Raw genomic sequence first — 57,671 nt, forward strand, 5'->3', positions numbered from 1 at the left:
TCACCACGCGCACCCACGCCACCCAAGAACCCGGGATTGTTCAGCGGTCTCCTAGCGCCCGCGACCCACCAAGGGTCATAGTTGGCCCGTGCGCGACGTTCTTGACGAACTCCTCGCCTGGTGGCGCGCCGGCGAGCCGGTCGGCATGGCCACGGTCGTGGCTACCTGGCGCAGTTCGCCCCGGCCGTCGGGCGCGACCATGCTGGTCGGACCGGACGGCACCGCGGTGGGCAGCGTGTCCGGCGGCTGCGTGGAGGGCGCTGTCTACGAGCTGGCCGGGGAGGTCGCGCGGACGGGCGAGCCGGTGCTGCAGCGCTACGGCATCAGCGACGACGACGCGTTCACGGTCGGCCTGACCTGCGGCGGCATCATCGATCTCTTCGTCGAGAAGGTCGACCGGGACAGCTTCCCCGAGCTGGGCGACGTCGCCGCCTCGATCGCGGCCGCCGAGCCGGTGGCCGTGGTGACCTGCGTCGACGGGCCCGCCGACCGGCGCGGCCGAAGGCTGGTGGTGTGGCCCGACCGGCGCGCCGGGACCCTGGGTCTGGAACGCCTCGACGACGCCGCCACGGACGACGTGCGGGGCATGCTGGCCGGCGGGCGTACGGGCCCGCTGCGCTACGGCCACGACGGCGAGCGCCGCGGCGACGACCTGCTGCTGTTCGTCAGCGCGTACGCCCCGCGCCCCCGGTTGATCGTGTTCGGCGCGATCGACTTCGCGGCGGCCGTGGCGAAGGTGGGGGCCTTCCTCGGCTACCACGTGACCGTCTGCGACGCCCGGGCGGTCTTCGCGACCGGCAAGCGGTTCCCCGACGCTGACGAGGTCGTCGTCGACTGGCCGCACCGCTACCTGACCGGGCAGATCGCCGACAACAAGGTCGACGGGCGTACGGCGATCTGCGTGCTCACGCACGACCCCAAGTTCGACGTGCCCGTGCTGGAGGTGGCGCTGGCCCAGCCGGTCGCGTTCGTCGGCGCGATGGGCTCGCGGCGCACCCACGACGACCGGATGGCCCGGCTGCGCGAGGCAGGCGTACCGGAAGAGCAGTTGATCAAACTGGCGTCGCCGATCGGGCTGGACCTCGGCGCCCGTACCCCTGAGGAGACGGCGATCTCCATCGCCGCGGAGATGATCTCCACGCGGTGGGGCGGCAAGGGCGCGCGACTGTCCGATCTGGACGGGCGGATCCACCACGACCTGGATGTGGGGGACCTCACCCTTAATTCGTAAGGGCGATTAAGTGGTCGGTCGCTTACCGTCGAAGGATGCGTGCCCATAACCGCTGGCCGGTCGCGAGCCTGTCCGTGCTGACCGCCGCGGTGCTCCTGTCCGTCACCACCGAACTGCTCCCCACCGGCCTCCTGCCATCGATGAGCCGCGACCTCGGCGTCTCCGCGGGACGGCTGGGGCTGCTGGTGACCGGGTACGCGCTGATGGTGGCGCTGTTCGCCGCCCCGCTGGGCATCATGCTGGGCCGGGTCGGGCGGCGGCGGCTGCTGGCCTGGTCCGTGGCCCTCTACGCCATCAGCAACGTGATCGTCGCGGTCGCCCCGAACTTCCCGGTGGCGGCCGGCGGTCGCCTGCTGGGCGGCCTCACCCACGGCGCGTTCTGGGCGATGCTCGCCGGGTACGCTTCCCGGCTCGTGACGCCGGAGCGCATCGGCCGCACGGTCACCATCGTCTCCGGCGGCGGGACGGCCTCCGTCCTGATCGCCGTCCCGGCCGGCACCGCGCTCGGCGTGGCCACGAGCTGGCGCGTCGCCTTCGGCGTCCTCGCCGCGATCTCCGTGCTGCTCTTGGTGGCGGTGGTGCGGGTGTTGCCGCCGTTGCCCGGCACGGCCGCCGTGAACCCGGTGCCCCTGCGCCGGGTGATCCGCCTGCCCGGCCTGCGGCCGATCATGTTCACGACCGCCGTGACCGTGCTGGGCTACTTCGCCTTCTCCACGTACGTCGCGGTGTACCTGCTGCGCGCGGGCCTGAGTGAGGGGCAGATCGCGCTCGCGCTGCTCGGTTCGGGCGTGTTCGGCGCCATCGGCCTCGTGCTCGGCGGGGTCTTCGTCGACCGCCAGCCGCGCATGTCGCTGGTGGTCTCGATCTTCGCGCTGGCCACGCCGATGGCGTTCGGGGCGGTCGCTGGCTCGTCGACGGTCGTCGCCCTGATCACGGTCGCCCTGGTCAGCTTGGGCATGGGTGCCGTCCCGGCGCTGCTGCAGACCGCGACGCTGCGGGTCGCTCCGGGTGCCAGCGACCCGGCCTCGGCGCTCAACGCCAGCGCCTTCAACGTCGGCATCGCCGGTGGGGCCCTGCTGGGCGGGGTGGTCGTGGACACGTGGGGCAGCGGTGCGCTGCCGCTCACGGCCGCGATCCTCTGCGGCGCGGGCGCGGTCGCCGTGGTGGCGCTGCGGGTCGGCGCGCCGCAGCTTCGCGTCGTGGAAAAGCCCGGGGGTACGCCGGACGAGCGCCCGGCCGGGGTCGCGCCGGAGGCGATGGTCGCCTAGCGGGCGGTGAAGTCGGCGCCCATGCGGTCCAGCGCCTGGTTGATGACCTCGATGAGGGTGCCCGCCTGCGGGTGCTCCAGCCAGTACTGGGCGCTGATGCGGATCGTGGCGAGGTAGGCGGTGGCCATGAGGCGCGCGGCGAGCGGGTCGTCCGTGCGGTTGGCGAGTTCGGCGGCGAGGTCGGCCTCGAACCGCGCGTGCAGCGCCATGTGGGCGGCGAGCAGGGTGGGGTGGGTGCGCATCATGCGCCAGCGGGCGATGCCCTCCGGGTCGGCCTCGGCCATCGCCTCGTACATGACCGGGGCGCTGGCGCGTAGTGCCTGCCAGGCCGGCTCGGCGGCCGGGCGCTCGCGCACCTCCGCCAGCATCCGGTCGATGGAGGCGCGGTAGCCGTAGAGGAGGGCGTCCTCCTTGTTGGCGAAGTAGTTGGAGAAGGTCCGCCGGGACACGTTGGCCGCCTCGGCGATGGCCTCCACGGTCACCTGGTCGAGGCCGTGCTCCTTCGCCAGGCGCATGGCGGCCCGGTGCAGGGCTTCGCTGGTCGCGGCCTTCTTCCGGTCGCGCAACGTCGGGACGGTCTCCACGGGCAGTCACGATAGTGCGTGCGGTAATGGCTTGCCCTGTAATCTTGTGCACACTGCGAAACTTTGCCCGGTGTGCAACTTCGTGGCAGGCTGGGTCGGGCGCGAAATACCTGTATGGGCCACGCGTCTGGTCAAATCCCCGGCAACCCATCCAGGAGGCAGCCGCGTGAGCGCGCCATCCACTCCGCTTCCCCAGGCCGTGCGGCCCGACGCGCCAATGAGCCACCGCGAGGTGCTCGAGGCGATGAGCGGCCTGCTGCTCGTTCTTTTCGTCGCGCTGCTGAGCGGCACCGTCGTGTCCACGGCGCTGCCGAAGATCGTCGGCGCTCTCAACGGATCGCAGAGCCAGTACACGTGGGTGGTCACGGCCGCCCTGCTCGCCGCGACGGCCACCACGCCGATCTGGGGCAAGCTGGCCGACCTGATGAACAAGAAGGTCCTCGTGCAGATCGCGATCGGGATCTTCGTGCTCGGCTCGGTGCTCGCGGGGTTCGCGCAGAACATGCCGGAACTCATCAGCGCCCGCGCCGTGCAGGGCCTGGGCATGGGCGGCCTGCAGTCCCTCGTCCAGGTCGTCATCGCCGCGATGATCCCGCCGCGCGAGCGCGGCCGCTACAGCGGCTACCTCGGCGGCGTCATGGCGCTGGCCACCGTGGGCGGCCCGCTGCTGGGCGGGGTCATCGTCGACTCGTGGCTCGGCTGGCGCTGGTGCTTCTTCGTGGGCGTCCCGGTGGCCGCCATCGCGTTCGTCGTACTCCAGAAGACGCTGCACCTGACCACGGTCAAGCGCGCGGTGAAGATCGACTATCTGGGCGCGAGCCTGATCGCGGCCGGCGTCAGCGTGCTGCTGATCTGGGTGACCTTCGTGGGCAACTCGTTCGCGTGGGCGTCCTGGCAGACCGGCGCCATGGTCGGCGCCGGCGTGCTGATCCTGGCGGGCGCCGTGGCCGTCGAGGCGCGGGCCGCTGAGCCGGTTGTGCCGCTCCACGTCGTCAGGGAGAAGACGACGTCGCTGGCCATCCTGGCCAGCCTCGCGGTCGGCATGGCGATGTTCGGCGGCTCCGTCTTCCTGGGCCAGTACTTCCAGGTCGGGCGCGGCTACAGCCCCACCGAGGCGGGCCTGCTCACCATCCCGATGATGGTCGGCGTGTTGTTCTCGTCAACCATCACCGGCCGGCTCATCACGAGGTCCGGCAAGATCAAGCCATACCTCGTGGCCGGCACGACCGTCCTGGTCGCCGGCTTCTTCATGCTCTCGTTCATCGACCACGAGACTTCGCTGACGTACCTGTCGGCCGCGATGCTCCTGGTCGGCGTCGGCGTCGGCATGTCGATGCAGAACCTGGTGCTCGCCGTGCAGAACACCGTCAAGCTGCGCGACATCGGCGCGGCCAGCGGCTCGCTGACGTTCTTCCGGTCCCTCGGCGGCACGATCGGCGTCTCCGTTCTCGGCGCGGTGCTGGCCAACAGGGTCACCGCGAACCTCACCGACCAGTTCACCCGGGCCGGCATCGCCCCGTCCGGCGGCGGCAAGACCAGCAACCTCAACATCGCGGAGCTGCCCGAGCCGATCAGGACCATGGTCCGGGCCGCCTACGGGGACGCGACCGGCCACATCTTTCTCATCTCGGCCCTCATCGCGGTGGTCGGCGTCATCGCGACCATCGTCATGCGGCCCCGGCTCCTGCGGTCCAGCCTCGACCTTCCCGCGCCGCAGGAGGTCAGCCCGGCCGCCGACGCGACCGGCACGCCGGCCCGGGTCGAGCCGCTGACCGTGGGCCGGGACCGGGCCGGCGGAACCTGAGCAAGCTCGGTCGCTGGCCGGGCGTCATGCCCTGAGCAGGGTCTTCTCAAACGCGAAAACTATTCGTACGATCCCCGGCGTACCCGAGCAGCGACGTCGGAAGGCCTGAGCGATGCGTGACCGACTGTCCCGGCCGCTACTCGTCTTGTTCTGGGCCGTCGCGGTCGCCCACCTGGTCGCCCTCGCGGCCCCGGCCGGCGGGCTCGCGTACGTCACGAAGGCACTGCTCATGCCCAGTCTCGCCGCGTGGGCGCTCACCCGCCGCGCGCCCGGGCTGCTCGTGGCCGGCCTGCTCTGCTCGGCGGCCGGCGACGTGCTGCTGGAGCACGAAGGCCTCTTCATCGCCGGGATGGCGGCGTTCGCGGCCGCGCACGTCTGCTACGTCATCCTGTTCGTACGCCGGGGCGCGGTCGTCGCGGCGCGCCGGCGGTGGGCGGTCGTCGCGGCGTACGCCCTGGTGTGGTTGGCCCTCATCGTGGTGATGTGGCCGGGCCTGGGTGACCTGCGGATTCCCGTCGCGGCGTACTCGCTGCTGCTGACCGCGACCGCAACCCTCGGCGCCGGCCTGGGCCTCGGCGTCGGGGTGGGCGGCGCGCTGTTCTTCGTCTCCGACACGCTGATCGCCATGCGGCTGGCCGACCTGCCCCGGCCGCCGGGCGTGGACCTGCTGGTGATGGCGACCTATATCGGCGCGCAGTGGCTCATCGCGTCCGGCGTCGTCGCGCGGACACCGCGACCGACCACAATGGGCTAATCTGCCCGTGTGTTGGGGGAGCGGTTTGTCGCGTACGCCATCGGTCGGGTCGATTCGCCCTTGCGCGAGCGCGCCGCCGCGCCCCGCCAGGGCGACGAGGGTGCGCCCGAGGCGACGGTCGTGTTCGACGACGGCGTGCTGGAGGGCCTCGGCGGCCTCGCGCCCGGTTCGGATGTCCTGCTGCTCACCTGGCTCGACCGGGCCGACCGGGACGTGCTCGTCGTGCATCCGCGCGGCGACGTGAGCCGGGCGCCCGCCGGGGTGTTCGCCACCCGCTCGCCCGACCGGCCGAACCCCATCGGCCTGCACCGGGTCACGATCCTGTCGCTGGACGGCACCCGCATGCGGGTGAGCAACCTCGAGGCCCTCGACGGCACCCCGGTCATCGACGTGAAGCCGATCCTGGACCCGATCGCGGACCGCTGACCCCGGCGCCTGGCTGCGCGATCAGCGGGCAGCGGGACATCGATCGCTTCGTTATGCTGCCGCGCCATGGCTCTGTTCAGGAAACGTTCGGCGGAGGTCAAGCCGAGCATCGTCATCGACCCGTTGTTCGGTGACCCGACAGCGCGGCAGTTGCAGCAGGCGCTCGCGGCCCGCGATTGGCCGACCGTCCGGTCGATCCTCGCAGCGCCGATGACGTCCAACGACCGTACGTGGTTCATGAGTGTGGCCTGTGACGATCCGCACCTGCAGGAGTGGATCGACCAGGCGGTCGCGGCCGAGCGCGGATCGACGCTGCCGTTGCTGCTCAAGGGCGGTCGGTACGTCCGATGGGCGTGGGAGGCGCGCGGCTCCGGCCTGGCGGGTTCGGTGGGCAAGGACGTCTGGCCGATCTGGTTCGACCGACTGCGCCGCGCGGAGGACTGCCTCGACGAGGTGGTCGAGCGCGAGCCCGGCAACGCGGAGGCCTGGCAATGGCTCATCACGCTGGGCCGCGCGCGGCAGGTGGACGCCGAGGACCGGTGGCGGCGCTTCAACGGGCTGCTTGCCGCCGAGCCCGCCCACTTCGGCGGCAATCGGCAGATGCTTCAGGGCCTGATGCGCAAATGGTCGGGCAGCCACGAGCAGATGTTCGAGTTCGCCCGCAAACGCACGGCCGAGCACCCGGGCACCGACGTGCCGTTCCTCATCGTCGACGCGCACCTCGAGGTCTGGGACGGCGCCACCTTTGAGTATCTGTCACGCCGCGAGGTCAGCGACGAACTCCTCGCCGCGGCCGAGGCGTCGATCTGGCACCGGGACTATCAGCGCACCCGCCGCACACCCACGCTGCTGAACGCGTTCGCGTTCTGCTTCGCCGCCGCCGACCTGCACGACGCGGCCGACCGGTGCTTCGCCGAGATCGGCGACAACCTCGTCACCGAGTGGCCCTGGCAGTACCTGACCGCGGACGCGGCGACGAACTACACCAGCATGCGCGACTACGTGCGCGACAACCTCTCGTAGAAGGAACGGGTTATGGCTACCACCGTGCGGGCGGCGCTGTCCGTACTCATGCTCATCGGGTTCTACGTCCTCGCCCTGGCCATCGTGGTCGGGCTCGGGGTGCTGTCGGTCATGGCCTTCCAGCGCGGCAGCTCGGGCGTCGCCGGCGCCAAGCTCGGCTTCTTCGCGATCGCGGTGGCGATCGCGCTGGTCGTGGCGTTGTGGCAGGTGGCACGGGCCAAGTCGGAGCCGGTCAAGGGCCTGCGCCTGAGCCCGCAGCAGGCGCCCGAGCTGTGGCACATGGTGCGCGAGCTCGCCGCCGTGGCGCAGACCCGGATGCCGGACGAGATCATCCTCATCCCGATCGTGAACGCGGCCGTGTCCGAGGACACGAAGCTGCTCGGCCTCATCGGCGGCCGGCGGCGCCTGTACATCGGGGTGCCGCTGCTGCAGGCGATGAGCGTGGCGCAGCTGCGCTCCGTGCTCGCCCACGAACTCGGTCACTACTCGGGGCGGCACACCCAGCTGGGTGCGATCGCCTACCGGGGCCGGGCCGCGATCCTGGCCACGGTCGGGCAGCTGTCCGGCAACGTCGTCGGCTGGGTGCTCAAGCAGTACGCCAAGCTGTACCTGCTGGTCGCCGCAGCCGTGAACCGGCGCCAGGAGCTGGAGGCCGACGAACTGTCCGTGCAGGTGGCCGGCCGCGCCGTCGCGCAGCACACCCTGCGCGAGCTGCCCGTCATCGAGGCGGCCTGGAACTTCTACGAGGGCAGGTACATCGACCCGGGCTGGGAGGCCGGCTACGCGCCGACCCCGGCCGACTTCTTCGGCGGCTTCAGCGGCCTGCTGCGCGCCCGCACGGACGAGCTGGCCGAGCTGCGCAGGGAGCCGCCGCCGGCGGAGCAGTCGAAGTGGGACTCGCACCCCTCCATCGCGGCCCGCGTGCTCGCCATGGACCGCATGCAGGACACCTTCGTGCCGGCCGACACCCGCTACGCCACCGACCTGGTGCCGATGTTCGACCGGGCTGCCGAGGCGGTCGCCGCGATGACGGTGCAGTTCGACGGGCGCACGCAGCTGCCCTGGGAGCAGTTCACCGCCGTGGCCGTGCTCGTGCAGGAGCAGCGGAACGCCGACCTGGTCTACCGGGCCGCCGCGCGGCTCACCGGCGGCGGCGAGGCCGGCCTCGGTACGGTGTTCCAGCTCGTGCACGAAGGCCGGCTCGGGGAGCTGGCCGCCGAATTCTTCCCGGACGCGACCCGCCGGGAGGCCGCCCAGCGGTTCGTGGCCCCGATGACGCTGCTGCTGCGGGTCGCGGCCGTGCGCTCGAACGTGGCGTACTGGCGGCACTCGTGGACGGAGCGGGCCGAGTTGGTGCGCAACGACGGCCGGCCCCTGGACCTGCGGCCGCTCGCCGAGCTGGCGGTCTCGCCGCAGACCCTCGGCGAGGCCGCGTCGCAGCTGGCCGCCCTGGGCGTCGACGTGCGGGCGGCCGTGCAGGTCGACCGCGTCGCCACCGCGCACGGCGGCGACATCATCGGCGGCCTGGCGAACGTGTCCGTCAACGGCAAGCCGCACGACGTGCTGATCCTCGACAACGGACTGATCATGCAGTCGTGCCCGAAGAGCACGGACGGCGGCAAGGACCGCCTCATCGCGTGGGGCCGCTCGGCGCCCGTCAGCGAGCTGGCCGCGAAGAGCTGGTTCCTGCCGTACGAGGAGATCGCCACCGCGAGGCTCGTGAAGAACACGCCGATCCGCGTCGACCTGACCCTGCACGACGGCCGCACGGTGGCCGTGCACGAGGCGTGGACCGGCGACCGCCTGGCCCGCGACAGCGACGACGCGCTGCGCGCGGCCATCACCCCCTACCTGCCGGAGAACGCCGGCGCCCGGTAGCGCGTGACGTGGCCACCGGGGCGCCCGCCGCGCCCCGGTGGCCACGCCGGTCCACGACCCGGCGTCGGTGGCGGGCGAGAAGGTCACCGGCTGGCACCGCCACACGTCCCGGCGTCGGTGGCGGGCGAGAAGGTCACCGGCTGGCGCCGCCACACGTCGCTGGCGCTTCGCCGGTCGGTCACCTTCAGCTGGCGGAACACGCGGTGCAGGTGGTTTTTCACCGTCTTGATGGAGACGGCGAGCCGGTCGGCCACGTCCTGGTTGGACAGTCCCTGCGCGACGAGGTCCATCACCTCGCGTTCACGGGCGGTCAGGCCGCCGTACGGCGCGAGGCCCGCGTCGCGGCGGAAGTACTCCACGACGGCCGCGGACGCGGACGGCGTGAGGTACGGCTGGCCCGCGGCGGCCAGGCGGACGATGCCCGCCAGTTCGCCGAGGTCGAACTGGCCGTGGACGAGGTAGCTCAGCGCCCCCGCGCCGACCGCCCGCGCGATGGCGGCCCGATCGTCGGCGGCGCTGACCACGACGACCCCGGCCGCCTCGACGATCTGCGACGGGATCTCGCGGGTGTCGAGGCCGGGCAGCTCAGCGTCGAGCACCACCACGTCGGGCGGGCGGCGCAGCAGGCGGGCGATCAACTCGGTGCCGTCGCCGGCCTCGGCGACGACGGTGATATCGGATTCGCGTTCCAGGAGCGTGCGTAGGCCTAGTCGAACCACGTCGTTGTGGTCGGCGATGAGGACGCGCACGCAGGCCCTCGGTGTCGTCCATGCCGGTGACCTCATGACGGAACTGTCCACAGGCGAGCCTCCCCAGGTTCCCACCCGTCCACAACGGATGGGCCGCTGTCGGACGGGCCCAAGGATAATTCGAACGACAAGGCTTTGTAACTCACTGCTAACATCAAGAACGCTGAGTGACGGAGATCCGTCCCTATCTGTCCGTTGCGTCAGGGGGTTGTTTTCGTCACGTATCGAAAGGTGGGACGCCGTCGACGGGAACTACCGCGCGCGGGACTGGCGTACCAGATATTGATGTCTATCATTTCTCTGCGTTGTTCCGCGATCGACAGGAGCTCAGCATGAGGAAGATCCGTGCGCTGGTGACGGTCGGCGTGCTCGCCGCCGCCGCGCTGGCCACCACGCCCGTCACCGCGTCCGGCGCGCAACGCGGCGGCTGCCCGCCGCGTGGCGCGCTGTTCTGTGAGGACTTCGAATCCCACCCGGTGGGCGGGGCCAGCAGCCTCAAGTGGGGCCTGGACACCAAGCACGGCACGCTCACGGTCGAGCGCGCCGGCCGGGACGGCAAGGTGCTGCGCGTGCACACCGAGGGCAACGGTACGGCGTTCCTCAAGGTGGTGGACTTCTCCGCGCCGGGCAACAGCTTCTACGGACGCTTCCGGGTGAAGGTCGACGAGTTCCCGACCGCGCCCGACTGGGCCCACTTCACCCTCGTCGAGGCCACCGGCTCGGGCAGCAAGGAGGTAGTGCGCCCGTTCGGCGGCCAGTACGCCCCGTCGGTCACCCCGCCCGGAAGTTTCTGGGGCGTCGGCGCCGACGGCGGCCCCACGGGCGACTGGACCAACTGGCGCGAGTCCGCCCCGGTCGTCGAGGACCGCTGGCAGTGCGTCGAGTTCCAGTGGTACGCCCCGCAGAACCGCATCACCGTCTGGATCGACGGCGTCCCGCAGCCCGACATGACCGTCTCGACCACCGAGCACGGCGGCGCGCCGGTCGACTTCGTCCTGCCCACCGTGGACACGATCAAGATCGGTTGGCAGCTCTACCAGGGCAACCCCAGCCCCGACCACTACGACCTGTGGCTCGACGACATCGCGTTCACGACCAACCGGCTCGGCTGCGGCACCGGCACCCGCCCGAACCACGCCGCGAGCATCGTCCGGCTCCCGGAGTAGGCAACGGGTCGCCGCCCTCGGCGCCGGCAACCGGGACCTTGGCGCCGGGCGCCGGGGCCTGGCTGGCGTCCCCCCGCCAGAGGCTGTGGTTCTTGGGGGCAAAACCCACTCATAGGTCGGGTTTGCCCCCAAGATCCGGCGCCGCGGGCGCGGCCCCTGCTGGGCGTCGCGGAGCCGGCTGGGCGCCGCGGGCGCTGCTGGCCTCGCTACTGGGCGTTGAGGTCGTACTCCGTCGCGACCACCTGGTCGGTCGGCAGGATCTCGATCCACTGGCTGAACACCTCGAACGGCTCCCTGCCGAAGGCGATGCCGCCCTCCAGCGGGTCGAAGCCGTTGGCGAACACGGTCTCCGCCGGCAGCGCCATCTGCGTGTTCACCACCGTGTCGTCGACCGGCACGGGCGTGAGCGAGCGCTGGTACTCGGCCTGGATCTTGTCGGCGATCATGAGGAGCACCTGCGCGATCGTGGCGCCGTTGTACTCCGGCGGGTCCTGGGTCGCGTCGTACGGGTAGGCCTCGTCGAGGCCGTCCGTGCCGGCGACCTCGGGCCGGCGCAGCCACGCCATCGCGTCGCGTTCGCGGCCGGGACGGATGGGCAGGACCGCCTTGACCCACGGCGAGTTCAGGAACGCGTTGCGGTGCGCGTCGCCGTCGAGCTGGATGAGCCAGCCCAGCGAGGCGCCCAGCGGCGCGGGCGCGGTCTCCTCCGTGATCAGGTAGTACGGCCGGTGACCCGGCAGCACGACCGGCTTGCGCTTGCCCAGCCACAGCACCTTGTCGCTCACCGCCGGCTCCGCGATGATCGTCGGCTGCAGGGAGCCCTGGTTGTCCTTGGACGCGAGCTTCTGCTGGCGCGGGCGCCACCAGTCGGGCGCCACGAAGTACAGCATGGCGTCCACGTCGAACAGGTAGCGGATCAGCTCGGAGGCGACGTGGTAGTCGTCGTTGCTCCAGCCGGTCTCCTTGCCGTAGAGGCGGCTGATCACGGCGCGGTAGATGACGTTGCGCTCCTCCTCGCGCAGGTCGACCGCCGGGCGGGGGCGCACGTTGCTGACCAGCTTGAGCCGGGCGCGCAGCGTGTCGTAGAACAGCTGCTCCTTCTTCACCGCGACCTCGTCGTTGTACGCGGTCTTCGCGTCCGCGTTGATCTTGTCGATGTCAGCCTTCGCCTGGGGCGTTGCCTCGTAGACGAGCGTCACGTCGAACGGGATGGCCTGCTTGCCGCCGAAGTTCGCGTGCGTGAGCTGGATGGTGAAGCGGTTCGTGGCCGGGTCCGGGTTGGGCAGCAGGCCCGCCTCGTCGACCGTGAAGCTCACCTGAGCGCCGTGGAAGTCGATGGAGCCGATGCGGGTGAGCACCATGCCGGGCGGCGGGGGCGGCACGGTGAACGAGTGCTTGAACTGGATGATGTCGTCCGTGCCCACGTCCGGCACGAAGATGCCGTGGTCGGCGTTGTCCTTGGACCGCGCGTACGTGTTCTCCGCGTCGTCGTCCGCGCCCTGGTAGAGGATGAACGGGATGGCCAGGTTGTGGGTCTTCTCGATCGGCGCCGGGTACGGCTTGACGTCCGGCGGCTTCACGCCCGGGTCGGCCGCCGCCGACGAGGCGTGCACGAACTCGCCCAGGCCGAGCGTGTCGCCCGGGTTGTCGACATAGAGCTGCCAGCACAGCTGCTGGCCCAGGTCCTGCACCTGCACGGCGACCTTGCGCATCTTGCGCGAGAGCTGGTAACTCACGAGCCGGTCGGTGGTGTTCTGCAGGACGTACCGGCGGCTGGAGGTGTCCGTGGTCTCCGTGACCGTACGGAAGGTGGTCTTGTAGTTCTGGCGCACCTCGCTGGACAGCTTGGAGCTCTGCTCGCGCATGTGCTTGTGGGTCTGCTCCTGCGCCTGCCGGCGCGAGGAGTCCATGTTGAAGCTGGCGCTCGCGCTGGCCTGGAAGATGCTCGCCACCCCGCCGCTGCCCGTGGCCGTCACCCCGAGCCGCACGTCGTTGGCGTTCTCGACCTTCACGGCGTCCGACAGCTCGTCGCGGTCGGTCTGCGACACCTCGGACTTGTCCGTGGTCTCGATGCTCTGCTCGACCGTACGTTCGGTGAGCGTGCGGCGCGTGTTGACCTCGACCAGCTCGACCGTGCCGCCCGGGCTGATCCACACGTGGCCGACGGGCGGGCCGAGGAACGTGCCGAGCTCGAAGAAGTACTCCCGGAACATGTGCAGGATGCCGATCGGCGACAGGAACGCCCACGTGGCGGGGTGGCCGGTGGAGAAGAACTCCGCCGCCGCGAGCACCCGCTGCCACGACGGCACGGTCGCGCGGAACATCGTCGACACGGTTTCCGGCGAGGTCTGGCCGAGGTAGTGCAGCAGCGAGGCGGCGGCCGCCTCGCGGGTGGTCCCGCCCACGGGCGGCTCGGGGGCGGCCGCCGCGAGGTTCATCATCATGGTCGCTTCGTCGCCGGCCGCGGGCCGCCCGGCCGCCGGGCCGCCGGCCACGATGTTGCGGGTGATCGCCGTCAGTGGCGCGTCGCGGTGCGACGACAGCAGGGACTGCCACTCGCGCGGGTGCGCGGGTACCTCGGTCGCCGCGAGGTGGGCGGCCAGGTCGCGGCCGACGGCCGTGCCGGTCCGGTCGGTCACGGGCGGCCCGGCGAGCTTCACGATCGGCCCGGTGGGGATCGGCCGTGGGGAGGGGCCGACCGGTTCCGGGGTGGGAGCCGGCGCGGGCGCGGGCGGCAGGCCCGGCGCGGCGCCGCCCACGAGGTCGACCGCCCGCCGGAACCGGCTGGCCGTGGCGGCCGTCAGGTTCTCGTGGTTGAGCGCCGAGCGCCAGCCCACCAGCGGTTGGTAGACCCCGAACGGCTCGGACGCGTACGGCAGGATGCCGTGGGGGACCACGGACGCCGACTCGGCGCGGGCCGCCGGGCCGGGCAGCACCTGGCTCAGGTTGGCCGTGCCGTCCGGGGTCAGGCTGAACAGCAGTGCCTTGGGGGTCACCACGGGCGGGGCGCCGTCGCCGGTCGCCGCGGGTACGGGCGGCACGGACACGAGCGTCACGGCCGTGAACTGGTCGGTCGCCTTCGGCGCGACGAAGGCGATCTCCACGCGACCGCCCTTGATCTTCGCGGCGTCCGCGATCACGTACTGGACCGCGCCGGACGTCACCGCCACGGTCATGCCGCGCAGCGCGTCCGTCGCGGTGAACTTCGCCGGGTCGCGGATGTCGAGCAGCTTGCTGAAGCCGAGCCCGATGCGGCCCGTGACCTGACCGTCGATGGTCACCCGGTAGCGCCACAGCGCGTGGGTGCCGCCGGGGATGGCGGGGAACGGGGCGGCGTCCACGAACGTCACCTGAAACGGCATAACTGCCTCCGGGGCGCGGGGTGGGGAGAGCGTGGGCCCTATGAAAGACGATCCGGCCCGGTTCGGGTGACACCTGGTCGCTAATCCGATACGGACGGCACCGTTACGGTTGAGTCCTTCCCACCGTGGTGACCGATGCCGCGTGCGCGAAGGCGATCCGCGCCATCGTGTGGTGTGCGTCCAGAAAGGACGGTTGCTCGCCGCCCGGGCCCGGCGCGACGTACGAGTCCGACATCCGCATGCTGGTCCACCGGCGGTTCTGCAGGAACCGCGCCCACAGGGCCCCGCTCGTGGGCGGCGACGGCACGTCCGCGTCCAAGCCGCCGCCGCGCAGCGCCGTGAACACCGGGTGCGGATCGGTGAGCGGGTCGGGCGGCACCCGACCCGTGGAGTGGTAGCTGCGCACCACCCGGGTGGCGTCCGCGCCGAACCAGCGTTGCAACAGGTCCAGGTACGGCCGCCAGCCGCCGGTCGCCGGGTGGAACCCGTCCATGTCCCACAGCTCGCGCCACGCGGCCGCCCACAGCGCCTGCGGGTTGTCGGCGCCCGCGCCGGTCGGCACGCCCCACAGTGCCGAGCCGAGGCCGGTGTTCCAGTTGGCGCTGTTCATCAGCGTCTTGACCGGCGCGATGCCCGTGCTGAAACCGCTGACCGCGACCTTGCCGACGGCCGGGATCGCGCCGAAGTCGGGCGCGTGCAGGCCGATGCCGAACCGCCGCAGGTTCGGCCCGGCCAACTCCTCGGGGCTGTTCGCGTCGGCCGGCCGGATGCCGAGGTTGCTCGTGCGCGCCTGCCGGTGCAGGAACAGCGACACCTCGCGCAGCAGCCGGTAGACGGCCTCGCCGGAGCCCCACGGCCCCCAGTCGCCGTGGTTGCAGATCGGCATGACGACGACCGACCGGTTGCGCCAGGCGAGCAGCTCGAAGATGAAGTAGAACTCGTCGAGCAGGTACTTCTTGCCCAGCTCGAAGTACTGCTGGATCGGCGTCGTCGACCCGACCAGCCCGTACGGGTAGGTCTTGGTGTATTCGGCGGTGTGCGGGCTGTAGTACATGACGAAGTCCAGCGCCGGCAGCGGCGTCGGGCTGTTGAGGTGCGGCGCCCACACGGCCACAAGGTGCTGCGGCTGGCTGCCCTGTCCCGGGTAGAGCAGCCAGTAGAACCGCCCGTACGCCGCGATGTTGACATCGACCTTGTCGTGGACGAAGCGCGCCCAACCGGTGGGCGGATCGACCGGCGCGGTCGCCGCGAGGGGCACGGCCGCGGCGCGCCACACGGTCCGCGTCGTGTTCCAATGCCCGGCGTACGTGTGGACCTGCGGGTTGCCGGGCCACTTCCACAGCAGGGCGGCGTGGGGATCCCGGGCCCCTTTGTCGCCCAGGATCGCTGTGATCTCCTCCGGGGGGAACTCCCGGGCCGGCACGGTGTCCAGCCGGCCCAGCCGCACGGTCAGGGTCACGTCGTCGCCGGCCACCGCCCGGGAGACCAGCGGATTCATGCCGGTCGCGGTGCGCATGTCGCCCGCGTACGCCTGGTTCTCCGGCACGTAGTTCGGGTGGTTGACCTGGATGAGAGGGGTTGCGGTCGGGTCGGCCAGCGTGGTGGCCCACCTTCCGGCCTGGTCGGTGGCCCCGCGCTGCGCGCCGACCGCGACCTGCGCGCCGGGGACCGGCGTGCCGTTGACGTCCAGGACGATCACCGTGCAGTTGAGGGGCATCGCGTCAGTGTGGGGCGCCCACAGTCCATCGTGGAGCGCTGTGACGCCTGTCTGACCGACCAGCGGTTCCGGTGCTGCGACGGCCGGGCCGCCAGATCAATGGCAGGGCTGCCGGTTTTGGACCTAACCGAGTGAGCCCACCGCAGCGATGAACTGGTCGCCTCGGTCCGCATAGTTGCGGTAGTTGTCGAGGCTTGCACACGCCGGTGAGAGCAGTACGACATCTCCGGGGTACGCCACTGATGCGGCCCGGTTGACTATGGCCGACATCGGCCCTTCGACAAGTTCGTAGTCCGTGAATCCATGCGCGTGTAGAGCCGAGGCGATGGCGGGGCCGTCCTGGCCGACGACCAAAGCCCTGCGGACGCCGCAGGTCATGACTGCTTCTGCAAGGGTTTCGTAGGTGACGCCTTTGCTCGATCCTCCGAGTATCACGACCTTCGGCGCGGTGAACGCGGCCATCGCGGCGCGACTGGTTTCCGGGGTGGTGGAAAGCGAATCATTGACATAGAGGACACCGTCGACCTCGCCGACCGGCGCTAGGCGGTGTGGGAGCGGCTCCAGAGTGCGAACCCCCGCTTGGATGACCGATGGGTCGCCGCCGACGATGTCGTGGGTAGCCGCCACCGCAGCCGCGATGTTCTCCAGGTTGTGCCGTCCCAGGAGGTGTACGTCGGCCACGTCGACGATCCTGGTTTGTCCACGAAAGATCCCGGACTCGCGAACGTTGAAGCCATCAGGCCTACCGACCGGGACGGGACGTCCGGGGCTCCGGGCCGCGATCCCCGACGCGATGGGGTTGTCGGCCCTGAAGACAATCACGTCATTCGGATTCTGAAATGCAGCGATCGGGGCTTTTGACTCGTAATACTCGCTCAGTTCGGTATGCCAGTTCACATGGTCGGGTGTTATCGGAAGTACCACGGAAATGTGAGGAGAGGAGGAGCAGTCCATCAATTGGAAATTAGAGATCTCCAGTACAACCCAGTCGTCGGCACGGACCCCTGAAAGGAACGTGAGCGGAGGAACTCCAATGTTTCCGGCCAGAAAAACTCGCTGTCCGGCGGCGCGGAGAATCGACGTTATCGCCGTGCACGTGGTTCCCTTCCCTTGGGTTCCCGTGACGCCGATGACCGGAGCGGGGCAGGCGCGCAGGAACTCGCGGATGACGCTGGTTGTCGCGATGCCGGGCGGAATCAGGTCCGGTCGCACGCCAGGGCTGCGGACGACAAGGTCGAATTCGTTCAGGCCGGCGAGGTAGTCTGGGCCGACCCGAATTGCGACGCCTTCCGGGGTATCGGTGTCCAGCTTCGGCGCGCAGACGGTTACATCGCCCTTGTCCAGCCAGTAGTCCACCGCCGCGCGACCCTCGACGCCGTAACCCACAACCGCGATCCTCAAGCGTGGCCCCTCAACGATCGGCAGCCGGGCGGGATCCGCGCCGGTGAACTGTCTGGAACTTCGCACTTTTCGGGCGTAAACCTTAACACGGGTCCGGTGTCGGCCCTTTTGGACGGCCACCCAGACCGGGTCTGTCAAACGGACGGCTCTGTCGCGCTTCGCCGGACCGACCCACGACAACGTCGCGCCGAACCCGGGAAACCGTTGCCCCTGACCGTCATCCCCTCAACGGGAAAGTAGGTGCCACAGCAGATGCGCCCCACCCTGTTCGCCATCGAGCAGCCGGGCCCCGGACGGCTCAGCACCATGACCAAACCCCGAGGCGGCGACTGGCTTGTCGACGAGATGACCGCGCTTCGCGCGGCTGACGTTGACGTCCTCGTGTGCGCGCTCACCACCGCCGAACTCGACGAGGTCGACCTCACCGAGGAACCCCAGGCTGCCGCCGAGGCCGGCCTGGAGTTCGTGTCCATCCCGATCGTCGACCGCGATATACCCGATCCGGCCGCCGTCCTGCCCGACCTGCGACGACTCGCCGAACGGCTCCGTGCCGGCGACCACATCGTCACTCACTGCCGGTTCGGCATCGGCCGCGCATCGCTGCTCGCCGCCGGCATCCTTGTCCTCAACGGCCTCGCGCCGGACCAGGCCTGGCAACAACTTGAACGAGCCCGCGGCCATGCTGTCCCCGACACCCCCGCACAGCGCGACTGGCCGAACAAGCTCCTCACTGCCCATACATCGAAGATCACTTTATAGAAGAACCAGGCTGACCAAACGGCAGATGTGCGGACGGGCTGGCTTCCAGCTCCTACGCCCATGGGATCCTGCCGGGCTGACGTCATACAACGTCATCACCGAAAGTGCGCCAGAGCCGTTCGCTTTACCGTCCCTCGAGCAGCGCACGCAGCCGCGATGCCTGGTACGACCCGGCGGCCTCGAACAGGCGCAGCGCCTCGCGGCGGGCGGCCACCCGCCCGGCGCCGTCCACCGCGTCGCCCAGCAGCTCGTGAGCCTCGGCCTCCCCGACGCGATGACCGCACTCGGCGAGCACGGCCGCGGCCTCGCGCGCGTGCCCGGCCGCCTCGTCGGCGGCGCCCGCGAGCAGGCGCGCCCGGCCCAGCACCGTCCGGGCCCGGGCGGCGAGGGACTGGTAGCGGCCGGCCTCGCCCACCGCGACGGCCAGCTCGGCGCGCGTCCGGGCGGCCTCGTGGTCGCCCAGGTCGGCGTGCGCGTTGGCCAACGCGATCAGCACGTACGCCTCGACGGGCGGGTCGTTGGTGTGGCGCGCCAGGCCGAGGGCCTCCTCCGCCAACTCGACGGCGCGGGCCGGCGCCCCGGTGGCCCGGTCGAGGTCGGCGAGGGCGCAGATGGCGATCGGCAACTGGCGGCCGTTGTTCGTCTCGCGGGCCAGCGCGATGGCCTGGTTCGCGAGCCGCCGGGCCGTATCGAAGTCGCCCGTGTCCAGGGCGACCTCCGCCAGGCAGCGCAACGCGGAGGCCTCCCCGTGCCGGCTGCCGATCTCCCGGTGGATCGCCAGGGCCTGCGCCACGTGCTCGCGCGCCTGCGCCGGCTCGCCCATGTCGCGCAGCGTGTGGCTGACGTGCACCAGGCTGACCGCCTCGGCGGTGCGCGAGCCCATCTCGCGGGCCAGCGCCAGCGCGTGGGTGTGCTGCTCCAGGGCCCGGTGCAGCTGGCCCAGCTCGGCGTACGCGCCGCCCAGGTTGCCCACGAGCACGGCCTCCAGCGTGCCGTTGCCGAGCTTGCGGCACAGCTCCAGCCCGTGGACGAAGTGGGCGATCGCGGCCTCGGGCTCACCGGACTGCCACAGGCCGATGCCCACGTACGACGTCGCGTTCGTCTCGCCGGGCAGCCAGCCGCTCGCCTGGCTGAGCGCGAGAGCGGCCTGACCCTCGCGGATCGCGTCCGGGATCTGCCCGCGCACCCCGTACATGTGGCACAGGCTCAGGCGCGCCGCCGCCTGGGCCATGACGTCGCCGGCCGCCTCGGCCGCTGCCAGCGCCGTACGCGCCGTGCGCAGCCAGTCGACCGTCCGCATGGTGAGCCAGTAGTACCCGCGCAGCCCGTCGGCGAGCCGCCAGGCCACCTCGCCCGGCCCTTCCTGGGCGGTGTGCGTGATGATCGCGGCGAGGTTGGCCGACTCGGCGGCGAGCCAGGCCGAGGCCGCCGGCTCGCCCGCGAACCGGACGGGCGGGTCGGCCTGGTCCTCGGGTTCGGGCAGCCGGACGGTCTGGGGGTAGAGCACAGCGGCGGCGGCACTGGTGTGGCGCAGGTAGTGGTCGTAGAGGCGCGCGGCGGCCGCCGCGCGCTCGTCGGCCGGGTCCTCCCGCTCGGCGCGCTCGGCGGCGTAGCGGCGCAGCAGGTCGTGGCAGCCGAACCGGTCGGGCCCGACGCGCTGGACGAGGTGGCTGCGCACCAGGTCGTCGAAGAGGGCGCTCGCCGCCGGGACGGACGAGCCGAGCAGCGCGGCGGCCGCCGCGGCGTCCACCTCGGCGCCGGGCACGAGGCTCAGCAGCCGGAACAGCCGGCGGGTGGCCGGCGGCAGCGCCTCGTAGGACAGGTCGAACGCCGCCCGCACGCCCGCGTGCGGGTCGCCGGGGATGTCCAGCTCGCCGACCCGGTCGCGGTCGCGCAGCGACGTGACGTAGCTGTCGATCGTGTCGTACCCCCGCACGATCACGTTCGCGGCGGCGATGCGCAGCGCGAGGGGCAGGTACGAGCACAGCCGCGCCAGCTCGACCGTGGCCGCCGGCTCGGCCGTGACCCGGTCGGCGCCCAGCAGAGTGGCGAGCAGGCAGTGCGCCTCCTCCGGACCGAGGACGTCGACCGCGACCCGCGCGGCCCCGTCCCGGGCGACCAGGCCGGCCAGGTGGTCGCGGCTGGTGACGATGACGAGGCAGCCCGGTCCGCCGGGCAGCAGCGGGCGGACCTGGTCGGCGTCGCGGGCGTTGTCGAGCAGCACGAGCAGGCGCCGCTCGGCGGTGACCGTGCGGTAGAGGCTGGCCGCCTGGTCGGCATCGTCCGGTACCCGCTCGGGGCGCACGCCGAGCGCGTCGAGCAGCCGGGCGAGCGCGTCGAGCGGCCGCAACGGCGCGCTGCCGGGCGCGAAGCCGCGCAGGTCGAGGCTGAGCTGGCCGTCCGGGAACAGCCCGCGGTTGGCGTGGGCCCAGTGCACGGCGAGCGCGGTCTTGCCGACGCCCGCCGTACCCATGACCGCGGTGATGACGACCGCGGCCGGCCGCCCCGCTACCCGGGCCATGGCCTCGTCGAGTTGGCGCAGGTGCTCGCGGCGCCCGGTGAACCCGCTGACGTCGGCCGGCAGCTGGGCGGGCACGGCCGCCTCGGGCGCCGGGGCCGGGGCCGCCGCCGGGACCGGTGCCGGGGGACCGGCGAGGCGGGCGTCCCCGCGCAGGATGGCGACCTGCAGCTCGGTCAGCTCCGGGCCGGGCTCGATGCCCTCCTCGTCGGCGAGCAGCTGGCGGTAGTCGCGGAAGCTCTGCAGGGCCTCCACCTGCCGGCCGCCCCGGTAGAGGGCGAGCATCAGGCGGGCCCGGATCGCCTCGCGCATCGGGTACGCGTCGACGAGCGCGGCGAGGTCGTCGATGAGCGCCTCGTGGCGGCCCAGCCGCAGCTCGATGTCGGCCAGGTCGGCCACGGCCGCGAGGCGCCGGTCGGTGAGCCGGGCGCGTGCCGCGTCGACGAACGCGCCGCTCGCGTCGGCCAGTGGCTCGCCCCGCCACAGCGCCAGGCCCTCGCGCAGCAGGTCGGCCGCCGCGGCGGCGTCGCCGCCGTCCGCCGCCCGCTGGGCGCGCGCCACGAGCCGCTCGAAGCGGCCGAGGTCGACGTCGTCGGCGTCGACCACGAGGCGGTAGCCGAAGGACCCGCTGTCCAGGCTGGCGGTGGAGCCGGCGGCGACCAGGGTCCGCCGGATGGCGTGCACGGCCATCTGTACCTGGGACTTCGCCGTGGGCGGGGCGGCGCCGCCCCACAGCGCCTCGATGATGGCGGGCAGCGATACGGCCCGGTCGGCTTCCAGGAGCAGCAGGGCGAGCAGGCCCCGACTCTGGGCCCGGGCGACGGTATGTCGATCGTCGTTGATGACCAGCGCCACCGGTCCGAGCACTGTAAAGCCCACGACATCAACGTAATGGCAGTGTCCACCGCTTACTGAGGCGGGCCCGGGTGCGCGCATAGCGGGTGTATAGCGGCGCTGCCTAGATTGACTGCCGTAACGGTGCTCAGCCGGGCGCCGACTCGGGCGGTCCCGGCGAACGGGGGCCGCTGGGCGGGGTCAGGGGTCGGCCGGGTCCAGCGGGCGGGCACCGCGTGGGTGGCCCGGCGCGTCGCGGCGCCGGGCCCAACCGCTACCCGCGTTCGTCGAGCCGTTTGACCAGCGATTTCGGCGCTATGGTGCGATAGGCGTCCGTACAGACTTCGGCGATCTCCGCCCAGTCCACCTCGCCGTCCAGGCGCACGCCGATCCACCCCCGGTGCCCCACGTACGGCGGGCGGAAGTAGACCGCCGGGTCGGCCGCGATGAGTTCCTCCTGCGCGCCCACCGGCGCCGCACACCACAGGTGCGCGAACTCGTCGCGGTGATGGCCGTTCGCCCACAGGGTCACGAACGTGCTCCGGTCCCGGACGAACCACGTCGGCGCCCCGTGGCTGGGTCGCTCCGTCACCTCGGGGAATGCCAGGCAGATCGCGCGTACCCGGTCGAGCAGATCGTCGGTCATCGTTGGAGTGTACGGGCACGGCCGTCCGCCGTGGGCCCGCGCGGATCAGGGCCGCAGGGCGCGGTTCAGCAGGGCCCAGCCGCTGTCGGCGGTCGCGCGGCGGTCGGCCGCCGGTGTCCTGGCCACGATGGCGGCGATCATGCCGATCGCCAGCATGAGATCGTCGAGTCCGACGGACTCGCGGATCCTCCCGGCCCGACGCGCGGCGGCCAGCGGCCCGGCCAGCGTGGCCCGCACGCGTTCGTTGATCGCGTCGAGCCGCGGCTCGGCGCCGCCGGCCATCACGAGGTCCACGAAGGCGACCGAGTTGATCACCATGCGCGTTATCGTGGCCAGCATGCCGTCGAGGGTGCAGGTGGGGTCGGTCGCGAGGGACTCCAGCCGCGCCACGTTCTCCTCGAACACGGCCATGGCGAGGCTGATCCGATCGGGGAAGTGCCGGTAGAGGCTGCCCTGGCCGACGCCGGCCCGCCTGGCCACCGCGGACAGTGGGGCGTCGATGCCACCCTCGGCGAACACCTCCACGGCGGCGGCCAGCAGCGCTCGGCGGTTGGCCTGCGCGGCGCTACGGCCGAGGTTGGGTCGACGGGGAGCGGTCACGCGTGATTGTCACCTCGCGTGCCGGTCGATCAGCGCCGAGCCCGGTGGCGGCGCCATGACGGGGCACGCGCCCGGGATCGTGGTGCGCACCCACGCCGTGCGTGCGGGTCCGACAGGTCGTGCCGTCATGCCGGCATCGTACGGGCCGCACGGCTTCGATAACAGTCGATCAATATCGTGGCGGCGGTCGATTCCGGGTACCCCTTGGGGCAAAGTTCCGATGGAGGGGTGTTTCGCTCCGGTCCGGGCGGGTATTTGGTGATCATGAAGACGACCTGGAAGCCCCACGAGAAGCACGGCGAGCTGACCGAGCGGTCCGATCTGCCCGACTCGGTGTTCGCCTTCCCGGACAAGCGCAAGGAACCGCTCACGGACGCCCGGCACGTGCGCAACGCGCTGGCCCGCTTCGATCAGGTCGAGGGCGTCACGGACGGCGAGCGCGATCTGGCGTTCGCCAACATTCTCGCGGCGGCCAGGCACTATGACGTCGAGGTCTCGGAAACGGACTGGCATCAGCTCGGCAAGCCCTAGAACGGCTGGCTGATGGCGTGAGTCGAACCACTGCGCCCTGACAGGGACCGCATACGAATTGTTACTATTGCGGGGCAATTCGGGGAGGGATGGTTCGTGAGTTCGGTGCCGGCGTCGCGCGGTGCGGATCACCAGAAGGCCGTGCTGAGCCGGCTGGTGGACAGCCGGCTCGCCGATCTGCGAGCGGGCTGTGGGCCCAGCGGCTGTGACCATGTCGCGGTGCAACTGGCCGCGCAGCTCGCCACCAACCTGCAGCGCGTCATCGACGACACGTCCGAGGGCAACGCGGCCGACTGGGCCCGCGTGCGCGGCGCGGTGCGTCTGTTCTGCGGCCTCGGCCGCACTCCCGGCGTGACGCGGCCGCGCACCCTGCCGTACGAGTTGCGCATGATCAACGATCTCGTGCGCGGTCTCGGCGCCAGCGAGCTGACCGTGCCGGCCCAGACCCCGGGATGCTCCCGGTTCGAGGAGGATCCGGCAGCGCGCCGCTGGTGCCCGATGTTCCAGCGGCTGGCCGCCTGACGCGATGCGGCCCCGGGCCGGGCGCGTAGCCCGACCCGGGAGCCACCGGTCAAGCGAGGTCACATCGCTTGTTGTTCAGGTAGAAGTTGGGCGGTATGGAGTTCGTGTAGTTGTCCCAGGTCGCGTCGAACGCTATGTCGGGTATCGATCCGCCTGCCGGTATGTTCTGGTTCCAGGTGTCGTCGTCCGCCGTCACCTGGCTGTTCGACACGTTGAACCAGGCATCCCACTCGTAGGTGAAGGTCTGGCCGTTGGCGAACCGGAACTTCAGCGTCCAGCCGTTGACCGGCGTCGTCTGCAGGTTCGTGATGATGATGTGGGCGTGGAACCCGCCGCTCCAGGTGTCCTCGATCGTGTACGCGACCCGGCAGGCCGCCGCCGGCAGCTCGGCGCTGTCGACCAGGAAGACGTTGGGTTCCAACTGGTTGAGCGGGATGTCGCTGTTGTTGGCGATCACCTGCGCCAGGCTGTTGCGGTAGTCGATGCCGTAGGTGTTCTTGATCCAGGACAGGCCCTGGTTGTTGCCGTAGAAGAACCTGTCGCCGTCGCGCAGGGCGGTGAACTGCTTCGTCCAGATCGCCAGCTGCAACTCACCCATCTCGGTGTTGGCCACGTGCGGCTCGGCCAGCATGCCGACGAACGCGTCGACGTTGCCCACGGTGCCGTAGATCGCCTTGAGCCGGGCGGCCACCGTGGTGCGGCGGGTGCCGTCCACGGCCTGGCGCAGCACGGCCTGCTGGTCGCTGAGGTTGATGTTCGCCCCGTCGATGTTGCGCAGGCTGAGGAAGTCCAGGCTGTCGGGGTCGTTGATCTCGTTGCCCGCGGTGAGCTGCGGGTCGCTCGGGAACGACTCCGTGGACTCGCCGGTGATCGCCGTGAACGACGACTTCGTCGACAGGCCGTACGCCTGGCGCAGCTGGTTGTAGCTCGGCATGCCGTGGTCGCGGCCACGCTCCACGTCGATGGCGCCGAGGTCGACCACGCCGTCGTAGCAGGCCGGCATCCCCGGGCCGTCCAGGCACTGCGGGTTGCCCGACACGGGCACCTCGAACAGTACGCTGCGCAGCTGGTTGTCGATCTGCTCGTCGTTGTTGTACTGCGGCAGGAAGCCGATGCCCTGCAGCAGGGGACCGAGTTCCAGCATTTCCGCCAGGTTGGGATTGAACGACGCCGCGTTGATCGGCACGTTGAAGATGACCTGCGTGCCGGCCGGGGTGACGGTGACGCCCTGTGCCGCGATCGCCGCGAGTTCGGCCGCGGTGTAGCGGCTGGCGGCGGACCGGATGACGAACTCGCCGTGCACCTGGGTGTGCGCCCGGTACCCGACCGTGGCGAACTCGTTGCTGATCGTCGCGTTCACGTTGGACTTGTACCCGGTGTACTTCGGCAGCGAGACGCCCATCGCGGGCAGGAACTCGTTGTACGTGATGTACTGCTGCTCCGCGATCACGATGCGCCGCGCGATCTGGAACTTGTCCTCGGCCGACAACGACGACGGCAGCAGTGACACGATCCGGTTGTGCTCGCGGGCGAACAAGGTCTGCGTCGCCGTGAGCGCGAGGTTCTCGTTCGAGCGGACGTCGCCGGCCACCGTGGCGTCGTTCGGGTTGGCCACCAGGCGTCCCTCGATGTCGACGGGCGGCGCGGTGGCGGGGTTGCCCCGGTCGTCGCGGCGCGGCAGGTACCCGCCGGGCAGCATCAGGGTCGCGGCGTTGTTGGCCAGGTTGCCGTCGACCGGCCCGTCGCGCAGCCACTCCAGCCGGCTGCTGGTCGTGCCGTAGACCGCCTCGGCGTCGATGTACGAGTTCTGGGTGTTGATCTGCTGCCGGGGGTTGGTGACCCCGGTGCCGGACGCCGCCGCCGAGCGCGTGAACGGGATGTAGCCCAGCGTGTTGGTGAACTCCTCCATTGGATCCGTGCTGCTGAACGGGATGTTCGCCGTCGCCCCGCCCTGGTCGCGCAGCCCGAAGGTGTGGTCGAGGAACTGGCCCCACGTCCAGGCCCACTGCGAGACGCGGTGGTCGGAGAAGAGATTCTGGTGCGAGTCGTTGAAGATCCGGTTGCTGAGGTTGCGGGCGTTCGGACCCGAGACCGGCTGGCTCTTGTTGTCGGCGTAGCGCGGACTGCCGACGCGCGAGTACTGCGTGCCGGCCTTGCCCCAGGTGGGATTGCTGGTGTTGTTGCCCGAGCCGTCGAGGGTGGCGATCGTGAACGGCACGGACGCGTGCGCCGCGGTCGGGGAGACGAGCACGAGCCCGCCCGCGACCGTCAGCGTGGTTGCGGCGGCGACGAGGCGCCGCCGTGATGCGTTGTCCATGGTTCCTCCCACACGGTCCTGACAGGACCGTCGCGTGTGCGAAGACCCACGGCTCCGCTGCCCGTGGTGGGTCGCGAACAAAGAGGCCGCGTCGATGACGACGGCGTGCTGAATTGGCGACAGGCATGGTGGGCGGAGGAGTCCGGGGGAACGTCTGGGTGACGCGTTGTCGGGTGGCATTCATGCGCGCTGAATAACCACAGTGGAGCTATCTGTGTTGAGGCCCTTCCAGGGGACCTCTGGCGTCCTGGCCAGCACAACGCCTCGGGCCAGTCTGTACCTCTGATGGGTGACGGTCAATTGAGTGACTCATTCACTCACTCGTTTTAGGTATACGACCGAATAGGGCGTGAAAGACGGTCACCCCGCCATTGCTGAATTGAAATTACAGAATGCAATTCGCAGTTCGTGGTCAGGCGCGTGCGGTCGCCAGCGGCAGCCGGGAGGGGCCGTGGAACACGAGGTCGTCGGCGTACTCGACCGGCTCGTCCGCGAATGCCAGGCCGGGCAGGCCCCGCAGCAGCGCGGTCAGGCCGATCTCGGCCTCCAGGTAGGCCAGCCGGGCGCCGAGGCAGTAGTGGATACCCATGCCGAAGCTGGCGTTGCGGCTCGCGTCGCGGCCGACGTCGAGGATGTCCGGATCCGGGAACCGGCGCGGGTCCCGGTTGGCCGACCCCAGCACGAGGGTCACCTTGCCGCCCGCGGGGATCGTCACGTCATTGATCCGCAGGTCCTCGTATGTGCGCCGGGAGACCATCTGCACGGGGGCGTCGTAGCGGACGAACTCCTCGACGGCGCCCGGCATCAGCGCCGGCTCGGCGGCCAGCCGGTCGCGGACCTCGGGATGGCGCAGCAGCGCCAGGGTCGCCTTCGCGATGAGGTTCGTGGTGGTCTCGTGCCCCGCCGTCAACAGGTGCACGCACGTCGAGATGATCTCGGTGTCGGTCAGCGCGGGCGCGGCGCGCACCAGGGCGGTGGTCAGATCCGCGGGCCCGCCGTCGCGGCGGCGCGCCACCTCGGCCGCGAAGAAGTCCCACAGCTCGACCGACGCCGCCTCCGCCGCGCCGAGGCGCGCGGCCCGGTCGCCGCCGCGGGACGTGTTCGCCTCCTGCAGCGCCACCGCCCGGGCGCGCAGCCAGTCGCGCCGGCCCGGCGGGACGCCCAGCAGTTCGCTGATGACCAGGATGGGCAGCGGGGCGGCGAAGTCGGCCACCAGGTCGGTCACCGGCGCGGCGCGGACCTCGGCGAGGAGCCCGCCGGCCAGCTCGGCGATCCGGGGCCGCAGGTCGGCCACCAGTCGGGCGGTGAAGTGCCGGGTGACGAGCGCCCGCAGCCGGGTGTGCCGGGGCGGGTCGAGGAACACCAGCCAGTTCTCCACGATGGCCCGCAGGGCCGGGTACTCCTCCGGGATGAGCGGTGCGGGCCGCTGGCCGGGCGGCGCGCCGCGCCCCACCCGGGGGCTCATCAGGACGGCCGCCACGTCGTCGAAGCGGAACACGTACCAGCCGGCCGCGGTCTCGTGGACCGGCTCGACGGCGCGGTAGCGCGCGTAGACCGGGTACGGGTCGGCGATCTGGTCGGGGCCGGTCAGCGCGAACGGTTTCATATCCGCAGCGCCCGGAAGTAGTCGGCGTAGAAGGCGAACATGTCCGTGACCCGGTCGGGCGCCGCGTCGCAGCGCCGCGCCGCCGCCGCGAGGTGCTCGAAGCGCAGCGCCACCGACAGCATGGCGACGTCGGGGCGCGAGTTGTAGACGACCTCGTCCTCCAGTTCGAAGCCGGGACCGGCGGTCAGCCCGCGCTGGCCGGACGGCAGGGTGACCAGCACCTCCGCCAGCGGGGCCATCATGCCGGTCATGACGTCGATGGCGGCGTTCATCAGCTTGGAGCGGCGCAGGCTCGCGTCCGGCTGGTAGCCGAAGTGCTGCACCATCAGCTGCAACATCAGATAGTACGAGCGGTTGAACAGGTGCATGAGCGCGCGCGCCGCCGGCTCCGTGACGGTCGTGCGGTCGGGGCGGCCGTCGTGGGCCGTGGGATTGCGGGCGACCGGGTAGGCGGGCGCCCACACCGTACGGCCCGGCGAGCGGGTGGCCAGCAGCTCTTCGGACACCCGCAGCAGCGCCTCGAAGTGCGACCCGCCCGGGGAGGGCGCCGAGGCCAGCTTGCCGCCCTCGCCCTGCTCGGTGATGACGTCGATCGCGAACAGCGCGCTCGGCACGTCGTCGACCTCCAGCTGGAAGTCCGGGTGCACCGCGTTGATGGACTCGCGCAGGAACAGGTGGTGCTCCCCGCCGCCGCGGCCCTTGCGCACCATGAACAGGTCCGGCACCCGCTCGATGCCGGCGCGGATCTCGGCGTAGAGGGCCGACGGCGAGCGGTACCCCTCCGGCGGGTCGTCGCCCACCCCCAGGTCGCCGATGTGCGACTCGGGCTGTTCCAGCGCCAGGAACCGTTGCAGGCTGCCGATGCCCAACGGTTCGAGGGCGAAGTCCAGCGGGATCGGCAACGTGTGGTTGAGCGTCCCGAAGTCGATCGCCGGCACGTGGAACGGCTCGCCCATCGCCATGATGATGTTGTTGATCATGAGGAAATGGATCATCTCCTCGCGGGCGATGGACAGCAGCGTGCCGCGTACCCCGCCGGCCGTCGTCTCGCCGCCGTCGCCGCACGCCAACCAGCGCTGCTCGGCCGTCCACAGGCCGCGGCGCACGTACTCCTCGGCGGGCCCGTAGGCCGGCACGGAGTACGCGGCGAACAGGTACTGCAGGGTCGCGGCCAGCTCGACGCTCGCCGCCGTGCGCAGCGCGGCCCACAGCTGGCCGCGGCGCTCGATGCGGCCGCCGGCGCGCGGCGCGGCCCGGGTGGGCACCGGCACGTCCGCGACGGCCTGCTGGGCGCGCAGGAACGCCAGCAGCAGGCGCGCCTTGGGCAACGTGAGGTCGCGTGTCGGCGGCATGTAGTACGTGCGCGCGAGGTTGCGCGGGTCGCCCATCTGCCAGATGAGCCGGGGGTACGTGCGGACCTTGCACTCGTCGGCGAGGCTGAACACCTCGTCCTTCATGAACGAGTACAGGAACTCGTACGGCGCGAATACCTCCCGGTACACGCGGTCGAACGTCGCGTCGGCGTCGTCGAGGGCCCAGTCGTCCGGCAGCACCCGCACGTGGACCGTGCCCGCACCGGCCCAGAAGCCGAGCGCGTCGTCGTTGTCGTACGCGGCGGCGCCCGTCCCGCCCGGCCGGCCGTCGGCGCGCGCCGACAGGTGCAGCCGGGTCGCGCCGGAGCCGGCGCCGCGCACGGTGAACCAGCCGACGCCGGTGTCGTCCGTGCCGATCGCGCACGACGCCGCGAAGGGACCGGGCTCACCCAACCGGCCGGGGCGCACCTCGACGAGGTCACCGACCGCGGGGTCGAGCGGGCGCGAGCGCGGGTTCGCGTACTGGCGGATGTGGATCATCTCGACGGCCGCCGGCCGGCCGCGCGTCAGGGCCCGGACGGCGACCTCCACCGCGTGGTCCTCGGCGCGCGCGACGTCCGGGTACTCGATGATGAGGCCGGCGTCGTCGGCCTGGACGTTGGTCTCCTCCTCGACGAGGAGGGTGTCCCCGGCGACCAGGCACAGCGGCTCGTCGGCGACCTCGATGCCCGGCAGCAGCGCCGGGACGGTGACCACGCCGCTGGTGAGGTCGAAGTCCTTGCCCAGATAGGCCGCGCGGGGCAGCGACGCGACCAGCCGGCCGCCGCGCGCGGTGCGCAGGTCGAGGTCGCCGAGGTCCACCCGCTCCTCGGCGCCGGGCGCCCAGCCGTCGCCGAGGGTCACCGGCACGGCCGTGGCCAGGTTGAACGTCGCCGTGTCCGGGCCGACGGCCACGCTCAGCACGCCGGGGCCGGGCCCGCTCCCGTCGCGCGGGGTGAGCAGCCGCCCGGCCGGGTACGAGCGCCACTCGTCGCGTCGCCACGGGGCGATCGTGCCGCGCAGGTCGTGCCGGTCGGGCGCGTTGGGCACGGTCGGCGGGGCCATGTTGGACAGCGCGAACTGCACCACCACACCGTCGGCGCCGCCGGCCTCGATCACGTCGCGCAGCCGTCGCGTGGCCGGCGAGCGGTCGGCGTCGGCCAGCCAGGTCAGGCCCTCCTCGGCGGCGATCGCGAACTGGTGCAGCACCGCCCGGCCCAGGTGGGCGGCCAACCAGTGGTCGCCCACGTCGCGGCGGTGGTCGCGGTGATGCCAACGCGGCGGCTGCGTACCGGCGACGTCGCCCAGCATGAGATAGCCGCCGTCCTGCGAGCGGCCCAGCCGGCCGAGGCCGAAGCGGCCGACCATGAGCGTCGTCGTCCAGTTCGACGACGGGTCGACGTCGAAGACGCGGGCCCGGTTGAACGTCGTCGCCAGGTACTCGTTGTAGTGGCCCCACATGTCGACCGCGCGGCCCACCGCCGGGTCGGTGACGTCGATGCCGTCGTCGAGCTCGACCGCCACGACGGCCGCGTCGATCCAGAAGTGCCCGTTGCCACCGAAGTTCCAGCCCTGCGACGCGCTGAACACCCCGTCCGGGTCCGGCCGGCCGTCCACGCCGAAGCGGGGACCGCGCCGCCACAGGTAGTCGTGGTACTCGGCGGGCGGCACGTCCGGCGGGACCGGCCCGTCGTCCGTGAGCGCCCGGTTGGTCGACAGGTCGAACAGCCCGCACCGCGGCCCGGTCGGCAACCGCGTCACCGCGGTTCCCCGGAAGTGCACGCGCGGCGTGTCGAAGACGCTCATGAGTACGCCGGTGCCGGGGCGCGGCTGTCCCACCGGACGATCTGGCCGACGGCCTCGATGGCGGACTGGATCGCGCCGTCGATCCAGGCGGGCGCGGACGAGCAGTGCTCGCCGGCGAAGAACAGCGGACCGACCGGCCGCGCCACCGCCAGGCGCTCCTCCTCCTGCTCGGCGAGCGTCTTGCCCCAGCGCACCGAGCAGCCGGAGCCGCTCCATTTGTTGCGCCCCCACGCGAGGCTCACCGCGTTGAGCACCATGCCCGGGTCGCGCAACTGCGGATGCATGCGGCTCAGCTCGCCCACGACCGCCGCGTGCCGGTCGTGCGGCGACATGGCGCCCCACTCCTCGGCCTCGTCGCCGATCGTGTAGCTGGCCAGCAGGACCGCGCCGAGCGCCCGGTCGCCGTCGATGGCCGGGTAGTACGTCTGGCGGACCCGGCCGCCGCTGAACGACGCCCCGCCGGTGATGCCCTCCCGCTCCCAGAACGCCTCCCGGCAGTGGAACGCGATCTTCGTGGCGGGCACGTACTTCACGCCGTGGATGATGTCGAGCTTGTCGGCGGGGAAGCCGGACAGCCGCATCCGGCGCAGGACGGGCAGCGGCGCGGTGCACACGACCGTCTGGCAGTGCCGGGTGAGCGTGCGGCCGGGCGCCCGGATGGTGAGGACCACGCCGTCGGGCTGCACGTTCATGCCGATGACCTCGCGGGCGTACAGGATGGGTCGGCGTAGCCGGCGGGCCAGCCGGTCGGTGAGGCGGGCCATCCCGCCCCGGATGCGCAACAGTTCGGCGCTCGTCTCGGTGAGGATGTCGTCGAGGAACGTGTTGAGGTCGCCGCCGCACGCGCTGCGCAGCTCGGGGTGGCGGCCGAAGACCCCGTGCAGGTCGATGCCGGTCTCGCCGTGGCCGGTGAGGTAGGCCCGCAGGTCGATGCTCTCCACGTGGTCGAGCAGCCGGTTGTGCAGGTCGTGGCGCAGCCCTTCGCGCTGGGTGGGCGGCGCGATGGCGTCCACGATGAGGCTCAGCTGCGCGGCGAACAGCAGCGTCGCGTCCCGGTAGTCGCGGGGGAGCAGCGCGTCGCGCAGCTCCGCCATGAGGGCGCGCGGCGCCTCGCGCAGGCGCAGGTAACCGCCGGTCGTGCCGTGCAGGGCGTTGTCGTCGGCGAGCAGGCTCTTGAACGGGCGCAGCTCGTCGGACAGGCCCAGCCGGGCCACGTACCCCATGGTGTGGATGTGCCGCGCCGGGAAGCGCATGGCGCCCAGCTCGGCGATCGGGGAGTCGGCGTGCGGCCCAGCGAACCGGTACGAGAAGATCCGTCCCCCGCAGCGGCGGCTGCCCTCGAGCACGACCACGTTGTAGCCGAGCTGTTCCAGTTCGTACGCGGCGACGAGGCCGGCCACGCCGGCCCCCACGACGGCGACCGTGGCCCCCGGCCGGGGCGGGCCGTGCCGCTCGTGGACGGCCGCCGTGGCGTGGTTGTGGACCGTGAAGCGGTATCGGCCGCGCCACTGCTGGTTCGTGCCGGCGGATCGGGGAGGGCCGTTGGTTCGCATGGTTGCCTCGACAATCGCTCAGGATCGCGGCCGCGCAGAGCCGCGCAGGAACGTGGCGATGTAGTCGCGCACCAGGTCGATCCGGTCCAGCCGGGCGACCAGGCCGACGTGGCCGTCGGGCCGTACGACCACGACGTCGTCCGGGCGTCCCAGCAGCCGGCCGTCGGCCCGGCCCGCCGGGGAGTAGGGCACGACCAGCATGGGCGCTGCCGCGCGGGCGCACGCGTCGCGCAGCTGCGCGAGCGTGGCGGCGTCGGCGTGGGCGGCGTTGACCAGCACCGACCAGCGGTCGTAGCCGAGCAGTTCGTGGGCCCGCACGGACGCGTCCCGCGGCCCGCCGGCGCCGCCCGGGCGGGCGGGGGTCAGCGCCGTCGCGCCGGCCAGCACCCGCACGTCCGGCAGCCGGTCGCCCGCGCGCAGGCGCCCCCGGCGCGACCGCTGCCAGGACAGTGGGCTGCGGCGGTGATGGCGGCCGAAGTCGCTCATCATCCACTCCGACCGGCGCTGGAACTTCTCCGACGGGATGCTCACCCGCAACACGCCCGCGCGCAGCCGGTGCGCCCACCGGGGCAGGAGCATCTCCAGGACGTTCATCCGCATGTCCCGGATCACGTGGCGCGCCAGGCGCCGCTGCTCGGCGTCGTACGAGTCGAGCAGCGCCTCGGACGCCTCGCCCCGGTGCACGGCGATCAGCTTCCAGGCGAGGTTGTGCGCGCCGAGGATGCCGACGTTCATGCCGTGCCCGCCGATCGGCGCCCACGAGTGGGCCGCGTCCCCGGCCAGCAGGACCCGGCCGCGCCGCAGCGACGCGGCGATCCTGTCGGCGAACCGGGCCCGGCTCAGCCAGACCGGCTCGGTGAGCGTGAGCTTCAGGTCGGCGATGCCGGACGCGCCGGCCACGAGGCCGCGCAGCTCCTCCAGCGTCGGCGCCGCACCGTCGGTCGGGTCGGGATCGTCGCGCACGCAGAAGACCCGGTAGCCGCCGCTGGGCGTCGGAAAGGCGATGATCGACCGGTACGGCGCGAGGAAGAAGTACCCGTGACCGGGCTCGTCGGTGAGCGGCCACGTCGGCACGACGTTGCCCTGCACGACCTGCATGTTGCGGCGCGGCCGGCCCTCGTACGCGATGCCCAGCCGCTCGCGTACGGTGCTGCGGGGGCCGTCGCAGCCGACGACCCACGAGGCGGTGAGGGTCTGCGTCCCGCCGTCGGGCGAGCGGGTGGACACGCTGACGTGGTCGGTGTCGGGCCGCACGTCCATGACCGTGGTGCGCCACTCGACGCGGGTGCCGAGCCCGGCCAGTTCCTCGGCCAGCAGGCGCTCGATCTCGTTCTGCTCGATGGTCATGGCGGTGGGGTACCGCGACGCCAGCCGCCCGACCGTGCACCGCCCCAGCGGTCGGCCGTCGGAGAAGAACCGGGCCGAGCGCATCTCGAACGCGTTCGTGCGGATCAGTTCGCCGACGCCCAGCGCGGCCAGCGCCTCTCCGGCCCGGGGGAAGAGCACGTCGGCGCGCGGTTCCCGGTTGGTGCCCGGCGCCCGGTCGACGATGCGTACCCGCAGGTCGGCGCGACGCAGGGCGATCGCCATCGTCAGGCCGACCGGCCCCGCCCCCACCACCAGGACGTCGACGTCCTGCCCCATCTGCCACACTCCGTCATGATCAGGTCCTACCGGGTCGCGACCGCCTCGACCACGGTGAGCGGCGCCGCCGCCACGACCCGGGACAGCCGCAGGCCGGCGTCGGCGAACAGGGCGAGGTACTCCTGCTCGGTGCGTTCACGGCCGCCGTACACCAGCAGCATCGACAGGTCGATGAGCTTGCTCGGGTGGGGCGTGTCGCCCGGCGGGACGAGCCACTCGATGAGCAGCGCCCGACCGCCGTCGGCCATCGCCTGCCGGCAGTTGCGCAGGATCGTCGTCGCCTGGTCGTCCGGCCAGTTGTGGATGACGCCCTTGAGCACGTACGCGTCGGCGCCGGCGGGGACGTCGCGCAGGAAGTCGCCGCCCACGAAGGAGCACCGCTCGCCGAGGCCGGCCGAGGCGAGCTGCTTGCGCGCCGCGTCCGCCACGTAGGGCAGGTCGTAGACCACGCCGCTGGTGTCCGGCCAGGAGGCGAGCAGGCCGCTGAGGAACGAGCCGTCACCGCCGCCGACATCGACGATCGTGTGGGTGGTCGAAAAGTCGTACGCCTCCGCCATCACGGTTGCCAGCAGCCGGCTGTGCTGCGCCATGGCCGTGTTGAACAGCGCGCCCTGCTCGGGGTTCTCCTCCAGGTACCGGAAGATGGGCGAGCCGTAGACGGCCGGGAAGGCCGGCTCGCCGGTGCGCACGCTGTGCAGGGCGGCCGCGTAGACCTCGTTGAACATCGACTGGAACCGCACCCAGGCGGACAGCGACTGGGGATGGTCGACGCGCAGCCGCTCGCCCACGGGGGTGAGCGCGAAGCGGCCCCGCGTGGTCTCGGTGAACACGCCCTCCGCCGCGAGCGCGCGCAGCAGGCGGTAGACGGCGCCGGGATGGCACGACGTCGCGGCGGCGAGTTCGTCGGCCCCGCGCGGCCCGTCGGCGAGGAGGTCGGCCAGGCCCAGTTCGGCGGCGAGCTGGACCGCCCGCGCGGGCGTGAACCCCTCAGAGATCCGAAGCAGATGAAGGCTGTCGCGGCTCGCGAGCCCGTGATCGTCCTGGCCCATTGAAGACCTCTCGATCGCACCAGTTGCCGCCAGGGGAGGGGCTCGGCACGCGCATCGTATCCCCATACATCCCACTTTTGAGTGAATTTATGCAGTTTTCCCGAAAAACCTTAGCTCCATCAAGGACAGTCTTCCTAGGACGCTTTAGGGGAAGTGGCCGGGCTCCACGGCGGTGACGTGATCTTCGACCGAGCGATGAACCGTGGTGGTATCCATACGTACCACCACGGTTCACTGCTCCGGTCGTGACCGCCCCGTTCCTCGTCGCTGGTCAGGTGGTCGCCGACCACGCGGCATGGCAGGCTGACGCGGTGACCTACGCGACCCAGCCGCTGTTGTCCGCCAGGAACGTCACCGAGCCGCCGTGGTTCGCCGGGATCGGCCAGCGGGCCATCCGCGACACGGCCCCGGCGGGCCGGTGAGCGGCTGGAGCGCGGGCGGGTTCACCAACCCGGTGATCGCCGGCATGTTTCCCGACCCGAGCGTGTGCCGGGTCGGCGACGACTACTACCTGGCTTGTTCCAGCTTCGAGTACTTCCCGGGCGTACCCATCTTCCACAGTCGCGACCTCGTGCACTGGGCGCAGATCGGCAACGTGCTCGACCGGCCCGGCCAGTTGGCGATCCCGCCGGGGACGCCGTCGTCGGGGGGCGTCTACGCGCCGACGCTGCGCCACCACGACGGCCGGTTCTGGCTGATCACCACGAACTGCTCGCCGGGTGGCGGCAACCTGGTGGTCACCACCGAGGACCCGGCCGGCCCGTGGTCGGAGCCGGTCCGGCTGGCCGGCCTCGACGGCATCGACCCGGACATCGCCTGGGATGAGCAGGGCAACTGCTGGTGCACGGTCGCCGGCATCACGCAGGCGCGCATCGACCCGGCATCCGGCGAGGTCCTCAGCCCGCAGCGCCGGGTGTGGTCGGGCACGCCGGGCGCGCAGGCGCCGGAGGCGCCCCACCTGTACCGGATCGGGGAGTACTGGTACCTGATGATCGCGGAGGGCGGCACCGAGCGGGGGCACGCCGTCCTGATCGCGCGGGGGCCGGCGCCCGACGGGCCGTTCGAGCCGTGCCCGGCCAACCCGATCCTGACCCACCGGGGCAGCCACCAGCCGATCCAGAACACCGGCCATGCCGACCTAGTCGAGGGCCCGGACGGGTCGTGGTGGCTGATGTTTCTCGGCGTCCGGCCGGGCGGCGGCACCCCCGGCTGGCACGTGCTCGGCCGCGAGACGTTCCTGGCCCCGGTGACCTGGGTCGACGGCTGGCCGGTCGTCGGGGCGGTCGAACTCACCATGGCCGCGCCCGGGTGGGCCCCGCAGCCGGTGGCGCAGCCGCCGGCCCGCGACGACTTCGACGGCGCGCGGCTGCACCCGCGCTGGGTGTCCGTGCGCTCCCGGCCGGACTCGGCGTGGTCGCTCACGGACCCGCCCGGGTGGCTCACCCTGCACGCGGTCGGCGGGTCGCTGGACGACCCGGACGTCACCTTCGTGGGCCGCCGCCAGCAGGACCAGGCGTGCCGCGTGCGGGTACTGGTCGATGCCGCCGCGGGGCGCGGGGGGCTGGCCGTGCGCCTGGACGAGGCGCACCATTACGACATCGAGGTGGGCGACGGCGAGGTACGGGCGATCGCGCGGATCGGTCCGCTGCGCCCCACGGTCGCCACCATGGCGGCCCCGGACGGGCCGGTATGCCTGCGCGTCGACATCGTCGCGCCCGCGCCCGACTGGTCCCCCCTCAAGGAGCCCGACCGGCTGCGGCTGGGCGTCGAGGGCGCCGACGGCGGGTTCACCGTGCTGGCCGAACTGGACGGGCGGTACCTGTCGACGGAGGTGGCGGGCGGCTTCACCGGCCGGGTCATCGGCATGTACGCGGCGGCGGGCACGGTGCGCTTCGACTGGTTCGACTACGCGTCGTCACCATGGTGACCTGGGCCTCATCGCGCCCGCCCCACGGCCGCACTATCGAAAGGGTTCCTTAACGTTGGCGGCCATGACGGTCACGGCGCCGGCGGGGGCGTCGGCCGGGCAACTCGTGCGCCTCCTGGCCCCGCTCGGCTACGTCGCCACGCTCGTCGGCCTGATCGCCTCGTTCGTCTCGCCGTTCCTGCCGCTGTTCCTCAGCCGCGTCCTGCACGCCGGCCCCGTCCGGATCTCGCTGTTCCTGTTCCTCATGCCGCTGGCCGCCGTGGTGGTCGCGACGGTCGTCGGGCGGGTGTCCGACCGGCCCGGCGCGCGGCCCCGCGTGCTGCTGGTCGGCGCGCTCGCCGGGATCGCCGGTTATCTCCTGTTCGCCGTGTTCCGCAACTACTGGGCCGCGCTCGCCGTCGCGCTGAGCCTCGTCGCCGTCGCCGGGTCGCTGCTGCCGCAGGTGTTCGCGTTCAGCCGGGGACTGCTCGACCGGGCCTCCCCGGCCCGGGCGGCGGCCGGCATCAACGCGCTGCGGGCGGTGTTCTCGCTGTCCTGGGTGGCCGGGCCGCCGCTGGCCGCGTACCTCATCGGCGCGGTCGACTTCGCGGGCCTCTACCTCGTGGCGGCGGCCATGCACCTGGCGATCCTGCCCGTCCTGCTGTGGTTCGGCGGGCGCGGCGGCGCCCCGCGGACCGCGACCCACGCGACGCCCGCTCCGGCCGCCGCCCCACCGCGCCGCGGGCGCCTCGTGCGCATCAGCGCGGCGTTCGTCCTCATGCAGTGCGCGGCCAGCCTCGGCGTGATGTCGCTGTCGCTGTTCGTGAGCGAGGACCTGCGCGGCGATGTCGGCGACGCCGGCCTCGTGCTGGGCATCTGCGCCGCCGTGGAGATCCCCCTCATGCTGCTGTTCGGCGCGCTCGCGACCCGGTGGTCGCTGCGCCGGCTCGTGCTCGTGGGCGGCGTCCTCGGGGTCGGCTACTTCCTCGCGATGGCCGCGACCACCGGGCTATGGCAGGTCGCCGTCGCCCAGCTGCTCAACGCGTGCTTCATCGCGACCGTGGGCGGCCTGGGGATCTCCTACTTCCAGGACCTGATGCCCGGCCTGCTGGGCCGGGCGACCACGATGTTCACCAACTCCCAGCGGATCAGCGCCATGCTGGCGGGCCTGGTCTTCGGCGCGGTTCAGCTCCTCGGGTACCGGTCGGCGTACCTGCTGGGCGCGGTCCTGTGCGCGGCCGGCCTGGCCCTGCTGGCCGCCGACCGGCCCTTGCCGGCCGACCTCAACGGGGCGTGATCCGCGCTGGAACGGTCCGTCACTCCCGGACGGTGTGTTCCTCGTCGCCGCGTCGGGGCGACGAGGACTGGCTCTGGTAGAGACCCGGCCCGATGCGTTCGGAGACCAGTGGCGGTGCGGGCGCCGGCGGAGGCTGCCCGCCGGCCACGAGCAGGCGCGCGAGCGCGGCGTTCGCGCGCAGCGCCTCGACGAGCCGGGTCACCGGGCCGGCGAGCGCGAGGACCAACACCGCCGTGACGGCCGCGCCGAGCAGGAAGCCCACCAGCACGTCGTGCGGGTAGTGCACCCCGACGAACACCCGCGAGAACGCGCCGAGCATGCCGAAGGGCAGCATGACCAGCCCGACCCGCCACGACACCATCATGATCGCGATGACGAGGGCGCCGTTGATGGTGGAGTGGTTGCTGGGGAACGACCAGTCGCCGGTTGGCGGGCACGTCTGCGCGATGATCGACACGTCGGCGAACGTGCGGCACGGGCGTTCCTCGTCCACCAGGACCTTCGCGCCCTCGCTGAGCGCGTAGGCCACCACGACCCCGACCGGGCCGAGCAGGGCGAGCGCCATCGCGCGCGACGGCGCGGCCCGGGTGCGCCACCACATGACCGCCCACACGCCCATGAGCGCGATGATGCCGAGTTCGGTGAAGTGCGCCATGAAGTCCTGGACGAAGCCCGGCGTACCGCCGGCGAAGTCCACCACGCCCCGGTACCAGTCGCCCAGGAACTCGGGTACCTCGACCGCGTACCGTGCCTCGGACCTCATGCCCCACCCCTCCCGGTTTCACCGCAACAGTAGGCGTCGTTCATTCCGACGTCACCTCGCGTTGTTCAGGAGTTACCCGACCGGGCGGCCTGACGTCGAGTCAGTGTCAGGAGCCGGTCAGCCGCCGACCTGGCCGGCACCGAGGCCGTACCACAGGTCGGAGCAGCCGGCCGGCGGCTCGTCCGGTCCCGCGATCAGGTCGCGCGCCCGCTCGCGGCCGAGGTTGAGGCCGTACCACGGGTCGGGGGCGGCCAGGTCCCGGGCGATGGCGCGCAGGACGCAGCCGCGCGTCGGTTCGGGCAGGCGGTCGATCGCCGGTACCGCGTCGGCGGACAGGCGCGTCAGGTACGCGGCGTCGAGGTGCCCGTCGTGGCGGTAGCGGTCGATGACCGTCTCCGCGGAGATCCGGTCGGGATCGATCGCCACGAGCCCGAGCAGCACCACGCCGGCGCACAGCAGCGTGGCGACCGGCAGCCAGCGGGCCCGCAGCCGCACACCCGCCACGAGGACGCCGACCACGATCAGGCCGAGCCACACTTCCGTGGCCTCGGCCAGCAGCCGGGACCGGGTGAACCCGTACGCGTCCGCGTACAGCCACATGCGCCGCAGCGCCGAGATGACGATCACCAGCGTGAGCGCGGCGAACACCCCGCCGAGCAGGCGGATGGCCGCCCGCTGGCGCCGGGTCTCGCGCGGGGCGAGCAGCGCCACCGCGGCCAGGACCGCCAGTGTCAGGACGGTCGCGAACAGCAGCTGCCCGAACCCGCCCCGCGCGTAGTCGGCGTAGGTCGGACCGCCCGGGCCCAGCACGTACCCGTGGCCGCCGAAGAGGACCGTGAGCTGCACGGCCACGAACACCGCGAACAGGGCGTCGAGCAGGACGAGCGGGATCACCCACTCCAGCGTCCGGATGGCGCGCCGCCCCCCGAGCGGCGGCGCGCCATCCGGTTCGAGCGGCGCCGGGCGGGAGCGGAGGGCGTCGCGCGCCACGACCGTCAGGCAGCACGCCACGAGGAGACCGAACGACGCCCGCGCGAGGCCCACCGGGCTGAATCGCGGGGTCCAGGAGGCGACCACGTCGGCGAAGACCGGGTCGGCGGTGGCGAACAGGATGCCGAAGGCCGCGACGAGAACCAGCCCGACCCCGACGGCGACCGCCGTGCGGACCCCGGTGCCGGGGCGGGGCGCGGCGGCGCGCTCGGCTGGGGGCCTGGCCGGCCGGTTCGCCATGGTCATGCCGTGCGCGACGATGCGCGCGGCGCCGGCCAGCACGCCGGCCCAACCCTGGCCGCCGGCGAGCGCGTACGAGCCGAGAACGACGGCGGCCAGCACGGCGAGCGCGGTGAGCCATCCGGCGGCGCGCAGCGCGGGCGTCACGCCGAGGGCGACCGCGAGTAGGCCGGCCGCGACCCGGGCCGCCCGGTCCAGCCGGTCGACCCGGTCCGCCGGGCGCGTCGCCGGCCGCGCGAGGTCATCGGCCGGGGCGGATTCCTGAACCGGGGCAGGCTCCTGGACCGGGGCCGGTTCACCGGCTGGTGCGGATGCCTGGGCGCGGGCGCCGACCACCACGACCAGCAGGATCGTGAGGTGGGTGAGGGTCCAGCCGATGCCGACCCGGGCGATCGGCAGCGCGGCCGCCCCGACGGCGCCCGCGAGGGCGATGCCCGGGGCGCCGCCGAGCGCGTCGGCGAGGCGGAGGGGACGGAACGGCACGGCGACCTCCATAGTCAGTCGACCTGAATATTCCGGCGACCGTAACATCCGCCTTCACCGCGCGCTACCCGGGATGAACTTGCCGGCCATATATCGGCCGCCGTACGCTCGCGGCGTGACGACGCCGCTGCAGGAGCCCACGTTCCTGATCCTCGCCGTGCTCGCCGACGGGCCCCGGCACGGCTACGCCGTCATCCAGGAGGTCGCCGCGCTGTCCGGTGGCCGCGTCCAGCTGCGCCCCGGCACCCTCTACGGCGCCCTGGACCGCCTCGCCGACCAGGGCCTCGTCACGGTCGACCGCGAGGAGGTCGTCGACGGCCGGCTGCGCCGCTACTACGGCCTGACGGACGACGGCGCGGACCTGCTCGCGGCCGACGCGGAGCGGCTCACCAGCAACGCGGCCGTCGCGCTGAGCCGGCTGCGCAGGCGCGGCTCGGCCGCCCGGCCCCGACCCAGCCAGGCATGACGTCGCCCCTGGAGCGGCGCTACCGGCTGCTCCTGCGCGCCTATCCGGCGGCGTACCGGACCGAGCGCGGCGACGAGATCGTCGGTGTCCTGCTCGACCTCGCCCCGCCCGGCCGCGCCTGGCCCACGGTCGGCGACGCGGCCGACCTCGTGGGCAGCGGCCTGCGCCGGCGCCTGCGACTGCCCATCGTGGACGGTCTCACGGCCGGCCTGGCGCTGGCCGGCCCGGTCGCGCTGGCCCTGGCGGCCGGGCTGTCCGCCTGCCTGTGGGTGTGGCTCGAGGCCGTCAAGGGCCTGCACACCACCGGCCCGGCCGCCTATGCCGCCTGGCTGGCGGCCGCGGTCGCGTACGCGCTCGGGCGCGCGCGGGTCGCCCGTACGCTCGTGGTGCTCGCCGCCGCGACCGCGCTCGCGCTGCCCGTGGCCGGCCCCTTCGTCGACCTTGACCGGCCGCCGCTGTGGGTGAGCATGGTGCTGGCCGCGTTCGGGGTGATCGCGGCGGCCGGCCTGCGCGCCCCGGCGAGCGCGGACGAGCGCCTCGGCGTCGGCGCCGGTACGCCGACCATCGCGGTCTGCGCGACCGCGCTCGTCGCCACGGCCGGCGCGCCGCCCGGCCCGGCGACCGCCTACTACCAGCCGACGCTCGCGCGGGTCGGCCTGGTCGTGGCCGTCGCGGTCGCGATCCACGCCCTCATCGCCGGGGTACGCCTGACGGCGGGCCGCCCGGCGCGCGCCTGGCTGTGGGCGACCGTGCTCCTCGCGCTGCCCGGTGGCTGGCTCGGCCCGTTCGGCGACCACGTCGTGGCCGGCGTCCCCGGCGGGGCGAACGTCGAGGTCGCCCCGCACTTCGGCCGCCTGGCCCAGGTCCTGCTCGCCACGTGCGTCGTCGGGGTCGCGGTGGCGTGGCTGATCAGGGCGGAGGCCGCCATGGGTGTCCGTTCGCGCCGCGCCGCCCCGACGCCCGCGCCGGAGCGCTGGACGCGCCCGCTCGGCGTGACCCGCTGGCTCACCGTCGGCGCCGCGCTCGGGCTGGCGGCCACGATCGCCGCCCTGGCGCTGCCGCCGTACCTCGCCTACGCCTCGTCGATGCCGCGCCCACGGACCCTGTATGTCGCGACGACGGTCGCCCTGCTCGCCGCCACGGCCCTCGCGCGCGCGGCCGTCGACGTGCGCTCGCTGCCCGCTGCCCGGCGCGCCCGCGCGGCGCTGCTCGCCGTCGTGGGCGCGTTGGCGGCGGCGTTCGTGGGCGGGCTCGTGGCCGTCTACGACAACGGGTGGACGCTGCGTGGCTGGGCGCACCTGGACCTCACCGCCAACCTCGTCACCACCCTGGCCCTGGTGCCCTTCGCGCTGTTCGCGCTCGACGCGGCGCCGTCCGTCGCGCCGGCGGCGGCGGGTCAGCCGCGCGGCGAGCGGGCCGTCATCTGGTGGACGCTGCTGGCCAGCGCGGGGTGGCTCGCCTACACGACCGTGCCGCACCTGCTGTCCTGGGGCCCGGTCCTGCTGCTCCTCAGCGCCGGGCTGCTCGCCCTGGTGCTCGTGACCAACCGCCGTCCCCGCACGGGGTGACCGGCCCGGCGCCGCACCGCGTCACGGTGCCATCGTCCGGTCGCCGACGGTAGGCGCGCTCCCGCGCTTATCGAGAACTGCGCGTTCACGCATGCCGGCTTCGGCGTGCTCCATCCCGGCGGCACGAAGTATTAGCGGTCGGTGACTTCGGCGCGCACTGAGTGCGCCTTCGAGGACGGGACCGGGGTATTGTCGAACTCCATCGAATGACGACGATGGTTTGATCAAGAAGATGGAGGGTGCGCGACCGACGGGCCAGCGACCGGGGCATAGATGCAATAGACAGATGTCAATGCGATGTGCATCACATGGATGCTTAACAATGACCTCGAACCGGTCGCTATATTCATGCGTATCTATGGCTGTCCAGGCATAGACACGTTCCGGAGGTCGTGATGTCCAAGCCGCTCAATGTGGTCACCTTCTTGTTCCGACTCGTCATAGGGCTCCTGTTCGCCACGCACGGTGCCGCGTCGCTGTTCGGCATCCTCGGCGGCAGCTACCCGAGCGGTGGCGCCGTCCCGGTCGGCACGTGGCCCGGCTGGTGGGCCGCCCTCATCCAGTTCGTCTGCGGCGGCCTCGTGCTGATCGGCCTGCTCACCCGGCCGGCCGCGATCCTGGCCTCCGGCTCCATGGCGTACGCGTACTTCGTCGTGCACCAGCCCGACGGCCTGTTCCCGGTCGAGAACGGCGGCGAGGCCGCGGCCATGTACTGCTGGTCGTTCCTGCTCATCGCGGCGCTCGGTGCGGGGCAGTGGTCGCTGGACGCGCTGCTGAGCCGGCGCTCCGCCAGCCCCGAGCCCATCGCCGCCCCGGAGCCCGCCGAGGCCCCCGCCGAGGCGACGGCGTAACGACCCCGCACGCGCGGGCGCCCGGCTCAACCGGGTGCCCGCGCCGTGCCGGACCGTTGGGTGGCGCCTCCGGTCAGTAGACATCGCGGACGTAGCGCTTGTCGGCCGCCAGCTGCTTGAGATGCGCCGCGGCGGCCTCCGGGCTCAGGTGGCCGTGGGTGACGGCGATGTCACGCAGCGCCCGGTCGACGTCGCGGGCCATCCGGCTCGCGTCGCCGCACACGTACAGGTGGGCCCCCTCCTGCAACCACGCCCACAGCTGGGCGCCCTGCTCGCGCATGCGGTCCTGCACGTAGACCTTCGACCGCTGGTCGCGGGAGAACGCCAGGTCCAGCCGGGTCAGCGTGCCGGCCTCCCGCAGCGCGGCCAGCTCCTCGGCGTAGTAGAAGTCGCTCGCGCGCCGCTGCTCCCCGAAGAACAGCCAGTTCTCCCCGGTCGCGCCCCGGGCCTGCCGCTCCTGCAGGAAGCCCAGGAACGGCGCGATGCCCGTACCCGGGCCGACCATGATCATGCGGGTGGTCGGGTCGGCCGGCGGCCGGAAGTGCGCGGCGCTCTGCACATACACCGGCACGGGTGTGTCGTGGCCGGCGTCCGCGAGATACGTCGAGCACACCCCCTTGCGCGTACGGCCCTGGTGGTTGTCGAAGCGGACCACCGACACCGTCAGGCTGATCCGGTCCGGCTCGGCCAGCGGGGTGGAGCTGATCGAGTACAGGCGCGGCTGCATCCGCTTGAGCACCCCCACCCAGTCGTCCGCGGTGGCGCGCGGGGGATGTTCGGCGATGAGGTCGACCGCCTGCCGGCCCCACGTCCACTTCGCCAGCTCACCCTTGTTGTCCGGGCGCAGCAGCGTCTTCAGGTGCGCGTCCCCGGCGCGCTCCGCGACGAAGCGCAGCAGGTCGGGCGTGATGCGGGTGATGTCCAGGTGCTGGGTGAGCGCCTCGGCGAGCCCGATCGTGCCGACCCGGTCGAGGGTGACCGGGGCGTCGGGGCGCAGGCCGGTGATGTCGAGCCACTCCTTGACCAGCTCCGGGCAGTTGCGCGGCCACACGCCGAGCGCGTCGCCGACCTGGTACGCCAGCCCGCCCGTATCGAAGGTGAACCGGCGCACCTCCTTGGCCGATCCCGGCAGGCTGAGCAGCCGGTTGCCGGTCAGCGTCGCGGTCCGCGGCGAGGCCTTCGTGGCCACCCGCCCGCCAGCCACCACGCCGGCCGGGCCCCGCAGCGCGGCCAGCACGGCCTCCACCCACGAGGCGGCCGTGTCCTCGAAGTCCGGCTCGCAGTCCGCGCGCGGGGCCAGCCGGACGCCGCCGAGCTGGGACAGCCGCTCGTCGAGGCGCCGGCCGTGGCCGCAGAAGTCGTCGTAGCTGGAGTCGCCGAACGCGAGCACCGCGTACCGGCGGCCGTCGAGGCGGGGCGCGCCGTCCTGGTCGAGCGAGTGCCAGAACGCGGCGCCGTTGTCGGGCGCGTCCCCGTCGCCGAACGTACTCGTGACGATGAGCAGATCGGCGCCCGGATCGAGCAGGTCGGCGGCCGGCCCGTCCATGCCGCGTACGGTCACCGCACGGCCGGTCTCCGCGAGCCGGGCGACGAGGGTACGGGCGAAGTCCTCGGCCGTGCCGGTCTGCGACGCCCACAGCACCTGCAGGCGCGGGCCGGACGGCACGACCGGGGCCGGGGCCGGGTCGTGGTCCCGCGTGGCGGCGAGCAGCCCGTTGAGCCACATGGCGGTGTTCGGGTCGAACGGCGCGTTGTCCGGCAGCACGGGCGCGCCCGACCGGGTCGGCAGCCCCGCCAGGAAACCGGCCAGGTAGTGACGCTGCCCGTCGGTCAGGCTCGGCGGCGTGGGGTCCAGGCCGAGCAGCCCGTGCACGGCGCTGCCGGGCGTCGGGTCGGGAAGCTGCACCGGGACGGTGACCTTCGACAGGGTCACCGCGCACACCTTCAGCTCCGGCTGGAACGACAGCGGGTCGACCGCGTCGCTGGTCACCGCGTTGACGCTCACGTACTCGCCGAACAGGTCGTTCCAGTGAAACGGCGCGAAGCAGTCGCCCGGGCGCACCCGGTCGGTGAGCACGGCGGGCAGCACGGCCCGGCCTCGCCGGGAGGCGACCTCGACCTGATCGTCGGCCGCGATGCCGAGCCGCTCGGCGTCCGCCGGGTTGATCTCGACGAACGGGCGCGGGTTGAGCTTGTTGAGTTTGGCGACCCGGCCGGTCTTCGTGAGGGTGTGCCACTGGTGCTGCAGGCGCCCGGTGTTGAGCACGAACGGGTAGTCGTCGTCCGGCAGCTCGGCCGGGTCGAGGTGCGGGCGGGCGTGGAAGACGGCCCGGCCGCTGGGGGTGGCGAACGCCAGCTCCGGCCGGGAGCCGTCCGGCAGCTCGCGCAGCCGCTGGCTGACGCCGTCGTTGCGGTAGCGGATCGGGTTGCGGGCCGCCCCGCCCGGCGGCGCGGGCCACTGCACGGGACCCTCGGCGAGCCGCTCGTACGTCACGCCGCGCAGGTCGTACCCGGTCTGTGGATTCCAGAACCTCTTGATCTCCTCGAAGATCTCCGCCGCGCTGGTGTAGCTGAACCCCTCGGCGTAACCCATCGCGGCCGCGACCCGCGCGATCAGTTGCCAGTCGGGCAGCGCCTGCCCGGGCGCGTCGACAACCGGGTGCACCAGCGTGAGGCTGCGCTCCGAATTGATCATGATGCCGTCGGCTTCGGACCACATCGCCGCGGGCAGCGCGATGTCGGCGTAGGCGTTGGTCTCCGTCTCGGCGAACGCGTCCTGCGTGATGACCAGCTCGGCCGCCTCCAGGCCGGCGATGACGGTCTTGCGGTTGCCGACCGAGGCGACCGGGTTGGTGCACACGATCCAGCACGCCCTGATCCGGCCCTCGGCCAGCTGCTCGAACATCTCCACGGTGCCCTTGCCGACGTCCGTGCGCAGCGTGCCCGCCGGCAGGCCCCACACCCGCTCGGTGAACTCGCGGTCGGCCGGGACCAGCACGGACCGCTGCCCCGGCAGGCCCGGGCCCATGTAGCCCATCTCCCGGCCGCCCATCGCGTTCGGCTGGCCGGTGAGCGAGAACGGGCCGCTGCCCGGGCGGCAGATCGCCCCGGTGGCCAGGTGCAGGTTCACGAGCGCGTTCGTGTTCCAGGTGCCGTGCGTGCTCTGGTTGAGGCCCATCGTCCAGCAGCTCATCCAGTTGCCGGCCGCGCCGATCCACTCGGCGGCCGTGCGGAGGTCGGCCTCCGGGATGCCGGTGATCCCGGCGACCCGGGCGGGCGGGTAGTCGGCCAGGAAGTCCGGCATCGCCGCCCATCCCTCGGTGTGCGCGGCGATGAACTCCCCGTCGATGCGACCGTCCGCGACAAGCAGGTGCAACAGGCCGTTGAGCAGGGCCAGGTCCGTGCCCGGGGTGATGCGCAGGAACAGGTCGGCCCGGTCGGCCGTGGCGGTGCGGCGCGGGTCCACCACGATCAGCTTCGCGCCGGCCTTGACCCGGTCCATCATGCGCAGGAACAGGATCGGGTGGCAGTCGGCCATGTTCGAGCCGGTCACGAAGAACAGGTCGGCGTGGTCGAAGTCGTCGTACGAGCCGGGCGGGCCGTCCGCGCCCAACGACAGCTTGTAGCCCGTACCGGCGCTGGCCATGCACAGGCGCGAGTTCGACTCGATCTGGTGGGTGCCGATGTACCCCTTCACCAGCTTGTTCGCCAGGTACTGCGCTTCGAGGGTCAGTTGCCCCGACACGTACATGGCGAACGCGTCCGGGCCGTGCTCGTCGATGATGGCCCGCAGGCGGGCGGCCGTCTCGGCGATCGCGTCGTCCACGTCCACCGGTCGCGGCTCGGCGCCGCGTGCGGCCCGCACCAGCCCGGTGCCCAGCCGGCCCGGCGCGGCGAGCAGGTCGGCGCTCGTGGCCCCCTTGGTGCACAGCCGGCCCGCGTTCGCGGGGTGCGCCCTGTCGCCGCCCGACCGGACCACCCGGCGAAGCCCGTCCACGTCGCGGGTGACGTCGAGAACCATGCCGCAGCCGACCCCGCAGTACCCGCACACCGTCCGTACCCGGGTGACATCGGCGGCCACTCGTGCTCCTCACGCCCTGACGCTTGGTTCCTCAGCCATCACGCTAGGAAATCGCCGTTTCCGGCCCGTCACTTCGACATGCGTCGACTGTTTCCCCGGCCTCAAGATCTCTTGATCCGCGTTGTGAAGACCTTAGGGCGTACGGAATCCGGCCGGTAGCATCCGCCGGCATGAATATGGTCGCCATTGTGACCGGCGCGTCGGCGGGGATCGGCGCGGCCACCGCCCGACTGCTGCGGGAACGCGGTTTCACCGTGTACGCGCTCGCCCGCCGGCTGGACCGGATGGCCCCGCTCGCCGAACTCGGCATCCACTGCGTGCGCGTCGACATCACCGACGACGCCGCCCTCGTGGCGCTCGTCGACCGGGTCGTCGCCGAGACGGGCCGGGTGGACGTCCTGGTGAACAACGCCGGGTACGGCTCCTTCGGCGCGGTCGAGGAGGTACCGCTGGAGGAGGCGCGGCGCCAGTTCGAGGTCAACGTGTTCGCCGCCGCCCGGCTGTGTCAGCTCGTCCTGCCCCACCTGCGGGCCCGCGGGTCGGGGCGCATCATCAACGTCTCGTCCGTCGGCGCGAGGATGTACCAGCCGCTGGGCGGCTGGTACCACGCCACGAAGTACGCCCTCGAAGGGCTCAGCGACTGCCTGCGCGTCGAGCTGGCACCCCACGGCATCCACGTGGTCCTGGTGCAGCCCGGCGGCGTCGCGACCGAGTTCCCGCGGGTGGCCGCCGAGCGCCTGCTCGCCACGTCCGGTGACGGCCCCTACGCCGGCTACGCCCGCCGGTACGCGGCAACGCTGACCTCGGACGCGGACGGGGTGTCGTCCCCGGCCGTCGTCGGCCGGGCGATCGTGAAGGCCGCGACGGCCCGGCGGCCACGCATCCGCTACGCCGTCGGGCGGGGCGCCAAGGCGACCATGTTCGCCCGGTGGCTGCTGCCGGACCGGGCCTTCGACCGGGTCCTGGTCGCGCTGTTCGCGACCCTGGCCAGCATCGCGGCCCGACGTGGCGCCTCGCGCACCTGACTGGCCACCGGGCTGAGGGCACGTGCGTACCGAATCCCGAGCGGAATTCGGTACGCAAGGCCCATGTCCACGGCTGGTCGACGTGATCAGCCCTCTCGGATCTCGGCGGCGGCCGCGACCAGGTGCCGCAGCGACGCCTCGACCTCCGGGTACGCGCGCGTCTTCAGCCCGCAGTCGGGGTTGACCCACAGCCGCCGGGCCGGGACCGCGGCCACGGCCCGGCGCAGCGCCTCCACGACCTCGTCGAGCGGCGGGACCCGCGGCGAGTGGATGTCCCAGACCCCCGGTCCGACGCCGCGGCCGAAGCCGATGGCGGCCAGGTCGTCGAGCACCTCCATTTTGGAGCGGGACGCCTCGATACTGGTCACGTCCGCGTCGAGCGCGTCGATGGCGGTGATGACGTCGCCGAACTCCGAGTAGCACAGGTGCGTGTGGATCTGGGTGCCGTCCGCGACCCCGCTCGTCGCCAGCCGGAAGGCCCCGACCGCCCAGTCCAGGTAGGCCTTCTGCTCGGCCGCGCGCAGCGGCAGCAGCTCGCGCAGGGCCGGCTCGTCCACCTGGATCACCGCGATGCCGGCGGCCTCCAGGTCGCGGCACTCGTCGCGCAGGGCCAGGGCCACCTGGTCGGCGGTGTCGGCCAACGGCTGGTCCGTACGGACGAACGACCACGCGAGGATCGTGACCGGGCCGGTGAGCATGCCCTTGACCGGCCTGGCGGTCAGCGACTGCGCGAAGGCCGCCCACTCGACCGTCATCGGGGCGGCGCGCCGCACGTCGCCGTAGATGATGGGCGGCCGCACGCACCGGGTGCCGTACGACTGGACCCAGCCGTGCTCGGTGGCGGCGAACCCGGCGAGCTGCTCGCCGAAGTACTGCACCATGTCGTTGCGTTCCGGCTCGCCGTGCACGAGCACGTCCAGCCCGAGGTCCTCCTGGAGGCGGATGACGTGCTCGACCTCGGCGCGCATCCGCCCGGCGTAGCCCGGGCCGTCGAGGGTGCCGGCCCGGACGGCCGCGCGCGCCTTGCGCAGGGCCGCGGTCTGCGGAAAGGAGCCGATCGTGGTGGTCGGCAGGGCCGGCAGCCGCAGCCGGGCCTGCTGCGCCGCCGCCCGGTCGGCGTAGGGGCCCCGCCGGCGGTCGGCCGGGGTGACGGCGGCCAGGCGGGCGCGTACCTGCTCGTCGCGCCACGCGGCGGGCGGATCCGGCAGCGGCGGCGGCAGCTGGGCCGTGCCGTCGCGCAACGCCTGGCCGACCAGGACGACCTCGTCGACCTTCTGCCGGGCGAACGACAGCCGCGCGACCAGCTGCGGATCCAGGCGCGTCTCGGCGGACAGGTCGACCGGCACGTGCAGCAGCGAGCAGGAGGTCGACACGGCCACGTGATCGGCCAGGCCCGTCACGATCGCGCCGGTCGCGATGGCCGCCCGCAGGTCCGTGCGCCACACGTTGTGGCCGTCGACGAGGCCCGCCACGACCGTCGTGCCGCGCAGCGGGCCCGCACCGGCCAGCCGGCGCAGGTTGCCGGGCCCCGCGACCAGGTCGAGCCCGATCGCCTCGACCGGCGTGTCCACCAGGGCCGGCAGCGCGTCGCCCAGTTCGCCGAAGTAGGTGGCCACGAAGACGCGTGGCCGGTGCGCCAGCTCGGCCAGCCGGGCGTACGCCGCCCGCAGCCCGTCGATCTGCGCCGCCGTGCGGTCGGCGGCGTACGCGGGCTCGTCCAGCTGCACCCACGCCACCCCCGCCTCGGCGAGTGCGGCCAGCAGGTCGGCGTACGCGTCGACCACGTCGTCGAGGCGGTCGAACGGGTCGAACCCGGGCCGGTCCGGCTTGGCCAGCAGGAGCAACGTGGCCGGCCCGACGAGCACCGGCCGCGTCGCGATGCCGAGCGCGCTCGCCTCGGCGTACTCCTGAAGGGGTTTCGCCGGGTTGGCGGCGAACGCCGTGTCCGGGCCGATCTCCGGGACCAGGTAGTGGTAGTTGGTGGCGAACCACTTCGTCAGCTCCAGCGCCGGCTCGGCGTCGACGCCGCGCGCCATCGCGAAGTACGTGTCGAGCTCGGAGAGCCCGAGCCGGCGGAACCGGTCCGGGACCGCCCCGACGGCCACGGCCGTGTCGAGCACATGGTCGTAGTAGGAGAACGTGTTCGACGGGATGGCGTCGAGCCGGGCGTCGCGCAGCGTCTGCCAGACCCGCGCCCGCAGCGCGGCGGCCGTGCGGTCCAGCTCGTCGGCGTCGATGGTGGCGGCCCAGTACGCCTCGACGGCGCGCTTGAGCTCACGGTTGGCGCCGATGCGCGGGTAGCCGAGCACGGTGCTCCGCCCGAATGAGTTCGTCATGAGTACACGGCCTTTCAGAAGTCGTCGTCGAAGCGGACGCTGCCGGTCACCCCGACCTGGTAGGCGGACACGCGGCGCTCGAAGAAGTTGGACAGCTCCTGCACGTCCTGCAGGTCCATGAACGCGAACGGGTTGCGGCTGCCGTAGCGGGGCGCGATGCCGAGCGCGGCCAGCCGCCGGTCGGCGACGTGCCGCAGGTACTCGCGCATGTCGGCCAGGGACAGGCCGGACACGCCCTGTTCCAGCAGGTCGGCCGCGAACTGCACCTCGCACTCGACGGCCTCCGCCAGCATGTCGCTGACCTGCTTCTCCAGCTCGGCGTCGAACAGGTCCGGCTCCTCCGCGCGGACGGTGTCGATCACGTCGAAGGCGAACGCCATGTGCATCGACTCGTCGCGGAACACCCAGTTGGTGCCGCTCGCGAGCCCGTGCAGCAGGCCGCGCGAGCGCAGGAAGTACACGTACGCGAAGGCGCCGTAGAAGAACAGGCCCTCGATGCACGCGGCGAAGCAGATCAGGTTGAGCAGGAACGCCCGCCGGTCGGCGCGGGTACGCAGTTCGCGCAGCTCGAAGATCGAGTCGATCCACCGGAAGCAGAACTCGGCCTTGCGGGCGATCGACGGGATGTTCTCCACGGCCGCGAACGCCGCGAACCGCTCCGCCTCGTCGGGCACGTACGTGTCGAGCAGGTTCAGGTAGAACTGGACGTGCACGGCCTCCTCGAACAGCTGCCGCGACAGGTAGAGCCGGCCCTCGGGCGAGTTGACGTGCTGGTAGAGGTTGAGCACGAGGTTGTTGGCGACGATCGTGTCGCCGGTGGCGAAGAACGCGACCAGCCGGCTGACCAGGTGCCGCTCGGCGGCCGACAGCCTGGCCAGGTCGGCGAGGTCGGCGTGCAGGTCGACCTCCTCGACCGTCCACGTGTTGCGGATCGCGTCCCTGAACCGGTCGAAGAAGTGCGGGTAGCGCATGGGCCGCAGGGTGAGGTCCATGCCGGGTTCCAGCAGGGTCATTGGCACGCCTCGCACGACTCGGGGTTCTCCAGGGAGCAGGCCTCGGCGTCGCTGGTGAGCGCGATCGTGGCCTGCTGGATGCGCGTCGCGGGCCGCGAGCGCAGGTAGTACGTCGTCTTCAGCCCGGCCTTCCAGGCGTAGAGGTACATCGAGGACAGCTTGCCGATGGTCGGCGCGGCGAGGAAAAGGTTCAGCGACTGCGACTGGTCGACGTACGGCGCCCGCGCGGCGGCCAGGTCGATCAACGCGCGCTGGGACAGCTCCCAGGCGGTGCGGAACAGCTCCCGCACGTCGGCCGGGATGTCCACGATGTGCTGCACCGACCCCTCGGCCCGCTTGATCTGGTCGCGCACCAGCGGCGTCCACAGGCCGCGCGCCTTCAGCTCCCGTACGAGATAGGTGTTGATCTGGAGGAACTCACCGGACATGGTCTCGCGCTTGAACAGGTTCGACACCTGCGGCTCGATGCACTCGTAGCAGCCCGCGATCGACGCGATCGTCGCCGTCGGCGCGATCGCGACGAGCAGCGAGTTGCGCAGCCCATGCTCGGCGACGCGGTTCCTCAACGCCGCCCACCGGTCGGTCTGGGTCGGCTCCGCTCCCCAGAGATCGGCGTGGAGCGCGCCGCGCGCGGCGCGGGTCTGCGGGTAGGCGGGGTGCGGTCCGAACCGCTCGGCCAGCGTCGCCGACGCCTCCAGCGCAGTCAGAAAAACCTCTTCCTGTACGCGCGTGGAAAGCTCCTTCGCCTGCTCGGAGTCGAACGGCAGCCGGAGCGTGAAGAACGCGTCCTGCAGGCCCATCAGCCCGAGCCCGACCGGCCGCCACCGGGGGTTCGACGCCGCGGCCTGCTCCGACGGGTAGAAGTTGAGGTCGATGACCCGGTCGAGGAACACCACGGCGGTGCGCACCGTGTCCCGCAACGCGTCCCAGTCGACGCCGTCCGTGGTGACGTGCGCGCCCAGGTTGACCGAGCCGAGGTTGCACACCGCCGTCTCGGCGTCGCTGTTCACCTCAAGGATCTCGGTGCACAGGTTCGACAGGTGGATCGTGTTGCCGGGCGCGCCCGTCTGGTTGGACAGCCGGTTGGCCGCGTCCTTGAACGTCATCCAGCCGTTGCCGGTCTGCGCCAGGGTGCGCATCATCTTCCCGTACAGGTCGCGGGCCCTGACCGTCCTGACGGCCTTCTTCTCCGCCACCCGGTAGGCCTGCTCGAACTCCTCGCCCCACAGGTCGGGCAGCTCCGGCGCGTCCGACGGGTCCACCAGCGACCAGTCCTCGTCGGCCTCCACGCGGCGCATGAACTCGTCCGGGATCCAGTTGGCCAGGTTCAGGTTGTGGGTACGCCGGGCCTCCTCGCCGGTGTTGTCGCGCAGCTCCAGGAACTCCTCGATGTCCGGGTGCCACGGTTCGAGGTAGACGCAGGCCGCGCCCTTGCGCCGGCCGCCCTGGTTGACGGCGGCGACTCCCGCGTCGAGCGTCCTGAGGAACGGCACGATGCCGTTGGACCTGCCGTTCGTGCCGCGGATCAGGGCGCCCCGGCCGCGCACCCGCGACCAGGAGATGCCGATGCCGCCGGAGAACTTCGACAGCCTCGCCACCTGGTGGTAGCGCTCGTAGATCGAGTCCAGCTCGTCGCGCGGCGAGTCGACCAGGAAGCACGACGACATCTGCGTGTGCCGGGTGCCCGAGTTGAACAGGGTCGGCGAGCTGGGCAGGTAGGCCAGCGACGACATGAGGCGGTAGAACCCGATCGCCTCGGCCGGCGTCCGCGACAGGCCGCACGCCACGCGCAGCAGCCAGTACTGCGGGGTCTCCACGGTCTGCCGGGTCGTCGGATGGCGCAGCAGGTACCGGTCGGCGACCGTACGCACCCCGAAGTACTCGAACCGCAGGTCGCCGTCCGGGTCGACCGCGTCGTCGAGCTCGCGGGCGTTGCGGGCCACGAACGCGGCCGTCGCGTCGCCGATCAGCCCCTGGTCGTGGGCGTAACGGATCGACTGGCTGAAGCTGGCGATGCCCTGCCCGCGCACCTCCTTGTCGACGTACGCGGCCAGCAGCCGGGCGGCCAGCTTCGAGTACTGCGGCTCCTCGCCGATGAGTTCGGCCGCCGTCTGGATCGACAGCTTGTCCAGCTCGGCCGTTGTCGCGCCGTCGTACAGCCCGCTGATCGTCTTCGTGGCCACCCGCAGCGGGTCGACCTCGTCGAGGTCGGCGACCCACCGCTCCACCGCCTTGACGATCTTGTTGACGTCCACGGGTTCGGCGTCGCCGTTGCGCTTGTGTACCTGCATCGTCCCCCTCCTCGTGCCAGGGGTCGTCGGCGCGCAGGAGGACGCCGCCGGGGGCACCACGGCGGCACGCCGCGGGCCCGGCTGGTGGCGTCGGCCGTCCCGCGCGGCCTCCGACCGCCACGCACCGGACGGCGCGCGGCGCGCTGGCAGGTCTTCGGACTCGCGGGCACGACCTCACGGTCGCCTACTGGCCGTCGCTTCCCAGGCCGTTTAGGCCCAGTGCTTCGTGACGGCGGTCGTTCCCCCTCACCGCTGCGGGGCAGTCCCGGACTCGCACCGGGTTCCCTCTTGCCTCGACCGTCCGCACGCGGACGATCGAACCAGCTGCGACACCCACGATATATGGGTGCACCCGGCGAGAGTCAACACCACATGATGTGTCGGCGTGTCGCGGCCGCTCGGTTGGCGCGGTGGTCACGGCAAGGGCAGTCGCGTACCGAACTCCTCGCCGAATGCAATACGTAGGGCCACTCTGTGCGGCTGCCCACGGGTGAGGGCGAGATCAGGTAAGGACGGATGGGAGGCCGATGCGGACCTTGACCGGCTCCGCGACGTGCACGAGCGGGGCGCCGTTCGGGGCCGGCAGGCCGGCGGCAATGACGAGGTCTTCGTGCAGGTGGACGGCCGTGCCGGAGCGCAGTCGCCACGGCCGGTGCGTGACGTCGACCGCCACGCACCGGCCGAGGTGCGCGGAGTACAGGCGGTACCGGGCGGTGAGAAAGTCGTCGAGCGGCCCGGCCTCGATCGGAGACCCGGGCCGCAGGACCAGGTCGTACCCGGCCCTGCCGCCGCGGCGCAGTCCCCGGTAGCGCACCGTCCCGGCGTCGGCGTGGATGCTCATGGTCGACCAGTGGTAGGGCAGGCCCAGGCTGGCGCGCGCCCCGAGCACCGCCGGCAGCCGCGCGGCATCCACGGACAGAAAGAAGATCCCCGCCCGCCCGTCGGGCCCGGTCACGTACGTGCGCAGGTTCGTCTCGGGAAACCGCGACAGCCAGGGCACCGGGGGCACGCCCGGCGGGCGTACGCCGTCCATGAGCAGGGGGATGATGCCCACCCACGCGGTCGCGTCGAACGACTGCACCGTCAGGCCCGGCGGCAGCAGCGGCTGCACTGCACTCACCGGGTACGGCCAGTGCAGGAACGACACGCGCCGCCACCGCTGGATCATCACGGCGGTGCCGAGATCGGGCGGCGTCCGGGCGGTCATGGCCGCGTCCCTACCCGCGGCGACGGCCGCTAACCGTCATTGGTACGCCTTGGCCTGCATTCCGTACAGCTCGGCGTAGCGGCCGTCGGCGCGCATCAGCTCGTCGTGGCTGCCGCGAGGGCGCGCAGCAGGAACAGCAGGTTCGCGGGCCGCTCGGCGAGGCGGCGCATCAGGTAGCCGTACCACTGGGGGCCGAAGGGCAGGTAGACGCGCATGCCGTAGCCGGCGGCGGCGAGCCGGCGTTGCTCGTCCCCGCGCACGCCGAGCAGCATCTGGAACTCGAAGCCGTCCTGGCCACGGCCGTGCCGGTCGGCCAGGTGCGCCGCGATCGCCACGAGGCGCGGGTCGTGGGTGGCGACCATGGGGTACCCGGTGCCGCGGAACAGCTCACGCAGGCACCGTACGTAGGCCAGGTCCACATCGGACCGCCGTTGGAGGGCGACGGACGACGGCTCGCGGTAGGCGCCCTTGACCAGGCGGACCCGGGCACCGGCGCGGGCGAGGTCCGCGCAGTCCGCCGGGGTGCGGCGCAGCGCCGCCTGGAGGACGACGCCCACGCTCGGGAAGTCGCGGCGCAGGGCGTCCGCGATCGCGAGGGTGGAGTCCGTGGTGGTGTGGTCCTCCATGTCGAGGGTGACCAGCACGCCGGCCTTGTCGGCGGCGGCACAGACGACCTGGGCGTGGTCAAGGGCGCGGGCGTGCCCGTCGCCGGCCAGCTGACCCAGGGCCGACAGCTTGATGGACAGCTCGTACGCCGGGCCGGTGAGCCCGCTGTCGGCCAGCCGCTGGGCGAGCGCGACAAAGCCGTCGCGGGTGGTGGCCGCCCGCGCGGGATCCTCCACGTACTCCCCGAGTGAGTTGAACGTCGCCCGCAGGCCCTGCGCGACGAGGCCGGCGGCGACGTGCACGGCCTGCTCGTCGGTCTCGCCGGCGACGAACCGGGTCACCAGCGACCGGGTCGGCGGCAGCGTCTCCACGACGCCCCGGACCCGTTCGTCGCGCGACGCGAACAGCAGCGTACGACGCAGCACAGCACCGTCCCCCTCAGCACTGCCCCGGCGCGTCACCAGCGCGCAAATGATCGACGCAGCCCTATCGGCGGTAGAGCTTACCTGTGATCAGGTTGCCGTCGACGTATGGGCATTAATAACATGACGCGGTGTCTGATCTCGATGTGCTTTTCGAACACCACCTGTGGGCCACGCGGACGCTCATCGAGCATTGCCAGACCCTGACGCCCGAGCAGCTCCAGTCGTCGAGCCCGGGCACCTACGGCGCGATCGTGCCGACCCTCATCCACATCGTCGCCGAGGACCAGCGGCTCCTGCAGCGACTGACGGGCGAGTCGGCCGAGGTCGTCGTGACCGAGGGCGACGACCTCACGCTGGAGCGCCTGCACGAGATCTGGCTCGGCCAGTCGGAGCGGTGGCGCGCGGTGCTCAAGGCGCGCGAGACGCTGGACGTCACCCTGCCGGCGCGTGGGCCGTGGCCGGAGGTGCCCGGGGCCCGGCCGCTGGTGCTGCTGGAGGCCATCCAGCACAGCAACGACCACCGTACGCACGTCAACACCGTGCTCAGCGTGAACAACCTGCCGTTCCCCTACCTGTGCGGCTGGATGTTCTGGCGGTCCACCGGCCGGGTCACGGCAGGGTCTTGACCACGGCGAGCGTGGCGCCGAGGGCGTCCAGCAGCCGCTCGTTGCGGATCATCAGCGGCGCGCTCATGGCGTCGCGCAGGTGCCGGCCGAGCGAGGCCGGCGTGTCGAGCAGGTAGGCGTCCAGGCCGATCGCGGTCATCGCCCCGACCACGAGGTCGACGACGCCGGCCGACACGCGGACCTTCAGGGCGTTGAGCGCGACCTGTTCGCGCAGCCCGGCGACGTCGTCCCGGTCGCCGCCGGGACGGATGGACACGGCGGCGGCCTGCTGCCGGCAGAACGCGGTCAGCTCGTACAGGGTGGTGACGTGTTCGACGTAGCCGCGCGGCAGCGGGCCGCGGGCTCCCCGGCGCAGGTGGCGGCCGGCGACGTCGAGGGCGTCCGTGGCGATGCCCAG

At 72.2% G+C, this 57,671-nt stretch carries 42 protein-coding genes and 1 riboswitch (1 of these 43 running past the window's edge); of the genes, 19 read left to right on the plus strand and 23 right to left on the minus strand.

Features of this window, described 5'->3' with window-relative positions; genetic code table 11:
• Positions 1-88 precede the first annotated feature (88 nt).
• Both ABD191_RS03695 and ABD191_RS03700 read left to right on the plus strand, forming a co-directional pair.
• Positions 89-1,231: an XdhC family protein gene (locus ABD191_RS03695; RefSeq protein ID WP_344076788.1), complete on the plus strand. Its 1,143-nt coding sequence runs from the start codon at positions 89-91 to the stop codon at positions 1,229-1,231.
• 35 nt (positions 1,232-1,266) lie between these two features.
• Positions 1,267-2,499: an MFS transporter gene (locus tag ABD191_RS03700; RefSeq protein WP_344076790.1), complete on the plus strand. Its 1,233-nt coding sequence runs from the start codon at positions 1,267-1,269 to the stop codon at positions 2,497-2,499.
• Here the strand turns inward: ABD191_RS03700 and ABD191_RS03705 are convergent.
• Positions 2,496-3,083: a TetR/AcrR family transcriptional regulator gene (locus ABD191_RS03705; protein WP_344076792.1), complete on the minus strand. Its 588-nt coding sequence runs from the start codon at positions 3,081-3,083 to the stop codon at positions 2,496-2,498. The two genes, ABD191_RS03700 and ABD191_RS03705, sit on opposite strands and share 4 nt — an antisense overlap.
• A 166-nt stretch (positions 3,084-3,249) precedes the next feature.
• Here ABD191_RS03705 and ABD191_RS03710 point away from each other — a divergent pair, with 166 nt between their 5' ends.
• The 5 genes from ABD191_RS03710 to ABD191_RS03730 all read left to right on the plus strand — a co-directional run bounded on the left by ABD191_RS03710 (position 3,250) and on the right by ABD191_RS03730 (position 8,968).
• Positions 3,250-4,887 carry an MDR family MFS transporter gene (locus ABD191_RS03710; protein WP_425560647.1) on the plus strand — a complete coding sequence of 546 codons (1,638 nt, stop codon included), beginning with the start codon at positions 3,250-3,252 and terminating at the stop codon, positions 4,885-4,887.
• Between the two features lie 112 nt (positions 4,888-4,999).
• Positions 5,000-5,641 (plus strand): lysoplasmalogenase, encoded by a 642-nt coding sequence (locus tag ABD191_RS03715; protein WP_344076794.1) that lies wholly within the window; start codon positions 5,000-5,002, stop codon positions 5,639-5,641.
• A 9-nt stretch (positions 5,642-5,650) separates the two neighbouring features.
• The gene (tsaA, locus tag ABD191_RS03720) at positions 5,651-6,067 is read left to right on the plus strand and encodes a tRNA (N6-threonylcarbamoyladenosine(37)-N6)-methyltransferase TrmO (protein ID WP_344076796.1); all 417 of its coding nucleotides are present in this window, start codon (positions 5,651-5,653) and stop codon (positions 6,065-6,067) included.
• Positions 6,068-6,133: 66 nt separating this feature from the next.
• The gene (locus ABD191_RS03725; RefSeq protein ID WP_344076798.1) at positions 6,134-7,090 is read left to right on the plus strand and encodes a hypothetical protein; all 957 of its coding nucleotides are present in this window, start codon (positions 6,134-6,136) and stop codon (positions 7,088-7,090) included.
• Between the two features lie 12 nt (positions 7,091-7,102).
• The gene (locus ABD191_RS03730; protein WP_344076800.1) at positions 7,103-8,968 is read left to right on the plus strand and encodes a M48 family metalloprotease; all 1,866 of its coding nucleotides are present in this window, start codon (positions 7,103-7,105) and stop codon (positions 8,966-8,968) included.
• 83 nt (positions 8,969-9,051) lie between these two features.
• On the opposite strand, the gene ABD191_RS03735 is transcribed toward ABD191_RS03730, so the two are convergent.
• A complete protein-coding gene (locus tag ABD191_RS03735; RefSeq protein ID WP_344076802.1) occupies positions 9,052-9,753 on the minus strand; it encodes a response regulator transcription factor in 702 nt (233 codons plus the stop codon).
• Between the two features lie 296 nt (positions 9,754-10,049).
• On the opposite strand from ABD191_RS03735, the gene ABD191_RS03740 reads away from it, so the two are divergent.
• Positions 10,050-10,883 (plus strand): hypothetical protein, encoded by an 834-nt coding sequence (locus ABD191_RS03740; protein ID WP_344076804.1) that lies wholly within the window; start codon positions 10,050-10,052, stop codon positions 10,881-10,883.
• A gap of 206 nt (positions 10,884-11,089) precedes the next feature.
• Here ABD191_RS03740 and ABD191_RS03745 read toward each other — a convergent pair whose 3' ends face one another.
• From ABD191_RS03745 to murD, 3 genes are all read right to left on the minus strand, one after another.
• On the minus strand, positions 11,090-14,245 hold the full coding sequence (locus ABD191_RS03745) for a hypothetical protein (protein ID WP_344076806.1): 3,156 nt from the start codon (positions 14,243-14,245) through the stop codon (positions 11,090-11,092).
• A 103-nt stretch (positions 14,246-14,348) separates the two neighbouring features.
• Positions 14,349-15,962, minus strand: coding sequence for a hypothetical protein (locus ABD191_RS03750; RefSeq protein ID WP_344076808.1), 1,614 nt, complete (start codon positions 15,960-15,962; stop codon positions 14,349-14,351).
• A gap of 123 nt (positions 15,963-16,085) precedes the next feature.
• Positions 16,086-17,363 (minus strand): UDP-N-acetylmuramoyl-L-alanine--D-glutamate ligase, encoded by a 1,278-nt coding sequence (gene murD / locus ABD191_RS03755; RefSeq protein ID WP_344076810.1) that lies wholly within the window; start codon positions 17,361-17,363, stop codon positions 16,086-16,088.
• 252 nt (positions 17,364-17,615) lie between these two features.
• On the opposite strand from murD, the gene ABD191_RS03760 reads away from it, so the two are divergent.
• Positions 17,616-18,122, plus strand: a complete 507-nt coding sequence (locus ABD191_RS03760) for a protein-tyrosine phosphatase family protein (RefSeq protein ID WP_344076812.1) — start codon at positions 17,616-17,618, stop codon at positions 18,120-18,122.
• A gap of 124 nt (positions 18,123-18,246) precedes the next feature.
• On the opposite strand, the gene ABD191_RS03765 is transcribed toward ABD191_RS03760, so the two are convergent.
• The 3 genes from ABD191_RS03765 to ABD191_RS03775 all read right to left on the minus strand — a co-directional run bounded on the left by ABD191_RS03765 (position 18,247) and on the right by ABD191_RS03775 (position 22,720).
• Positions 18,247-21,519, minus strand: a complete 3,273-nt coding sequence (locus tag ABD191_RS03765) for an AfsR/SARP family transcriptional regulator (RefSeq protein WP_344076814.1) — start codon at positions 21,517-21,519, stop codon at positions 18,247-18,249.
• 229 nt (positions 21,520-21,748) lie between these two features.
• Positions 21,749-22,120 carry an MmcQ/YjbR family DNA-binding protein gene (locus ABD191_RS03770; RefSeq protein WP_344076816.1) on the minus strand — a complete coding sequence of 124 codons (372 nt, stop codon included), beginning with the start codon at positions 22,118-22,120 and terminating at the stop codon, positions 21,749-21,751.
• A 45-nt stretch (positions 22,121-22,165) separates the two neighbouring features.
• A complete protein-coding gene (locus ABD191_RS03775) occupies positions 22,166-22,720 on the minus strand; it encodes a TetR family transcriptional regulator (RefSeq protein WP_344076818.1) in 555 nt (184 codons plus the stop codon).
• A 264-nt stretch (positions 22,721-22,984) separates the two neighbouring features.
• Here ABD191_RS03775 and ABD191_RS03780 point away from each other — a divergent pair, with 264 nt between their 5' ends.
• Both ABD191_RS03780 and ABD191_RS03785 read left to right on the plus strand, forming a co-directional pair.
• Positions 22,985-23,251, plus strand: a complete 267-nt coding sequence (locus tag ABD191_RS03780) for a DUF6582 domain-containing protein (RefSeq protein WP_344076820.1) — start codon at positions 22,985-22,987, stop codon at positions 23,249-23,251.
• Between the two features lie 96 nt (positions 23,252-23,347).
• Positions 23,348-23,773, plus strand: coding sequence for a hypothetical protein (locus ABD191_RS03785; protein WP_344076822.1), 426 nt, complete (start codon positions 23,348-23,350; stop codon positions 23,771-23,773).
• A 49-nt stretch (positions 23,774-23,822) separates the two neighbouring features.
• On the opposite strand, the gene ABD191_RS03790 is transcribed toward ABD191_RS03785, so the two are convergent.
• The 6 genes from ABD191_RS03790 to ABD191_RS03815 all read right to left on the minus strand — a co-directional run bounded on the left by ABD191_RS03790 (position 23,823) and on the right by ABD191_RS03815 (position 35,100).
• Positions 23,823-26,090, minus strand: a complete 2,268-nt coding sequence (locus ABD191_RS03790; RefSeq protein WP_344076824.1) for a peroxidase family protein — start codon at positions 26,088-26,090, stop codon at positions 23,823-23,825.
• Positions 26,091-26,502: 412 nt separating this feature from the next.
• Positions 26,503-27,696 (minus strand): cytochrome P450, encoded by a 1,194-nt coding sequence (locus tag ABD191_RS03795; RefSeq protein WP_344076826.1) that lies wholly within the window; start codon positions 27,694-27,696, stop codon positions 26,503-26,505.
• A complete protein-coding gene (locus ABD191_RS03800) occupies positions 27,693-30,887 on the minus strand; it encodes a ferritin-like domain-containing protein (protein ID WP_344076828.1) in 3,195 nt (1,064 codons plus the stop codon). The genes ABD191_RS03795 and ABD191_RS03800 overlap by 4 nt, the downstream gene beginning before the upstream one ends.
• Positions 30,851-32,407 carry a flavin monoamine oxidase family protein gene (locus ABD191_RS03805; protein WP_344076830.1) on the minus strand — a complete coding sequence of 519 codons (1,557 nt, stop codon included), beginning with the start codon at positions 32,405-32,407 and terminating at the stop codon, positions 30,851-30,853. Before ABD191_RS03805 ends, ABD191_RS03800 begins: the two co-directional genes overlap by 37 nt.
• Positions 32,408-32,425: 18 nt before the next feature.
• Positions 32,426-34,051 carry an FAD-dependent monooxygenase gene (locus ABD191_RS03810; protein WP_344076832.1) on the minus strand — a complete coding sequence of 542 codons (1,626 nt, stop codon included), beginning with the start codon at positions 34,049-34,051 and terminating at the stop codon, positions 32,426-32,428.
• A gap of 26 nt (positions 34,052-34,077) precedes the next feature.
• Positions 34,078-35,100 (minus strand): methyltransferase, encoded by a 1,023-nt coding sequence (locus ABD191_RS03815; protein ID WP_344076834.1) that lies wholly within the window; start codon positions 35,098-35,100, stop codon positions 34,078-34,080.
• Between the two features lie 245 nt (positions 35,101-35,345).
• Here ABD191_RS03815 and ABD191_RS03820 point away from each other — a divergent pair, with 245 nt between their 5' ends.
• The 3 genes from ABD191_RS03820 to ABD191_RS03830 all read left to right on the plus strand — a co-directional run bounded on the left by ABD191_RS03820 (position 35,346) and on the right by ABD191_RS03830 (position 38,303).
• Complete coding sequence (locus ABD191_RS03820; RefSeq protein WP_344076836.1) at positions 35,346-35,522, plus strand: hypothetical protein; 177 nt, start codon at positions 35,346-35,348, stop codon at positions 35,520-35,522.
• Positions 35,519-37,027: a glycoside hydrolase family 43 protein gene (locus ABD191_RS03825; protein ID WP_344076838.1), complete on the plus strand. Its 1,509-nt coding sequence runs from the start codon at positions 35,519-35,521 to the stop codon at positions 37,025-37,027. Before ABD191_RS03820 ends, ABD191_RS03825 begins: the two co-directional genes overlap by 4 nt.
• A 64-nt stretch (positions 37,028-37,091) precedes the next feature.
• Positions 37,092-38,303 (plus strand): MFS transporter, encoded by a 1,212-nt coding sequence (locus ABD191_RS03830; protein WP_344076841.1) that lies wholly within the window; start codon positions 37,092-37,094, stop codon positions 38,301-38,303.
• Positions 38,304-38,322: 19 nt separating this feature from the next.
• Here ABD191_RS03830 and ABD191_RS03835 read toward each other — a convergent pair whose 3' ends face one another.
• Together ABD191_RS03835 and ABD191_RS03840 are read right to left on the minus strand one after the other, a co-directional pair.
• A complete protein-coding gene (locus ABD191_RS03835) occupies positions 38,323-39,066 on the minus strand; it encodes a phosphatase PAP2 family protein (RefSeq protein WP_344076843.1) in 744 nt (247 codons plus the stop codon).
• Positions 39,067-39,183: 117 nt separating this feature from the next.
• Complete coding sequence (locus ABD191_RS03840) at positions 39,184-40,779, minus strand: DUF4153 domain-containing protein (RefSeq protein WP_344076845.1); 1,596 nt, start codon at positions 40,777-40,779, stop codon at positions 39,184-39,186.
• Positions 40,780-40,894: 115 nt separating this feature from the next.
• Here ABD191_RS03840 and ABD191_RS03845 point away from each other — a divergent pair, with 115 nt between their 5' ends.
• The 3 genes from ABD191_RS03845 to ABD191_RS03855 all read left to right on the plus strand — a co-directional run bounded on the left by ABD191_RS03845 (position 40,895) and on the right by ABD191_RS03855 (position 43,664).
• Positions 40,895-41,245: a PadR family transcriptional regulator gene (locus tag ABD191_RS03845; protein ID WP_344076847.1), complete on the plus strand. Its 351-nt coding sequence runs from the start codon at positions 40,895-40,897 to the stop codon at positions 41,243-41,245.
• A complete protein-coding gene (locus ABD191_RS03850) occupies positions 41,242-42,813 on the plus strand; it encodes a hypothetical protein (RefSeq protein WP_344076850.1) in 1,572 nt (523 codons plus the stop codon). Before ABD191_RS03845 ends, ABD191_RS03850 begins: the two co-directional genes overlap by 4 nt.
• 395 nt (positions 42,814-43,208) lie before the next feature.
• A complete protein-coding gene (locus ABD191_RS03855; protein WP_344076852.1) occupies positions 43,209-43,664 on the plus strand; it encodes a DoxX family protein in 456 nt (151 codons plus the stop codon).
• A gap of 73 nt (positions 43,665-43,737) precedes the next feature.
• On the opposite strand, the gene ABD191_RS03860 is transcribed toward ABD191_RS03855, so the two are convergent.
• Positions 43,738-47,745 (minus strand): bifunctional nitrate reductase/sulfite reductase flavoprotein subunit alpha, encoded by a 4,008-nt coding sequence (locus ABD191_RS03860; RefSeq protein ID WP_344076855.1) that lies wholly within the window; start codon positions 47,743-47,745, stop codon positions 43,738-43,740.
• 170 nt (positions 47,746-47,915) lie between these two features.
• Here ABD191_RS03860 and ABD191_RS03865 point away from each other — a divergent pair, with 170 nt between their 5' ends.
• On the plus strand, positions 47,916-48,770 hold the full coding sequence (locus ABD191_RS03865) for an oxidoreductase (protein WP_344076858.1): 855 nt from the start codon (positions 47,916-47,918) through the stop codon (positions 48,768-48,770).
• 86 nt (positions 48,771-48,856) lie between these two features.
• On the opposite strand, the gene metE is transcribed toward ABD191_RS03865, so the two are convergent.
• From metE to ABD191_RS03890, 5 genes are all read right to left on the minus strand, one after another.
• Positions 48,857-51,106, minus strand: a complete 2,250-nt coding sequence (gene metE, locus ABD191_RS03870; protein ID WP_344076860.1) for a 5-methyltetrahydropteroyltriglutamate--homocysteine S-methyltransferase — start codon at positions 51,104-51,106, stop codon at positions 48,857-48,859.
• Between the two features lie 14 nt (positions 51,107-51,120).
• Positions 51,121-52,119 (minus strand): ribonucleotide-diphosphate reductase subunit beta, encoded by a 999-nt coding sequence (locus ABD191_RS03875; RefSeq protein ID WP_344076862.1) that lies wholly within the window; start codon positions 52,117-52,119, stop codon positions 51,121-51,123.
• Positions 52,116-54,410 (minus strand): ribonucleoside-diphosphate reductase subunit alpha, encoded by a 2,295-nt coding sequence (locus tag ABD191_RS03880; RefSeq protein WP_344076864.1) that lies wholly within the window; start codon positions 54,408-54,410, stop codon positions 52,116-52,118. The genes ABD191_RS03875 and ABD191_RS03880 overlap by 4 nt, the downstream gene beginning before the upstream one ends.
• A 128-nt stretch (positions 54,411-54,538) precedes the next feature.
• Positions 54,539-54,751: riboswitch (cobalamin riboswitch) on the minus strand.
• A 161-nt stretch (positions 54,752-54,912) separates the two neighbouring features.
• Complete coding sequence (locus ABD191_RS03885) at positions 54,913-55,617, minus strand: YqjF family protein (protein ID WP_344076866.1); 705 nt, start codon at positions 55,615-55,617, stop codon at positions 54,913-54,915.
• A gap of 95 nt (positions 55,618-55,712) precedes the next feature.
• Positions 55,713-56,648 (minus strand): proline dehydrogenase family protein, encoded by a 936-nt coding sequence (locus tag ABD191_RS03890; RefSeq protein ID WP_344076868.1) that lies wholly within the window; start codon positions 56,646-56,648, stop codon positions 55,713-55,715.
• Positions 56,649-56,776: 128 nt separating this feature from the next.
• Here ABD191_RS03890 and ABD191_RS03895 point away from each other — a divergent pair, with 128 nt between their 5' ends.
• The gene (locus ABD191_RS03895) at positions 56,777-57,274 is read left to right on the plus strand and encodes a DinB family protein (RefSeq protein ID WP_344076870.1); all 498 of its coding nucleotides are present in this window, start codon (positions 56,777-56,779) and stop codon (positions 57,272-57,274) included.
• On the opposite strand, the gene ABD191_RS03900 is transcribed toward ABD191_RS03895, so the two are convergent.
• Positions 57,258-57,671: the final stretch of an acyl-CoA dehydrogenase family protein gene (locus ABD191_RS03900; protein WP_344076872.1), read on the minus strand. It continues 744 nt past the right edge of the window; the window shows 414 of its 1,158 coding nt (coding positions 745-1,158); its start codon lies beyond the right edge, outside the window; the stop codon is at positions 57,258-57,260. The two genes, ABD191_RS03895 and ABD191_RS03900, sit on opposite strands and share 17 nt — an antisense overlap.

The organism is Luedemannella helvata (assembly GCF_039528415.1).
GTDB lineage: Bacteria > Actinomycetota > Actinomycetes > Mycobacteriales > Micromonosporaceae > Luedemannella > Luedemannella helvata.

Bases quoted from the DNA above. Each gene is read 5' to 3' on its own strand.
- ABD191_RS03700 (WP_344076790.1), top strand. From the start codon at position 1,267: ATGCGTGCCCATAACCGCTGGCCGGTCGCGAGCCTGTCCGTGCTGACC.
- ABD191_RS03715 (WP_344076794.1), top strand. From the start codon at position 5,000: ATGCGTGACCGACTGTCCCGGCCGCTACTCGTCTTGTTCTGGGCCGTC.
- ABD191_RS03725 (WP_344076798.1), top strand. From the start codon at position 6,134: ATGGCTCTGTTCAGGAAACGTTCGGCGGAGGTCAAGCCGAGCATCGTC.
- ABD191_RS03730 (WP_344076800.1), top strand. From the start codon at position 7,103: ATGGCTACCACCGTGCGGGCGGCGCTGTCCGTACTCATGCTCATCGGG.
- ABD191_RS03735 (WP_344076802.1), bottom strand. From the start codon at position 9,753: ATGAGGTCACCGGCATGGACGACACCGAGGGCCTGCGTGCGCGTCCTC.
- ABD191_RS03740 (WP_344076804.1), top strand. From the start codon at position 10,050: ATGAGGAAGATCCGTGCGCTGGTGACGGTCGGCGTGCTCGCCGCCGCC.
- ABD191_RS03745 (WP_344076806.1), bottom strand. From the start codon at position 14,245: ATGCCGTTTCAGGTGACGTTCGTGGACGCCGCCCCGTTCCCCGCCATC.
- ABD191_RS03750 (WP_344076808.1), bottom strand. From the start codon at position 15,962: ATGCCCCTCAACTGCACGGTGATCGTCCTGGACGTCAACGGCACGCCG.
- ABD191_RS03760 (WP_344076812.1), top strand. From the start codon at position 17,616: ATGCGCCCCACCCTGTTCGCCATCGAGCAGCCGGGCCCCGGACGGCTC.
- ABD191_RS03770 (WP_344076816.1), bottom strand. From the start codon at position 22,120: ATGACCGACGATCTGCTCGACCGGGTACGCGCGATCTGCCTGGCATTC.
- ABD191_RS03780 (WP_344076820.1), top strand. From the start codon at position 22,985: ATGAAGACGACCTGGAAGCCCCACGAGAAGCACGGCGAGCTGACCGAG.
- ABD191_RS03790 (WP_344076824.1), bottom strand. From the start codon at position 26,090: ATGGACAACGCATCACGGCGGCGCCTCGTCGCCGCCGCAACCACGCTG.
- ABD191_RS03795 (WP_344076826.1), bottom strand. From the start codon at position 27,696: ATGAAACCGTTCGCGCTGACCGGCCCCGACCAGATCGCCGACCCGTAC.
- ABD191_RS03805 (WP_344076830.1), bottom strand. From the start codon at position 32,407: ATGCGAACCAACGGCCCTCCCCGATCCGCCGGCACGAACCAGCAGTGG.
- ABD191_RS03810 (WP_344076832.1), bottom strand. From the start codon at position 34,051: ATGGGGCAGGACGTCGACGTCCTGGTGGTGGGGGCGGGGCCGGTCGGC.
- ABD191_RS03815 (WP_344076834.1), bottom strand. From the start codon at position 35,100: ATGGGCCAGGACGATCACGGGCTCGCGAGCCGCGACAGCCTTCATCTG.
- ABD191_RS03830 (WP_344076841.1), top strand. From the start codon at position 37,092: ATGACGGTCACGGCGCCGGCGGGGGCGTCGGCCGGGCAACTCGTGCGC.
- ABD191_RS03835 (WP_344076843.1), bottom strand. From the start codon at position 39,066: ATGAGGTCCGAGGCACGGTACGCGGTCGAGGTACCCGAGTTCCTGGGC.
- ABD191_RS03850 (WP_344076850.1), top strand. From the start codon at position 41,242: ATGACGTCGCCCCTGGAGCGGCGCTACCGGCTGCTCCTGCGCGCCTAT.
- ABD191_RS03855 (WP_344076852.1), top strand. From the start codon at position 43,209: ATGTCCAAGCCGCTCAATGTGGTCACCTTCTTGTTCCGACTCGTCATA.
- ABD191_RS03865 (WP_344076858.1), top strand. From the start codon at position 47,916: ATGAATATGGTCGCCATTGTGACCGGCGCGTCGGCGGGGATCGGCGCG.
- metE (WP_344076860.1), bottom strand. From the start codon at position 51,106: ATGACGAACTCATTCGGGCGGAGCACCGTGCTCGGCTACCCGCGCATC.
- ABD191_RS03875 (WP_344076862.1), bottom strand. From the start codon at position 52,119: ATGACCCTGCTGGAACCCGGCATGGACCTCACCCTGCGGCCCATGCGC.
- ABD191_RS03880 (WP_344076864.1), bottom strand. From the start codon at position 54,410: ATGCAGGTACACAAGCGCAACGGCGACGCCGAACCCGTGGACGTCAAC.
- ABD191_RS03885 (WP_344076866.1), bottom strand. From the start codon at position 55,617: ATGACCGCCCGGACGCCGCCCGATCTCGGCACCGCCGTGATGATCCAG.